The sequence below is a fragment of the Lentzea pudingi genome, from assembly GCF_014646255.1.
Classification (GTDB): Bacteria; Actinomycetota; Actinomycetes; order Mycobacteriales; family Pseudonocardiaceae; genus Lentzea; species Lentzea pudingi.
In genome coordinates, this window is the sequence record NZ_BMNC01000017.1 from 1 (window position 1) to 57,544 (window position 57,544).

Here is a 57,544-nt window from a genome sequence, read left to right on the forward strand (position 1 = left end):
TACTAATAGGCCGAGGACTTGTTACAAAGACGCTACGCATCCACTGTGCGGTTCTGGAAGAACAACCAGAACCGATCGAACCCACTGGCAGGCAAGTTGGCTGCTGGTTCGGGGTTCTAGGTTGTGAATTCCATAGTGTTTCGGTGGTCATAGCGTTGGGGAAACACCCGGTCCCATTCCGAACCCGGTAGTTAAGCCCTTCTGCGCCGATGGTACTGCACTGGTTACGGTGTGGGAGAGTAGGTCGCCGCCGAACTTTACTTCCCTGAAGGGGCTTGTGATCGCGGGGCACAATTACAGTGCATCGCTCACAGGCCCCTTTCAGCGTGTCCATAGTAGGAGGATTTGGTGTCCAGGTTCGGGGATCGTCCCGGCGACCGTCAGCGTGGCCAGGGAGACCGACCGCGCCATTCCGACGGTGGCCGTCCATCAGGCGATCGCAAGTTCAGCAGCAACAACAACTCGCAGCGCGGTGAAGGCTCCGGCGACCGCTCCACCAGCGGTGACCGTCGAGACAACCGCGCCGGCTCGGGCGGCGGTTACCGCGGCCAGGGTTCGAGCGACCGCGGTGGCTTCCGCAAGGACGACTCGGGCGATCGCGGTGGCTACCGCGGCGACCGTTCAAGTGACCGCGGCGGCTCCGGCGATCGTGGCGGCTACCGCAAGAGCGACTCGGGTGACCGAGGCGGCTATCGCGGGCAGGGTTCGGGTGAGCGCAGCGGTGGTTTCCGCAGCGGCGACCGTCCCGGCTACCGCAAGGACGATTCAGGCGATCGCGGTGGCTACCGGGGTCAGGGTTCCAGCGATCGCGGCGGTTTCCGCAAGAGCGAGTCCAGCGACCGCGGCGGGTACCGCGGGCAGGGCTCTGGCGATCGTCCCGGGTACCGCAAGGACGACTCGAACGACCGCGGTGGCTACCGCAAGAGCGAGTCCGGCGACCGTGGCGGCTTCCGCTCCGGCGAGCGCAGCGGCTCCAGCGATCGTGGTGGGTTCCGCAAGAGCGACTCTGGCGACCGTGGCGGTTACCGGGGTTCCAGCGACCGCGGTGGCTTCCGCAAGGACGACTCCGGCGATCGCGGTGGTTACCGCAAGAGTGAGTCCGGCGACCGCGGTGGCTACCGGGGTTCCAGCGACCGTCCCGGGTACCGCAAGGACGACTCGAACGACCGCGGCGGTTACCGCAAGAGCGAATCCAGCGACCGTGGCGGCTTCCGCTCCGGCGAGCGCAGCGGCTCCGGTGACCGTGGCGGCTTCCGCAAGAGTGACTCGGGCGATCGCGGTGGTTACCGCAAGAGCGAGTCCGGCGACCGCGGTGGTTTCCGCTCGGGCGAGCGCAGTGGCTCCGGCGACCGTGGTGGGTACCGCGGGCAGGGCTCTGGCGATCGTCCCGGGTACCGCAAGGACGACTCGGGTGACCGCGGTGGTTACCGAGGCTCCAGCGATCGTGGCGGGTTCCGCAAGAGTGAGTCCGGCGACCGTGGCGGTTTCCGCTCCGGCGAGCGCAGCGGCTCCAGCGATCGTGGCGGGTTCCGCAAGAGCGACTCTGGCGACCGTGGCGGTTACCGGGGTTCCAGCGATCGCGGTGGCGAGCGCAGCGGCTCCGGCGACCGTGGTGGTTACCGCGGCGAGCGCAGTGGCTCGGGTGACCGTGGCGCCTACCGCAAGAGCGACTCGAACGACCGTGGCGGTTACCGCCGGGACGACTCGGGCAACCGCAACGACGAGCGTTCCGCTCCTCAGCGCGACGACCGCCGGGACGAGCGCAGCCGTGAGCGTGCGGCGCGGTTCCAGGAGCGTCAGACCGAGCAGGAGACCGCCGGCCAGGCCGGGGTCGACGCCGCCGAGGTGACTCCGGCCGCCGAGCGCGCCGGCTACCGCCTGGGTGACGGTGCCGCGGCCACCCGCGCCGCCGCGAGCCGTGAGACGGCCGCGGACGAGACCGACGGTTCCACCGCAGGTGACGCGGACGAGGTCGCCGAGACCACGGCTGAGACCAACGCCGAGACCAAGGCCGAGACTGCGGCTGAGACCAAGGCCGAGACCGAGTCGAAGGCCGAGACCCCGGTCGAGGCGAACGACGAGTCCCCCGCCCAGGGCGACGAGGTCGAGACCGCCGGTGACGCGGACGACGAGCCGCGTGACGAGGCGCCCGCGCCCCGTGGCGGACGGCCGGAGCTTCCCGAGGAAGCCGACCTGTCGCTGCTCGACCCCGAGATCAAGCTCGAGCTGCGCAGCCTGCCCAAGGGGCTTGCGGAGATCATCGGCAGGCACCTGGCCGCGGCCGGGTTGCTGATCGACGAGGACCCGCAGCTGGCGCTGGAGCACGCGCGGTACGCGCGGAGCAAGGCGGCTCGGGTCGGTGTCGTGCGCGAGGCGGCTGGTCTGACGGCGTACTTCGCGGACGAGTGGGCCGAGGCGCTCAGCGAGCTGCGGGCCGCCCGCCGGATGATGACCGGTCCCGGGCACCTGGCGATCATGGCCGACTGCGAGCGGGCCCTGGGCCGGCCGGAGCGGGCCATCGACCTCGCGAAGGACCCGGCGGTCAAGGACCTGAGCCAGGAGGACGAGATCGAGCTGCGGATCGTCGCGGCCGGCGCTCGTCGTGACATGGGTCAGCTCGACGCCGCCGTCGTGGCGTTGCAGGGTCCGGACCTCGACCCGGGACAGCGCAGCCCCTACTCGGCGCGGCTCTTCTACGCTTACGCCGACAACCTGGCCGCGGCCGGTCGCATCGAGGAAGCCGTCAAGTGGTTCCTCAACGCCGCCGAGGCTGACGACGAAGGGGAGACGGACGCCGCCGAGCGCGCGTTCGAGCTGACCCAGGAGGAGACCCCGGAGCAGTGAGCGAGACGTTGGTCGACAGGTACGACGCGTTGCTGATCGATCTCGACGGCACCGTCTACCGCGGGAACGAAGCCGTGCCGGGTGCCGCCGAAGCGATTGCGGCGGCCAGGAGCAGGGGAGTCGGGATCCGCTACGTCACCAACAACGCCTCCCGCTCACCGCAGATGGTGGCCGATCACCTCGTCGAGCTCGGGTTCGAGACGACGGTCGACGAGGTGAGCACCTCTTCCCAGGCAGGTGCGGCCATGCTGGCCGAACGCCTGCCGAAGCGCTCCACCGTGCTCGTGCTCGGCACCAAGGCCCTCCAGGCCGAGGTGCTCAAGCGCGGGCTCGTCCCGACCGACACCGCCGAGGGCGCGGTGGCGGTCCTGCAGGGCCTGTCCATGGACCTCGGCTGGCGTGAGCTGGCCGAGGCCGCGGTCGCCATCCGCGGCGGCGCGCTGTGGGTGGCGTGCAACGTCGACGCCACCCTGCCGACCGAACGCGGTCTGCTGCCCGGCAACGGCAGCCTCGTCGCGGCGCTGAAGGCCGCGACGGACCAGGAGCCGCTCGTCGCCGGCAAGCCCGCCACCCCGCTGCTGCAGCAGGCGGCGAAAGATCTTGGCGCGCACCGCCCGCTGGTGGTCGGTGACCGGCTCGACACGGACATCCTGGGCGCGGTCAACGCCGGGATGGACTCCCTGCTCGTGCTCACGGGTGTGTCGACCGAGCAGGAGGCGCAAGCGCTTCCGGATGAGCAAAGGCCCACGTATGTCGGCGCGGACCTGTCGGTACTGCATCGGCTACCGTAAGAGGAGTGAGCTACCCCCTGCCCGGACCGCCACCCAACCCGGCCGACGCCATCGAAGGCGCGCTGGAGCGGCTCGACGGGCTCGAGAACGTTCCCCTGGACGAGCACGTGGCCCGGTTCGACGCGGTGCACGCGACGCTCACCGACGCGCTGTCGAGCATCGACAAGGTGTGATGCACAGTGCCTCGCAGGGTGCGGCTCGACGCCGAACTCGTGCGCAGGGGGCTCGCCAGGTCCCGTGAGCACGCCAGCCAACTCGTCGCGGACGGTCGTGTGAAGGTCCGCGGCACCGTCGCGACGAAACCCGCGACCGCCGTGGAGACCTCCGACGCGGTCGTGGTCAAGGACAGCGGCAACGACCCGAACTGGGCCTCCCGGGGCGCGCACAAGCTCATCGGCGCGCTCGAGGGTTTCCGGATCGACCCCACCGGCAGGCGTTGTCTCGACGCCGGCGCGTCCACTGGCGGTTTCACCGACGTGCTGCTGCGCAAAGGCGCCCGGCAGGTCGTCGCGGCCGACGTCGGCAGGGGTCTGCTGGACTGGAAGCTGCAGACCGACGACCGGGTCGTGGTGAAGGACAAGACCAACGTCCGCACCCTCACGCCCGAGGACATCGGCGGCAATGTTGAACTCGTGGTGGCCGATCTTTCGTTTATCTCGTTGAGGCTTGTGCTTCCCGCACTGGCCGCGTGCCTCGACGAGGAAGGCGATCTGCTGCCGATGGTCAAGCCGCAGTTCGAGGTCGGCAAGGAACGCCTGGGCTCCGGTGGCGTCGTGCGCGACCCCGGGCTGCGTGCCGAAGCCGTGCTCGACGTGACCAAGGCTGCGGCCGAACTGGGTCTGGCCGTGCACGGGGTCGTCGCGAGCCCGCTGCCCGGCCCGTCCGGCAACGTCGAGTACTTCCTCTGGCTGCGCAAGGGCGAACCCGCCGATGCGACAGAGATGGTGCGCACCGCCGTCGAAGAAGGGCCCCAATGAGGGAAGTCCTGCTGGTCGTCCACACCGGGCACCAGAGCAACATCGATCTCGCCCGACAGGTGGCCGGCCGCCTCGCGGTCGGGGGCGTCACGACGAGGGTGCTCGACGACGAGGCGCGTGACCTCGGCCCGTCGTGCTGCACCAAGGTCGTGCCCGCCGACGACCACGCCGCCGAGGGCACCGAGCTGGTGCTGGTGCTGGGCGGTGACGGCACGTTCCTGCGCGGCGCGGAGCTCGCGCGCCCGGCGAGGGTGCCGGTGCTGGGCGTCAACCTGGGCCGGGTCGGGTTCCTCGCGGAGGCCGACTCGGACGCGCTGCACGAGGCCGTGGGGCACGTGCTGGAACGCGACTACTTCGTGGAAGAGCGCATGACGCTCGACCTGATCGCCAAGGTCAACGACGAGGTCGTCGTGAAGACCTGGGCGCTCAACGAGGTCAGCGTCGAGAAGCTGATCCGCGAACGCATCCTCGAGGTCGTCGTCGAGGTCGACGGACGGCCGGTGTCGGCGTTCGGCTGCGACGGCGTGCTGTGCGCGACGCCGACGGGGTCGACGGCGTACGCGTTCTCCGCGGGCGGACCGGTCGTGTGGCCGGACGTGCAGGCCATCCTGGTGGTGCCGAGCAACGCGCACGCGCTGTTCGCGCGGCCGCTGGTCGTCTCGCCGAAGTCGCACGTGGCGTTCGAGATCGAGGCGACCGGGCATCCGGCGGCGTTGTCCGCGGACGGGCGGCGCACGTTCGAGCTGCCCGCGGGCGCGCGGATCGAGATCGTGGAGGGCGCGGTGCCGCTCAAGGTCGTGCGGCTGCGCCAGGCACCGTTCACGGACCGGCTGGTCGAGAAGTTCGACCTGCCGGTGAAGGGATGGCGGGGACCATCGGCAGGCTGACCGCGCCGCTCGGTGCGTCGGCACTGGCTCGTTATGGTGCCCGCGAGGAATTGTCGGACTCGACAAGTAAGGTTCGCCCTGTGCTGGCCGAGATGCGCATCAATGGCCTTGGCGTGATCGACGAGGCCACCCTTGAACTGGACCCCGGGTTCACCGTAGTCACTGGTGAGACGGGCGCGGGCAAGACCATGGTCGTGACCGGGTTGCACCTGCTGGGCGGTGGCCGAGCTGAGGCTTCGCGGGTGCGGACCGGGGCCGACAAAGCGGTGGTCGAAGGCCGCTTCCAGGCTCCGGCGGGCAGCCCTGCCGCGAAGGTGGCCGAAGAGGTCGGCGGCGAGGCGGACGAGGACGGGTCGCTGATCGCGATCCGCACGGTCGGGTCCGACGGGCGTTCGCGCGCCCACGTCGGTGGCCGCTCCGTGCCGGTCGGCGTGCTGTCCGAACTGGCGGAGCAGCTCATCGCCGTGCACGGTCAGAACGACCAGCTGCGGCTCATGCGGCCGACCGAGCAGCGTGGTGTGCTCGACCGCTTCGCCGGCGACGACGTGGGCGCGCCGCTGCGCAAGTACCAGGCCGTGCGCGAGGAGTGGTTGCGCGTCTCGGCGGAGTTGAAGGAACGCACGGAGCGTTCCCGCGAACTGGCCAGGGAAGCCGACCTGCTGCGCCACGGCCTGACCGAGATCGACGCCGTCGCCCCGAAGCTGGGCGAGGACGCCGAGCTGCACGACGAGGCCCGCCGGCTCGCGGACGCGGACCAGCTCCGTGAAGCGGCCCAGGGCGCGCAGTTCGCCGTGTCGGGCTCGCTCGAGGGCGACCCGGAGAACCCCGGCGCGCTCGGGCTGATCTCCGAGGCCGCCCGCAGGCTGTCCACGTCGGAGGACCCGAAGCTGCGGGAGATGGAGCCGCGCCTGGTCGAGGCGGCGACGCTGCTGGCCGACGTCGGCGCGGAGATCTCCGGCTACCTGGACCACCTGGAGGCCGACCCCGGCCGTCTCGAGTCCGTGCTGCAGCGCCAGGCCGAGCTGAAGGCGCTGACCCGCAAGTACGCCGCCGACGTCGACGGCGTGATCGCCTGGGCCGAGGACGCGCGGACGAGGCTGGGCGGGCTGGACACCTCCGAAGAGGCGCTGACCGGCCTGGCCACCCGTCGTGACGAGCTGGCCGCGGAGCTGGCGACGCTCGCCGGCCAGGTCACGGCTGCCCGTGCCGAGGCCGCTCTGGAGCTCGGCAAGGCCGTCACGGAGGAGCTCGACGGGCTCGCCATGCCGCACGCCTTGGTCGAACTGGCCGTCCGTCCCCGGCACGCCGAGGCGGGCGACGTCCAGGCGCTGCCCGTCGGCCGGTCGATCCTGCACGCCGGGTCGTCCGGCGTGGACGACGTCGAGCTGCGGTTGATCTCGCACCCCGGGGCGCCCGCCCTGCCGGTGCACAAGGGCGCTTCCGGCGGTGAGCTGTCCCGGGTGATGCTGGCGCTGGAAGTGGTGCTGTCGCACTCGGACCCGGTGCCCACGCTGGTGTTCGACGAGGTCGACGCCGGTGTCGGTGGCCGGGCCGCGGTCGAGGTCGGCCGTCGCCTCGCGCGGCTCGCCCGGTCGCACCAGGTGATCGTGGTGACGCACCTGCCGCAGGTGGCCGCGTTCGCCGACCGGCACCTGGTGGTGGACAAGTCCGCGGACGGGACGTTCACGCGGTCCGCCGTGCGCAAGCTCGACGAGACGCAGCGGGTGGTCGAACTGGCCCGGATGCTCGCGGGCATGGACTCGACCGACACCGGCCGGGCCCACGCCGAGGAGCTGCTGGCCGCGGCCAAGGCCGACAAGGACACCGCTCCCGTGGTCCGGCGCAAGAAGAAGAAGGCCTGACCGGCGCGGCCGTTCCGGTCGCTGCTCCTCCCGCTGTTCCCGGCCGGGTTCGGCATGATGGAGGCGTGACAGGAACTATGACCACGCGCCGGGTGCTCGGGGCGGTGCTGGTGGTCGTCGCGGCCGGACTGGCCGTGGCGGCCACGTTCCTGTCCGCGTACTCCGTGCGGATCGTGCTCGGAGGCCGGGAGCTGCGCTACGAGGCCACCTTCTGGGCGATCGAGCGGGACGACTTCCGCGAACTGCTGCCGCTCGAACCCTTCGAGCTCGGTGAGCCCGCGGTGGGGGCCGCGCTCGTCATGGCGCTGGCGGCCGTGCTGGCGTTCCGGATTCCGGCGTCGCGGGTCGGGTCGCTGCTCGGGGCCGGGTTGCTGGCCGGGGTGGCGTGGGCCGCCGTCTCCCGGATCCAGGGGTTGCTGAAGATGATGGGCGAGTTCAACTCGCGCGTGCCGATCGAGGTGGAGCAGGGCGAAGGGGTCACCCTGCTGATCGTGGCCGCGGGGGTGGCCGTGGTGGCGGCCGTGCTGCATCAGGAGTTGCCTCGGGCGGACCAAGCGGAGCCCGGCGGTGACGGGGTGGTCGTCCACCAGATCGACGACGACGCGGACGACACCGACACGCCGCCGTACGGATATCCGGTGATCGTGGAGCCGAAGAGTGATTGAGCGCCGCAAGATCGCGTGGGTGCTGCTGGCGCTGGGTGCCGTGCTGGCGGTGGTCGCGTCGCTGCAGGACGTCTTCAGCACCGTGTACAACGGGTTCGGGTCGGACCTGGTGGCCACCTCGACCCTGTGGGTCACCAGGACGGAGCCGGACACGGGTGGTGGCATCGGCCCGTCCGCGCTCTTCGCCGCCGGGTGGCCGGTGGTGGTGTCGGCGATCGTCGTGGCCGTCGCGGTGGTGTTCCTGCTTCGCGAGCAGACCGCGTTCGTCGGGCGGCCGCTCGCCATGGGCGGGGCCGGGATGCTGGCCGGGGTCGTGCTCCTCCTCGTCGTCGAGGTGTGGGAGCTGGAGAGGATCATCGCCTCCCAGCCGATCAACGGTTCGGAGAGGGACGAGGTGCGCTACCACGGTGGGTTCTACCTGCTGGTGCTCGCGACCGTCGTCGGGCTCGTGGGTGCGGCGCTGGCACAACGGCGGAACCCGGAGCCGCTGGTCGGAGAAGACGAAGAGGGGGACGGCGTGGTCGTGCACCAGCTCGGCGGCGATGACGACACGCCGCCGTTCGGCCTCGCGATTCCGCGGGACGACGAGCAGCGGGAGGCTCGGTGATCGGCAGACCGACGGCGATCGCGTTGATCGCGGCGGGAGTGGTGCTGACCGCCACGGCGATGGTGTTGCCGTGGTACTCGACGGCCTACGCGGGTGGTGTCGAGGTCGTGGTCCGGGCGTGGGGGACGGAGATCCTCAACAAGCCCGGCGACTGGCCCGCCGGCGAGCTCTCGCCCTGGTACGGGGTGCCGGTCGTGGTGACGGCGCTGCTGCTCGTCGCCGGGGTGTGGATCAACCGGGCGGCGCTCGCGGGCGCCGCCGGGCAGGTCGGTGCCGTGGGGGTGATCGCGGCGCTCGTGGTGTCGGAGCGCGGGCACGCGGTCGACCAGCAGGGCGACTTCGCGGTCGGGTTCGGGCTGGTGTTCCTCGCGGTCGGAACGCTGGTCGCACTGGCCGGAGCTGTTGCGGTGCAACGGGAGGCGGCGTGAGGAAGATCGTCGGCCTGGTCCTGCTCGCACTCGCCGCCGCGGCCGCCGTCGGGGCCACGTTCCTGCCGTTCTCGGAGCTGTTGATCAGGCTCGCTCCCGGCCAGCCGCAGACCGCGTACGTCACCACGGGGTGGAGCACGCAGTTCGGTGGCACGAAGGACGAACACGGGCCGTTGTTCGCCATCCCGATCGTGCTGGCGGCCGCCGCTCTGCTCGCCGGGGCGCGGTGGACGAAGGTCGCGTATGCCGGAGCGGCCGCCCTCGCGGGCGTCACCGGGATGTTGTTCGTGTATTTGCTGAACGCGATCAGCTTTCACCGCGAGGGCAACATCGCGATCGACCCGGCGCTGGAAGCCGGGTTCGGAAACGGTGTCTGGGTGCTCGTGAGTGCGGTGGTTCTCGCGTTCGGGGCCGTGGTGCTTCACCCCGACGACTGACCACCTGGAATCGCCCGGCGTGCCTCACCTGTCGCGTGCGCACCGTGGGTCACTATCGGCGCATGAAGCTTTCCGGGCTGCTGAGCCGCACCAACCACGAACTTCCCGGTGTCACGGGCGTCGCGCGGGTTGATCGGCGCGCGAGCGACCTGGTGCGGCGCGTCAGTGCCGGTGACGTCGCGGTGATGGACCTGATCGACCTCGATCGGCGCACCGCCGAAGCGCTCGTCGCGGCCGAGGTGGTCGGTGTCGTGAACGCGTCACCGTCCATTTCGGGGCGTTTTCCGAACCTCGGCCCGGAACTGCTGATCGAGGCGGGCATTCCGCTGATCGACGACGTCGGCGCCGTCGCGCTGCGGGAGATCAAGGAAGGCGTCAAGATCCGGCTGCACGAAGGTGTCGTGTACGCCGGGGAACGCGAGCTCGCCAAGGGTGTCGAGCAGGACGCCGAAAGCATTGCCGACGCGATGATCGAGGCGAAGGCCGGCATGTCGGCGCAGCTGGAAGCGTTCTCCGCCAACACCATCGAGTTCCTGCGCCGCGAACGCGCGCTCGTGCTCGACGGCGTTGGCGTGCCCGAGGTGTACGTGCCGATGCGCGACCGGCAGGTGCTCGTCGTCGCCGGTGGCCCCTCGCACGCCGAGGAGCTGCGCAAGCTCCGCAAGTACATCCGCGAGTACCGGCCGGTGCTGATCGGCGTCGACACGGGCGCCGACACGCTGATCGACGCCGGGCTCAAGCCGGACATCATCGTCGGCGATCCCGACGGCATCGGCACCGCGTCACTGCGTGCCGCCGCCGAGGTCGTCGTCCCCGCGCAGACCGACGGCCACGCGCCCGGCCTGCAGCGGATCCAGGACCTCGGCATCGGCGCGGTGACGTTCCCCGCGTCGGGCAACGCGGAGGACCTCGCGTTGCTGCTCGCCGAAGCACACGGGGCGTCCCTGGTCGTCACGGTGGGACTGCGCGCGACGCTGCGCGAGTTCCTCGACCGCGGGCACTCCGGTTCGAACCCCTCCACGTTCCTCACCCGGTTGAAGCTCGGCAGCAAGCTCGTCGACGGGGAGGCCGTCGCGACCTTGCACCGCAGCCGGGTCTCGCTGGGCGTGATCGTCCTGCTGGTGACCGCCGCGATCGTCGCCATGGCGGCGGCGCTGGCGGTGTCCGGCGTCGGTCACGTCTACGTCGACATCGTCGTCGACGGCTGGCACTCCGTCGTCAACTGGTTCAAGGGGTTGTTCTCGTGATCACGCTGCGCTACCACATAGTTTCGATCACCGCGGTGTTCCTCGCCCTGGCGGTCGGTGTCGTGCTGGGGTCGACCGCGATCAGCGGGCGGCTGCTCTCCGGGCTGAGCGACGAGAAGAACTCGTTGGCACAGCAGGTGAACGACCTCCAGAACGACCGCAACGCGTTGACCGCCAAGCTGACCGAGGCGGACGAGTTCGCCGCGTCCGTTGGCCCGCTCGCCGTCAAGGACCGGCTCACCGACCGCACGGTCGTCATCGTGACGACGGCGGACGCGCGTCCGTCCGACCGGGACGCCCTCACCGGACTGCTGAAGTCCGCCAGCGCCACCGTCACCGGCGAGGTCCAGCTGACCGACGCGTTCTCCGACCCGTCGCGAGGTGACCAGCTCCGCGATCTGGTGGCACGGCTGCAGCCCGCCGGCTCGCAGCTGCCCACGGCCGCGGACCCCGGCACGCGCGCCGGTGGCCTGTTCGGGGCGTTGCTGCTGCTCAACTCGACGAACAACGAGCCGCAGGCCACGGCCGACGAGACGGCGTCCGCCCTGTCCGGGCTGACCAACTCGGGTTTCGTGAAGGCGACCTCGGGCGTGAAGCCGGCGCAGCTCGCGATCGTGCTGACCGGCGGTGCCGCGATCGGTGACTCTGCCGCGGACCGGGCGTCGACCATCGCGCGCTTCGCCACCCAGCTCGACCGGGCCGGCGCGGGTGTCGTGCTCGCCGGTGCGAACGGTTCCGCGAACGGCACGGGCGCGATCGGCGTGGTCCGCGCGGACACCTCCGCGACGTCGATCCTGTCGACGGTCGACAACTCCGACACCCCGGCGGGTCAGGTCGTCGTGGTGATGGCGATGCGCGAACAGCTGGAGGGCCGCTCCGGCCGGTATGGCGTGGCGGGCAACGCGGAGGCGTCCTCGCCGGGAACAGCCGGCTAGTCCGTCGCCCACTCGCCGGGCAGGCGTTCGGCCAGCGTTTCGAGCGCCTCCGGCGTACGGGCGCGGGCCCAGAGCCACTGGGCCGCGTCCTCGCGCACGATCACGTCGTCGCTGACGAACCAGCGGGCGCCGGGACTGCGCAGCGGCAGCAGTGAGAAGTGGTCTTCGAGCAGGGAGATGTCCACAGCGGACATCTCCCTGTCGGCTGTGACGGCCTCGTCGCGGAACAACGCCTCGGACAGCACCAGCTCCACGCAGGCGGCGGAGAAGTGCGGGAGCCAGGGTTCCCAGCCGCGTTCCGCCTCGTGCACGACCGCCGGGTCCGGGCTGTCGAGTGCCGCGCCCCACGAGGTGCCGGTGTGGCTCTCCCGGCGGAAGACGACGAGCTCGCCGTCGCGCCGGAGCTCGCTCGGGGTGAGCAGCCAGTCCTGGTTGCTCGTGAGGTCGGGGCGTTTGCCGAACAACGCGTAGGCGTCGCGCATCGCGTCCGGCAGCCGCACGCCGAGGCGGTGCTCCGCGGCGTCCAGGTCGGCCTGGTTCCAGCCGTCCCTGGCCTCGATCGGCTCGGCCCACGCGGCCGCGAACCCCTCGATGAAACGCCACGCCGCCGAACGGTCGTGCATGGCTCGTGTCGCGCTCCCTGCCACGTCGAAGGTCACGTGACAACTTTTCCTGATGCCGGCCTGTGCCGGGGGAAGTTCAGAAAACCCCTCACTGCGCCGATCGGGTGATGTGATCTGCCGGGTCGTGGTGCGCTCGGTGACCGGCGGCGTGTTAGCGTTATGGCCCGTGGATAGGGGGATCTACCCCCACGATCTTCACGGGAGCCCCGTTGGTGCAGCAGGCACGTACGACCAAGCACGTCTTCGTCACGGGAGGCGTCGCGTCCTCCCTGGGCAAGGGGCTCACCGCCTCCAGCCTCGGTCAGTTGCTCACCTCGCGCGGCCTGCGGGTGACGATGCAGAAGCTCGACCCGTACCTGAACGTGGACCCCGGCACGATGAACCCGTTCCAGCACGGCGAGGTCTTCGTGACCGACGACGGCGCGGAGACGGACCTCGACATCGGCCACTACGAGCGGTTCCTCGCGCGGGACCTGAGCGGCGAAGCCAACGTCACCACCGGCCAGGTGTACTCCGAGGTGATCGCCAAGGAGCGCCGCGGCGAGTACCTGGGCGACACGGTCCAGGTGATCCCGCACATCACCGACGAGATCAAGCGCCGCATCCGGGCGATGGCCGAGCCGGACGCCGACGGCATCACGCCGGACGTCGTCATCACCGAGGTCGGCGGCACGGTCGGCGACATCGAGTCGCTGCCGTTCCTGGAGGCGGCCCGCCAGGTCCGCCACGACGTCGGCCGCGACAACGTCTTCTTCCTGCACGTCTCGCTGGTGCCGTACCTGGCGCCCTCGGGCGAGCTGAAGACCAAGCCCACGCAGCACTCCGTCGCGGCGCTGCGCAACATCGGCATCCAGCCCGACGCGATCGTGTGCCGCGCGGACCGGGAGATCCCGGACTCGCTCAAGCGCAAGATCGGCCTGATGTGCGACGTTGACACGGACGCCGTCGTCGCGGCCGTGGATGCGCCGTCGATCTACGACATCCCGAAGGTGCTGCACGCCGAGGGCCTCGACGCCTACGTCGTGCGCCGCCTCGACCTGCCGTTCCGCGACGTCGACTGGACGGTGTGGGGCGACCTGCTGGAGCGGGTGCACAACCCGTCCGAGACGGTGAAGATCGCGCTCGTCGGCAAGTACGTCGACCTGCCCGACGCATACCTCTCGGTCACCGAGGCGCTGCGTGCGGGCGGTTTCGCGCACCACGCCAAGGTCGAGATCAAGTGGGTGCCGTCGGACGAGTGCCAGACGCCCGAGGGCGCCGCACGCGCGTTGTCCGGCATGGACGCCGTGCTGATCCCCGGCGGGTTCGGCGTGCGCGGCATCGAGGGCAAGGTCGGCGCGCTGAAGTACACCCGCACGCGCGGTGTGCCGACGCTGGGCCTGTGCCTCGGCCTGCAGTGCATGGTCATCGAGGCCGCGCGGAACCTCGCGGGCATCGAGGACGCGAACTCGAGCGAGTTCGAGGAGGGCGGCACGCCGGTCATCTCCACGATGGCCGACCAGCAGGACGTCGTCTCGGGTCAGCGCGACATGGGCGGCACGATGCGCCTGGGCGCGTACGTCGCCAAGCTCACGCCGGGGTCGGTCGTCGCCCAGGCGTACGGCGCCACCGAGGTGTCCGAGCGGCACCGCCACCGCTACGAGGTCAACAACGCGTACCGGGGCAAGCTCTCCGAGGCCGGTCTGGTGTTCTCCGGTGTCTCGCCGGACGGCCGCCTGGTCGAGTTCGTCGAGCTGCCGTCGGACGTGCACCCGTTCTACGCGGCCACGCAGGCGCACCCGGAGCTCAAGTCGCGTCCCACGAAGCCGCACCCGCTGTTCGCGGCGTTCGTGAAGGCCGCGATCGACTACCGCGTCGCCGACCGGCTGCCCCTCAAGGCCGGAGCGGGCAAGTGAGCCGGCACGACTTCCGCACGGTCTCCAGCGAGGACGTGCACGTCGGACGGGTCGTCGCGCTGCGGATCGACGAGGTCGAGATGCCCGGCGGCGGCACGGCCAAGCGCGAGATCGTCGAGCACATGGGCGCCGTCGCGGTCGTGGCCGTGGACTCCTCGGACCAGGTCGTGCTGATCCACCAGTACCGGCACGCGCTGGGCAGGCACCTCTGGGAGCTGCCGGCCGGCCTGCTCGACCACGACGGCGAGGAGCCCGTCATCGGCGCCCGCCGGGAGCTGGCCGAGGAGGTCGGGCTCGACGCGGCGCGCTGGGACACGCTGGTCGACGTCGCCGCGTCCCCCGGCTTCACCGACGAGGTCGTGCGCGTGTACCTGGCGCGCGAACTGTCCGAAGTGGACCGTGAGGTGCAGGGCGAGGAGGAGGCGGACCTGGAGGTCCACCGCTTCCCGCTCGCCGAGGCCGTGCGGATGGTGCTGGCGGGGGAGATCGTGAACGCCTCGACCTCGGCCGGGCTGCTGGCGGCGCGCGAGGTGCTGGAGGGACGGGCCGAGGCCCGCCCGGCCGACGCGCCTTTCCGCGACAAGCCGACCCGGTTCGCCGCGCGCAAGAAGTAGGTTGGACCTCATGCGGACGTCGACTGGTGCCTTCTCCCGCTTGAAGGCACCCGTCGGCGTTCTCGCGGCCGCGGCAGCCGGGGCCGCGTTGCTGCTGTTCGTCGACCCGAACCAGCCGGGCAACCTGCTGCCGAAGTGCCCGTTCCACTGGCTGACGGGGCTGAACTGCCCTGCTTGCGGCGTCACGCGCATGACGCATGCGTTGCTGCACGGCGATGTCGTCAGCGCGTTCCACTTCAACGCCGCGTTGCTCGTTCTCGGGCTGCCGCTGGCCGTATGGCTGTTCGCGCGGTGGACGCGCGCCAAGTGGACCGGCGAACGGCGATCCGTGCCGAAGTCGGTCGGTTTCGCCGTTCTCGTCGTGGGCGCGGTGTGGGGCGTGGGCAGAAACCTGGCCGGGATCTAGTGGCGTGACCCAGAACGTACGTTCTGAGCCACGCCACTAGTCCCTGAGCTTGCGGCCTTCGGAGTCCGTGCCGCCCTGGACCAGGATGATGACCGCGTCGACCAGCGACCAGATGCCGCAACCACCGCAGGTCAGCAGCTGCGCGACGGCGATGCCGGTGTGGCCCGTGTAGAAGCGGCCGATGCCCAGGTTGCCCAGGAACAGCTGCAGCAGGCCCGCGACGATCTTCGACTTGTCCGACAGCGGCAGGCCCGTGTACGGGTCGATCCCGTACCCCGGCGCATAACCCGGGCCCATCATGCCGGGCGGCGGCTGCGGCACCCCGTACTGCGGCTGCGGGCCGGTGGGCGGCGGGTAGTACGGCTGGGTGGGCGGCGGCAGGTAGCCGGGCGCGGCCGGGGGCGTGGCGAACGGCACCGACGGCGGCGCGAGGAACGGCGGGTGGGGCTGCGGCAGGTCGCGGAACAGCTCCGCGAGCTCGAAGTAGCTCTGCGCGCCGGACGCGCGGTTCACGCGTTCCTGGTACTCGCCGATGTCGAGCCGCGCCATCGCGAAGTGGTCGTTGAGAGCGGTGATCGCTTCTTCGCGCTGCTGGTTGCCGATGCGCTGCTGTTCTGGCCCGAATGCGTCTGACACGGTTCGCACCGTATCCGATGCAGCAGATCGATATCGGGAATACGCTGCGACGATGCTGGTCGGTGTCCCAAAGGAGATCAAGAACCACGAGTACCGCGTCGCCATCACCCCCGCCGGAGTGGTCGAACTGGTGCGCCGCGGGCATTCCGTCGTCGTCGAGCGCGACGCCGGTGCGGGCTCGTCGTTCCCCGACCACGAGTACGAGGCGGCGGGTGCGCGGATCGCCGGTTCGGCCGACGAGGTGTGGGGCGCGGCGGAGCTGGTCCTGAAGGTCAAGGAACCGATCGAGGCCGAGTACCACCGGATGCGCCGCGAGCAGGTGCTGTTCACCTACCTGCACCTGGCGGCGTCGCCGTCGTGCACCGCGGCCGTCGCCGCGTCCGGGATCACCGCCATCGCGTACGAGACCGTGCAGCTCGCGGACGGCTCGTTGCCGTTGCTGGCGCCGATGAGCGAGATCGCCGGGCGGATGGCCGCCCAGGTCGGCGCGCACTGCCTCGAACGCGCGCAGGGCGGGCGCGGGGTGTTGCTGGGCGGTGCCCCCGGAGTCGCCGCGGGCAAGGTCGCGGTGATCGGCGCGGGCGTGGCGGGGATGAACGCGGCGACGATGGCCGTCGGCATGCAGGCCGAGGTGGTCGTGCTCGACACCAACGTCAACCGGTTGCGGCAGATCGACTTCACCTACCGCGGGCACCTGCAGACGATCGCGTCGAACGCCTACGAGGTCGAGAAGGCCTGCCGGTGGGCGGATCTCGTCGTTGGCGCGGTGCTGGTGCCCGGTGCGAAGGCACCGAAGCTCGTCAGCAACGACCTGGTGTCGCGGATGCGGCCGGGCAGCGTGCTCGTGGACATCGCGGTCGACCAGGGCGGCTGTTTCGAGGACACGAGGCCGACCACGCACGACGCGCCGACGTACCGCGTGCACGACTCCGTGTTCTACTGCGTCGCGAACATGCCCGGTGCCGTGCCGAACACGTCGACGTACGCGCTCACGAACGTGACGCTGCCGTACGTCATCGCGTTGGCGGACAAGGGCTTCGAGCGCGCCGTCGCCGACGACCCCGCTTTGGCGAAGGGCGTCAACGCACTGGCCGGGGAGATCGTCCTGGAAGGGCTGGCGTGATTTCTGAGTTGGTGGCGACCTATCTCGACCACCTCGCCGTGGAACGCGGCACCGCCCGCAACACGCTCGACTCGTACACCCGCGACCTGCGCCGCTACACCGAACACCTGGAATCGCTTGGTGTCACGGACTTGGGTGCCGTGACAGAGCTCCAGGTGAGCGAGTTCCTGGCCGTGCTGCGCGAAAGCGGGCTCGCTGCGTCGTCCGCCGCACGCACTTTGGTCGCTGTGCGCGGTTTGCACCGCTTTGCGCATCGTGAAGGCGTTGTGCCGCATGACGCCGCACGGGCCGTGCACCCGCCGTCGCCGCCGAAGAGGCTGCCAAAAGCATTGCCCGTCAATGATGTTCTGACACTGCTCGACAACGTGGGAAACCTCAGGGACAAAGCCCTCCTGGAGTTGTTGTACTCGACGGGAGCCCGAATCTCCGAGGTGGTGGGGCTCGACGTGGACGACGTCGACGCGACCGAGCGCACCGTGCTGCTCGACGGCAAGGGCGGCAAGCAGCGGCTGGTCCCGGTCGGGCGGCCGGCGTTGGCCGCGGTGGACGCGTACCTGGTCCGGGCGCGCCCCGCGCTGGCGGCGAAAGGGCGTGGCACGCCCGCTTTGTTCTTGAACGCGCGCGGCGGAAGGCTGTCGCGGCAGAGCGCGTGGACGGTGCTGAAGACCGCCGCGGAGGAGGCCGGCATCACCGCTGTGGTGTCCCCGCACACGTTGCGGCATTCGTTCGCCACCCATCTGCTCGAAGGGGGTGCTGACGTTCGGGTGGTTCAGGAACTCCTCGGGCACGCATCCGTTACGACCACTCAGGTGTACACACTGGTAACCGTTACGACTTTGAGGGAGGTCTACGCAACTGCTCACCCTCGAGCCACTGGAACATGAGGCTTCCACGGGTACGGTGGGCAGGTGCCGAACTTGGACGAGCCGTCCCCACAGGCCATCGATCTAGCCGCCGTGCTGCACGCGCTGAGTGACCCGACAAGGCTCGCGGTCGTGCGCCAGATCCAGTCGAGCGGTGAACGCCTGTGCGGGGCCTTCGAGGTTGACGTAGCGAAGTCGACTCTTTCCCAGCACCTGCGCGTGCTGCGCGAAGCGGGTATCACCCGAACACGCTGCCGCGGCAACCAGCGCTGGGTCTCTCTGCGCCGCGATGACCTGGACTTCCTCTTCCCGGGCCTGCTCGACGTGGTGCTGTCCGCCGCGGACAGGCGAACACGAACGGATGTCACCGTCTAACTCAGTCTTGACAAACACCGGCGAGGCGCGTTGCCGCTCGCACGGGTGCGGCCTAGGCTGCGCCCCGAGAGACGACTACGACCAGTGAGGGAACGCCAGCCATGTCGACACCGGAGCACGCTTTCGCGCCCCGTGCCGACCTGAACCTGGCCCCGCACGCCGCGCCGGTGGACGACGTCGCCCACGAGCAGCGGGACGGCATCGGCCCGACCGGCAGACCTCGTCGTCACATCCCGGACCCGCCGCCGTTGCTGCACCACGGTCCGGCGAAGATCCTCGCTGTCTGCAACCAGAAGGGCGGCGTCGGCAAGACGACGACGACCATCAACCTGGGCGCGGCGCTGGCCGAGTACGGCCGCCGCGTGCTGCTCGTCGACTTCGACCCGCAGGGCGCGCTGTCGGTGGGCCTCGGCGTGCACCCGCACCAGCTGGAAACCACGATCTACAACGTCATCATGGAGAACGACACCGCCGTTCCCGACGTCATCCGCAAGACCATGGTCGACGACATGGACCTGTTGCCCAGCAACATCGACCTGTCGGCGGCCGAGATCCAGCTCGTGTCGGAGGTGGGCCGCGAGCACACGCTCGTGCGCACCCTTCGTCCCGTGATCGACCACTACGACTACGTGCTGGTCGACTGCCAGCCCTCGCTCGGCCTGCTCACGGTGAACGCCCTCGCGGCCGCGGACGGTGTGCTGATCCCGCTGGAGTGCGAGTTCTTCTCGCTGCGCGGGGTGGCGCTGCTCATCGACACCATCGAGAAGGTCAAGGAACGCTTGAACCCCAAGCTCAACATCACCGGCATCCTCGCCACGATGTACGACCCGCGCACGCTGCACTCGCGCGAGGTCATGGCACGCGTCGTGGAGGCGTTCGGTGAGATCGTGTTCGACGCGGTCATCAACCGCACGGTGCGCTTCCCGGAGACCACGGTGGCCGGCGAGCCGATCACCCGCTGGGCGCCGCGCTCGTCCGGTGCCAACGCCTACCGCGCGCTGGCCCGCGAGGTGATCGCCCGGTGAACCGTCGCCCAACACTTCCCGGGGCGGCGGAGCTCTTCCGGCTGACCGCTGCTCCGTCCCCTGAGGTCTCCTCGTCCGAGGAGGCTCCGCAGCAGCGCCGCGGCTCCGGCCGCACCAAGCACACCACGAAGATCACGGTCTACGTGTCCGACGAGGAACTGATGGCGCTGGAGCAGGCGCGGCTCGCGTTGCGCGGCTCCTACGGCCTGGGCGTCGACCGCGGCCGGGTGGTGCGCGAGGCGATCGCCATCGTGCTGGACGACCTCGAAGCGCTCGGCGACGCGTCGTTGCTGGTCCGCAGGTTGCGCGAGCAGTGACCGAGGAAGCACCCGCTGAGACCCCGGTCGACGACGGCAAGTTCAAGGTCCGGCTCACGAACTTCGAGGGTCCGTTCGACCTGCTGCTGCAGCTGATCTCCCAGCACACCCTCGACGTGACCGAGGTGGCGCTGCACCGGGTCACCGACGACTTCATCGCGCACCTGCGCGGCATGGGCGAGAAGTGGGACCTCGACGAGACCACCGAGTTCCTCGTCATCGCCGCCACGCTGCTCGACCTGAAGGCCGCCCGCCTGCTGCCCACCGGTGACGTCGAGGACGAGGACGACCTCGCGTTGCTGGAAGCGCGCGACCTCCTGTTCGCCCGCCTGCTGCAGTACCGCGCCTACAAGCAGGTCGCGGCCCTGTTCGCGGAGCTCGAACAGGGCGCGTACCGCCGCTACCCGCGCTCGGTGTCGCTGGAACCGCGCTTCGAGGGCCTGCTGCCCGAGGTGATGCTGGGCGTCACCCCTGACAAGTTCGCCCTGATCGCGGCCACGTCCTTCCGCCCGAAGGAGAAGCGGACCCTGTCGGTCGCGCACATCCACCAGCACCGCGTGTCGATCCGCGAGACCGCCGACCTGCTGCGCACCTTCCTGATCGAGAAGGGCACGGCGTCGTTCTCGGAGATCGTCGCCGAGTGCACCGAGACCATGGAGGTCGTGGCGCGGTTCCTCGCGCTGCTGGAGCTGTACCGCGAGAAGTCGCTGGCCTTCGAGCAGGAGGACCCGCTGGGTCCGCTGCAGGTGACGTGGGTCGGCGGGACGTTGGACGACGCGCAGGCGCAGGTGCACGCCGGCGACGAGGATGAGGACTACGCGGGATGAGCGAGCCACTGGTCGGGCCGGACGCGGCGGAGATCGAGAAGCCGGGGCCGGCGTTCGACGGTGACGCGCCGGCGGCGGAGCCCGAGGCCGGCGGGGGCACGGCGCCCGAGCCCGCCACCGGCGAGTCCGCGACCGGCGAGCCCGCCACCGACGAGCCCGCTGACGCCGCGCTGTCCGACGCCGCGCCCGCACCCGTCGTGCTCGACGGAGCCGCGATCGCCGCGGCGCTCACGCCCCGGGCCCCGAAGCCCAGGCGCAAGACCGCGAAGCCCGAACCCGAGTCGGACGCCGCCCTCGACGACGCCGCGCCCGCGCCCGTCGTGCTCGACGAGCCCGAGGTTCCCGGGACCTCCGAAGCCGACGCCGAGGACGCCGCCGCCCTCGAGGCCCAGCTCCTCGCCGCCGCCCCCGACGAGGCCATCGAGGACAGCGGCCTGCCCGACCTCACCGACGACGCGACGTTCGAGGCCGCGCTCGAGTCCGTCCTGCTCGTGGTCGACAGCCCGATCGCCGAGGACGCCCTCAGCAGCGCGCTGGAGCAGCCGGTGAAGCGCATCAAGCAGGCACTCCGTAGACTGTCGACCCGGTACACCGAGTCCGGCAGCGGCATCGACCTGCGCAGGGCGGGCGACGGCTGGCGGTTCTACACGCGAGACCGGTTCGCCCCGTTCGTGGAGAAGCTGCTGCTCGACGGCCAGCGCGCGAAACTCACCCGCGCGGCCCTGGAGACGCTCGCGGTGATCGCCTACCGGCAGCCCGTGACGCGGGCGCGGATCGCGGCGGTTCGCGGCGTCAACGTCGACGGTGTGATCCGGACCCTGGTCGCCAGGGGGCTCATCGAGGAGACGGGCACCGACAGCGACACGGGTGGGATCCTGTACCGCACGACCGAACTGTTCCTGGAGCGGTTGGGGCTGTCGTCTCTGAGCGACCTGCCGCCAATCGCCCCGCTGCTGCCCGAAGTGGATGCGATCGACGATGTCTGAGAACGAGGGCGTGCGCCTGCAGAAGGTGCTCGCGCAAGCGGGGATCGCCTCGCGCCGCGCTTCCGAAGAGCTGATCGAGCAGGGCCGGGTGCAGGTCGACGGCAAGGTCGTGAAGGAGCAGGGGCGGCGGATCGACCCCGAGACCGCTGTCGTGCACGTCGACGGGTTGCGGGTGCAGATCCGCGAGGACGTCGTCACGATCGCGCTCAACAAGCCGTACGGGATGCTCTCCACGATGGAGGACGACCTGGGCCGGCCGTGCGTGGGCGACCTGGTGCGCAACCGCAAGGAGCGGCTGTTCCACGTCGGGCGTCTCGACGCCGAGACCGAGGGGCTGCTGCTGCTCACGAACGACGGCGAGCTCGCGCACCGGTTGATGCACCCGAGCTACAACGTCAAGAAGACGTACCTCGCCGAGGTGCCCGGCCCGGTCGAGAAGGGCCTCAACAAGAAGCTCAAGGCGGGCATCGAGCTGGAGGACGGGCCGGTCAAGGTCGACTCCTTCAAGGTCATCAGCGTCGTGCCCGGCAAGGCGCTGGTCGAGATCAAGCTGCACGAGGGCCGCAAGCACATCGTGCGCCGCCTCATGGAGACCGCCGGCTACCCGGTGCAGTCGCTGGTCCGCGTCGCGGTCGGCGAGGTGCTGCTCGGCAACCAGCGTCCCGGTGCGATGCGGGTGCTGAACCGCCAGGAGGTCGGCGGGCTGTACAAGCTCGTCGGTCTCTGAGCAGAATCCGAACGCCCGCTCGTCCCCCCGGCCCCCGACGGCCGGAGGGACGACCTGCGGTGAACCCCCGTTCACCTTGCGACGAGAACGCTACGGCGACGACGTTGTAAGGGGTCGGAAGTGCGCAGTGAACGACAGGGTGTGGACAATCGATCTCAGGGGGAGATCGACATGCCACGCACCGAACGCCCGCTGGAGAGCGCGGACACCGAACTCGGCCGGTTCGCGGCCGAGCTGAGGAAACTGCGCGACCAGGCGGGCGGACCGTCCTACCGCGCGCTCGCTTCACGCGCGCATTACTCGGCGGCGACGCTGTCCGACGCCGCCGGGGGCAAGAAGCTCCCGAGCCTCGCGGTCACGCTGGCCTACGCCAGGGCCTGTGGTGGCGACGAGCAGGAGTGGGAACGGCGCTGGCGCGACATCGCCGCCCCGCCCGCGCCCACGGGCGAAGCGCCGTACGTGGGGCTCCAGGCGTTCCAGAAAGAGGACGCTGCCCGGTTCCACGGCCGCGAGAAGCTCACCGCGAGGCTCGTCGAACTCACGCGCATACGCCCGTTCGTCGGTGTGTTCGGCGCCAGTGGCTCGGGCAAGTCGTCACTGCTGCGCGCCGGTCTGCTGCCGAGGCTGGAGCAGGCGCTGGTCTTCACCCCTGGCGTCCAGCCGCTCGACGAGTGCGCCGTCCGCCTCGCCCAGCTCACCGGGCACTCCGCGGTGGTGCTGCGCAGCGAGCTCACCGATCCCGAGGCCCTCGGGCTGCTGATCCGGCAGCACGACGAGGACCTCGTCCTGGTCGTCGACCAGTTCGAGGAGGTCTTCACGCTCGCGAGCCCCGAGCAGCGCGACTGGTTCGTCCAGGCCCTGATGAGCGCGCCGCACGTGGTCATCGGGGTCCGCGCCGACTTCTACGGCCACGTCGGCCGTCATCCCGAACTGGTCGAGGCGCTCGAAGGCGCCCAGGTCCTCGTCGGCCCGCTGACGACCGAGGAACTGCGCCGGGCCATCGTCGAACCGGCCCAGCACGTCGGTGCCACCGTCGAGTCCGCGCTGGTGGCCCGCCTGGTCGCGGACGTCGCGGGCCAGGCGGCCGCGTTGCCGCTCGTGCAGCACGCCCTCGTCGAGACCTGGCACCGCCGGCGCGGCATGACGTTGTCGCTCGTCGGCTACGAGGAGGCGGGCGGCGTCGAGCACGCCATCGCCCGCACCGCCGAGGCCGTGTACTCCCAGCTCGACGAGGAACAACGGCAGACCGCCCGCCGCACGTTCCTGCGCCTGATCGCGCTCGGCGAGGGCACCGAGGACACCAAACGGCGCGCGAACCGCGAGGACCTCGACGCCGAGGTCCTCGACCGCCTCGCCGGCGCCCGGCTGGTGACGCTCACCGAGCAGCACGCCGAACTCACCCACGAGGCGTTGATCCGCTCCTGGCCGAGGCTGCGCGACTGGATCGCCGAGGACCGCGAGGCGCTGCGCGTCCACCACCAGCTCACCGAGGCCGCACGGGAGTGGGACGGCGATCCCGACCTCCTCTACCAGGGTGCCCGCCTGGCCCAGGCCGCCGAACTCGACGGCACCTCGCTCACCGGACCCGAACGGGCCTTCCTCACCGCGAGCCAGGCCGCCGGTCGCCGCCGCGTCCGCCGGGCCCGCGCGGTCATCACCGTCCTCTCGGTGCTGGTGCTGCTGCTCGCCGGCACCGCCGTGTTCGCCGCGACCAAGACGAGGGAGGCGACGCTGCAGCGCAACGACGCCCTGGCCGGGCGCGCCGCGACGGAGGTCATGCGGCTGATCCCGGCCGATCCGCTGCAGGCCGCACGACTCGCCCTCGCCGCGTACGCGGTGACGCCAGGCCAGGCGACGCGCGACGCGGTGCTCAACGCCGACGCCGCGAGGCTGGCGCAGAACATGTCGGCCCGGTCCGGGCTCACGAACAGGTCCCTCTCGATGCAGACGGACGGCGAGCTGTTCGTCGTGACCGGGACGTCCGGCCCGGCCAGGATCGTGAGCAGGTACGACCAGACCACGGACGGCCCGGTGATCGGCACCGACGTCGCCCAGGTCCTTCTCACCGCCGACGACCGGCGGGTCTTCGCGTTCGAGAGGTCCGGCGTGACGGGCGTCTGGGACGTCACGGACGCCGCGCGCCCGAAGCAGGTCGGCGTGCTGCCGTTCGGCTGGGGGCAGGTCTGGGTCGACGTCAACCGCGACGGCACCCGGCTGACCACCACGACGTTGCAGGGCAACGGTCCGGGCGCGCGGGCGTCCGTCTGGGACCTGCGGGATCCGGCGGCTCCGCGGGAGTTCGACCTGGGGTCTGACCGGGTGGCGCACGTCGAGGTGGCCCCGGACGGCCGGAGGGTCGCCCTGCTGGAGAGGGGCGACAGCGTCGAGACCAAGACCGTGCAGATCTGGGACATCGGTGCCGGAGACGCGTACCGGAGCACGACCATGCGGGTTCCCGGCGAGTTCGTCGAGGCTGCGTTCAGCAACGACGGGCGGAGTCTCGCGTTGCGGTCCACGAGCGAGATCGTCGTGTGGGACGTGGCGGGGTCGCCGCGGCAGCGGGTGACGGTGCCGCGGGTGCCGGGGGACTTCACCGCGCAGTTCGCGTTCAGCGCCGACGACCGGCAGATCGCCGTGCTGGGCAAGAACGCCGTCGAGGTCTGGGACGTCGGCGGGGACGGCGAGGCGGCCGGCGCGGGATCGTTCGGCGCTTTCCGGGACCCGCAGGGCCTGCGGTACCGGACGCGGGAGAAGGCCTTCGCCGTCGTCGACGCCGGCCAGTCCACCTGGACCCTGAGCACCGACCTCGAGAAGGTCGGGAACGGGCTCTGCCGGGAGCGGGAGATCGTGCTGACCGACGACGAGTGGCGGCGCTACTTCCCCGACGTGGACCGCGTTCCCGTCTGCTGAATGCGATGCCTCGGGTGCGTGAGCCGTGGGCGGCACGTGCGCGGGCCGCCCACGGCCACTCCGGCGCCGGTTCGGGGCGCGAGCACCGGGCCTTCCCCGTAGTTGCATCCAAGCTCGACATTAGGGCGAACGGGTTGTTCACGGTCATGTGTTGGCCGCTGAACAAAGTTCTCTGAACAATGACGGGATGCCGAGACGGGAACGCCCTCTCGACGAGGGCGAGAGCGGTCTCCTGCGGTTCGCGGCGGACCTGCGCCGGCTGCGGGAGCGTGCGGGCAGCCCCACCTACCGGGAACTGAGCCGGCGGGCGCACTACTCGGCGGCGGCGCTGTCGGAGGCGGCCGGCGGGCGGAAGCTGCCGAGCCTCGCGGTGACCAAGGCGTACGCGAAGGCCTGCGACGCCGACCCGGAGGAGTGGGCGCGGCGGTGGCGTGCCGTCGCCGAGTCGGAACCCCATGCGGCCAACGACAGTCCGTACGTCGGGCTCGCGATGTTCCAGCCCGGTGACGCGCCGAGGTTCTTCGGACGCGAGCGGCTGACGGCGGAGCTGCTCGGCACGAAGAACCGCTTCACCGGCGTGTTCGGACCGTCCGGTGTGGGCAAGTCCTCGTTGCTGCGCGCGGGTTTGATCGCCCGCACCCGCGAACCGGTGCTGCTGTTCACCCCCGGCGCGAACCCCGTGGAGGAGTGCGCGCTCGCGCTCGCCCGGCTCACCGGCGGCGAGGCGGTCGCGCTCGCTGACGCCCTGGCGGACCCGGGCGAACTCGTTCGCACGCATCGACATCTCGTGGTCGTGGACCAGTTCGAGGAGCTGTTCACGTTGTGCCGCAACGAAGAGCTCCGCCAGTGGCTGATCACGGCGCTCCTCGGCTGCCCGAAGGTCGTCATCGGCGTCCGCGCCGACTACTACGGCCACTGCGCGCGGTATCCCGAACTGGTCGAGGCCCTCGAAGGCAGCCAGCTCCTCGTCGGTCCCATGACGCCCGACGAGCTCCGGCTCGCCATCACCGAACCCGCCGCGGTCGTGGGGGCCAAGGTCGAGACCGCGCTGCTGGCCCGGCTCATGGCCGACGCGGTGGGGCAGGCGGCCGTGTTGCCGTTGCTGTCGCACGCGCTCGCGCAGACCTGGCAGCACCGGCGCGGCATGACGCTGACCCTCTCCGGCTACGAGGAGGTCGGCGGTCTCGACCACGCCGTCGCCCGCACCGCGCAGGACGTCCTCGACGGGCTGTCCCCGGCAGGACGGGAGCAGGCGAGGCGGATCCTGCTGCGGCTCGTCACCGCCGACGACACCAAACGCCGCGCGCACCAGTCCGAACTCGAGGCCGACGACGAGGTGCTGTTCGCGCTGGCCGCGGCGAGGCTCGTGGTGATCGACCGCGACGGCGTCGAGCTGGCGCACGAGGCGTTGATCCGCGGCTGGCCCACGTTCCAGCGCTGGGTCGAGGAGGACCGCGCGAACATCAAGGCGCAGCGCGAGCTCACGCACGCCACGCAGACGTGGGAGTCGCTCGACCGCGACGCCGGCGCGTTGTGGCGGGGCCGCCGTCTCGCGAACGTCCCGGCAGGACTGTCGCTGAACGCCGCCGAACGCGCCTTCCTCGCGGCGAGCCTGGCCGCGGAGGAAGAGGTCTCCGCGAGTGCCCGAAGACGCACGCGCCGTCAGCGCCAGCTGCTCGCCGCCCTGGTGGCACTCGTGGTCGTCGCCGTCAGCTCCACCGTCTTCGCGCTGCGGGCGAGCATCGCCGCCGACGAGCAACGCGCCAACGCCGCCGTGCTGAGGGCCGTGGGGGAGGCCGCCGCACTGCGTTCCACGAACCCCGCCCTGGCCCAGCAGGTCGCGCTCGCCGCCTACCAGCTCGTGCCGCTGCCCCAGGCGCGCAACAGCCTCCGGCAGGAGGACGTGCCGTCCCAGGTGCTGCGCGAGGCCCAGACCGAGGTCACCGCGCTCGTGGTCGGCCCGACCCAGCAGCAGGTCGCCGCCGGGCACCGCGACGGCACGGTCGTGCTGACGGCGCTGGACGACCTGCCGTCCCCGCGCACCTCCCACGAGGCGACCAGGCACGCTTCCGCCGTCACCGCGCTCGCGATGGACTCGACCGGCGGTCTGATCGCGTCCGCGGCCGAGGACGGCACCGTGCACGTCGTCGACGTCTCTCTCGGGAGACCACGCGAACTGTCGGTGCTTCCCGTGCGTGCGTCCGCGATCGCTTGGCAGGGCAACACTCTTGTCACCACCGACGGAGACGGCGCCCTGAGCTTCTGGACGGACCTGCGCGACGAACGCCCGAGGCTCTTCAGCACCATCCAGCTCGGCCTGGGCCCGCTGGCGGGCATGTCGTTCCGCCCGGACGGCCACGTCGTGGCCGCCGTCACCACCGGCCACGCCGTGCACCTCGCCGACGTCACCGACCCGCGTGACGTCAAGCTCCTGTCGCTGACCAGGCAGTTCGCCCGCAGTGCCCAGTTCGCCGGCGCGGATGGGCTGATGACCGCCGCGGGCACGGCCGTCCACCTCTGGGACACCACCGACCCGCGCGCCCCGGTCCTGCGCGCCGAGATCCGCACCGGCGGTGGTGAGGTCACGTCGGCCTGGCTCGGCGCCGGCCGGGTCGCGATCGCCACCGACGACGGCCTGGTGCGCCTCTGGCGGCTCGGTGACGGTGAACCGGTCGAGCAGGCCCTGCTGCGCGGGCACACCGGACCGGCCACCGCGGTCGGCCTGACACCCCGCGGTGACGACGTCGTCACGGGCGGTGCGGATCGGGCGGTGCGGCTGTGGAACGCCGACCCGCGCGACCCGGCGGTGAGGATCTGCGAGCAGGCCTTCCCCCGGATGAGCAGGGAGGAGTGGGAGCAGTACTTCGCCGGTGTCGAGTTCACCCCGCCGTGCCGGGACTGAAGCCGCAGCGTGTCGCAGGTGGAACGATCACGAAGAGCAGACCGGGGTGGTGGCTTGTTAGCGGGCCGTTAGACGCAGGGCGAACCTCTGGTGGACAATCCGGCCAGGAGGCGGCATGCCAAGAGGGGAACGTCCGCTGGGACCGGAGGACACCGCGCTGCTGCGGTTCGCCGGTGACCTGCGCAGACTGCGTGACCAGGCGGGCAAACCGAGCTACCGCGAGCTGGCCAGGCGCGCGAACTACTCGCCGACCGCGCTGTCCGACGCGGCCGGCGGGCGCAAGCTGCCCTCGCTCGCGCTGACGCTCGCTTTCGTGCGGGCTTGCGAGGCCGATCCGGCCTCCTGGACGAAGCGGTGGCGCGAGCTCGCCGTCGAACACACCCAGCCGCCGCACCCCGGCACGCCGTACCCCGGCGGCGAGCCCTTCACCGAGGACGACGCGAAGCGGTTCTTCGGGCGCGAGTGCCTCGTCGAGCAGGTCGTCGAGTCGGTCGGGGCCAAGCCCCTCACCGTCGTCCTGGGCGCCTCCGGGTCAGGCCGGACGTCGCTGCTGCGCGCCGGTCTGCTGCCCGCGCTGGACGACGCCGTGGTCATCACGCCGGGACAGGACCCGGTCCTGGACCTCGCACGGGCCCTCGCGGAGGTCTTCGAGAACACCACCGCCGACCGGCTGGCGCAGGAGTTCCGGGAGGACCCCGACCACCTCAGGCTGCGGATCCGCCAGCACCGCCCCGGCCTCGTGCTGCTCGTCGACGACTTCGAGCAGGCGCTGGACGCCCCCGAGTTCGTCGCCGCCGTCACCCGCTGCCCCCACGTCGTGCTCGCGGTGCGTGCCGACGGGCGGAAGCGGTGGCGCGATCTGGGCGTCGAGGGCACCGAGATCACCATCGAGCCGATGAGCGCGGACCAGTTGCGCCGCGCGATCACCGAACCCGCCGCCAAGATCGGCGCGACCGTCGAGACCGCCGTGATCGCGCGACTCGTCGCCGACGCCGCGAACCAGCACGCGCTGCCCCTGGTGCAGCAGGCGCTGGTCGAGACGTGGCGGCGCAAGCGCGGCATGACGCTCTCGCTCGCCGGCTTCGAGGAGTCCGGCGGCATCGAACACGTCGTCGTGCGGTCCGCGGAGACCTTGCTCGCCACCCTCGGCGAGACCGGCGAACGCGCGGCACGGCAGCTGTTGCTGCGGCTCGTCTCCGTGCGGCGCAACGGGATCGCGCAACGCCGCACCCGCCTGCTGGACGTCGACGCCCGCCTGCTCGGCCTGCTCGTGAAGGCCAGGCTGGTGACGCTCACCGAGGACGGCGCCGAGCTCACCCACGACGCCGTGCTGCGCTGGCCGAGGCTCGCCCGCTGGATCGACGAGGACCGCGAGAACCTGCGGACGCACCAGCAGCTCGTCACCGCGATCGAGCTGTGGGAGGCGAGCGACCGCGACCCGCTGGCGCTGTACCGGGGCGTCCGGCTGCGCAAGGCCAAGGAGCTCGGCGAGTTCCTGACGGTCGAGGAACGCCAGTTCGTCGCCAGGAGCGCCCGGCGCGAGACGCGCCGCTCGACGGCGTTGATCGCGGTCATGGCGGTGCTGCTCGCGCTGGTGCCCGGCACGGTCGTCTACGCCCTCTCGAACGAACGCAAGATCACCGAGATGAACGCGAGCGCGCTCGGCGGCAAGGCGCTGTCGCAGTCCGAGGCGCTGCTGGAGCAGCGGCGTCCGTACGCGGACAAGTACGCGCTGGTCGGCTACGACGTCAGCCCGTCGGCCGAGTCCGAGAAGGTGCTGCGGCTCGCGAGCGCCGTCGCGCGCGGCATCCCGTTCACCGGCACGCCCAAGGACGACGCGGACGTGGTGGTCGCCCCGCGCGGGGAGATGGCGGCGGTGACGGACGCGGACGGCACCGACCGGATGTGGACCATCGACGAGGACAAGGCGTCACCGGGCCAGAAGTTCGCCGACCGCCATCGGGTCGTGAAGCTCGCCGAACGCCGTGCCGTCACAAGGGACTTCAACGGCCAGGAACACCTGTGGTTCGTCAACGACGCGAACGACCTCACGTACCTGACGGCGTTGCCCAGCCGGTTCCGCACGCTCGACCTCAGCGCGGACGGCTCGCGGATCGTCGGCAAGGTCGGTGCCTCGGTCGAGGTCGGGCTCCCGACGCCGGACGAGTCCGAGTACGCGGAGCTCTACGACCTCAGTGACCCCCGCAGCCCCCGCAAGCTCCCGATGCCGGTGGGCAACCCCGGGACCGTCGCGCTGAGCCAGGACGGCCGCGAGCTCGCGACCGGCGTCTGGAACCAGGCCACCGGCACCACGACGATCGAGTTCTGGAGCATCGGCGGCACCGTCGAGTCCGCCGGGCCGCCGATGGCGCAGCACGCCTACGTCCGCGGCATCACCTACAGCGGTGACGGGCGCTGGCTCGCCGTCGAGCACTCCTCGCCGGAGTCGATCGTCGAGGTGTGGCAGCGCGTGCCGAGCGGAACGCCCGTGCTGCGCGCACGTCTGGACACGGCGTTGCGGGCCGGTGCCCGAGTCACGTTCTCCGACGACGGTCGCGTGGCCGTGGTCCGCGACAACGTCTTCGAGGTGCAGCAGCTCTACACGAACGACCGCCCCGCGGACCGGCTCGTGTACGTCGTCGGGCACGGCGGCTCGACGCGGGCGGTCTACCGGCCGCAGAACCGGGACTTCCTGGTGCGCGGCGGGGGCCAGGACCCCGAGCTGCTGCCCTACGACCTCGACACGGGACGCATCATCAAGAGGATGTGTGAAAAAGACGGAGCGAGGCTCACGGACTCCGAATGGGTGAAGAGCTTCGGCGAAGTGGAGCGCAGAGAGGTCTGCTGAACCGACGGCCATGTGACGGAACAAGCCGGAGTTGAGCGAGCACGCATTGTGAACTGGTGATGCACTCTCTAGGGTGACCGAGTGCGTGCGTTCACAAGGGGACTCATCGGCATAGCCGGGTTCCTCGCGCTCTGGGAGCTACTAGGGCGCTCACCCCTCATACCTGCACACGCGCTTCCGCCACCGTCCGCAGTGTTCGGTGAGCTCGTGACGCAGTTGACTTCTCCAGAGTTCCTCAGTCATGTCGTGGCAACGGTTTTGGCGGTGTTGATCGCGATCGCCATCGCCATCGCCATCGCGGTGCCGAGTGGACTGGTCCTCGGCAGCGTCCCTGCCGTACGCCACGCCACTCGGGCGGTCATCGAGTTCCTGCGCCCGATCCCTTCTGTGGCACTGATTCCGCTCGCGCTCGTGGTGCTGGGCTTCGGTCCGGAAACGAAGATCACGCTCGCGGTCTACGCGGCACTGTGGCCGATCTTGTTCAACACCATTTACGCGCTCGACGAACTGGACCCGCTGCTCGTTGAGACGTCACGGGTTTTCGGCACCGGACGCGTCGGTGTGCTGTTCCGGGTGGCGTTGCCGAGCGCGTTGCCGTTCGTCCTCACCGGAATCAGGCTCGCGGCGACCACCGCGCTGATCGTGATGGTGAGCGTGGAGCTCATGGCCGGGGCCCAGATCGGGCTCGGCTACTTCATCATGGAGGCCCGCAGCGGGCCCGGCCGGATGGACCAGGTGCTGGTCGGCACCGTGGTCGCGGGCGTGATCGGCGTCCTGCTGAACAACGGCCTCGAGCGCGTCCGCCGGCGTTGGGTGGCCTGGTGAACAAGTTCCTCCAACGGTGGACCGTGTTCGCCGGTCTCGTCGTCGTGTGGCAGGTCGCCGGGATGCTGGCCGAGGACCCGTTCTTCCCACCGCCGTCCGACATCCTGACGGCGGCCTGGGAGTGGTGGGTCCTCGAACCGGAGAACGTCACCGGGCACATCCTGCCGTCGATCGGCCGGCTGCTGTCGGGCTGGGCGATCGCGGCCGTCATCGGCATCTCGCTGGGCCTGCTGCTCGGCCGCTCCGACCGGGCGATGGAGTACGCGGGACCGCTGCTGGTGTTCATGCGCTCGATCCCGCCGCCCGCGCTGGTGCCGGTGTTCCTGCTGCTGTTCCGGGGCGGGACCTCGATGCAGCTCGCGACGATCGTCTTCGGCGTGATCTGGCCGGTACTGCTGAACACCGTGGACGGTGCCCGTTCCGTCGACGTGACCAAAGTGGACACCTCCGCAGTTTTCCGGATCCCGCGTCACCAGTGGATTCTGGGCGTCGTGCTGCCCGCCGCCTCCCCGAAGATCTTCGCGGGGCTGCGGGTGTCGCTCTCCCTCTCCCTGGTGCTGATGGTCATCTCCGAGCTCGTGGGCACGGACAACGGCATCGGCTCGCAGCTCATGGTGGCGCAACGCGAGTTCGACTACACGCGCATGTGGGCCGGCATCGTCCTGTTGGGCGTGCTCGGCTACGGACTCAACACCGTGCTTCTGGCGGTGGAACGCAGAGCTCTGGCTTGGCAACCAAGGAGCAGGGATGAGCAACATGCTTGAGGTGGCCGACCTAGGCCACACCTACGGCGACTACGAGGCCATCGGCGGTCTCACGTTCACCGTGCGCGCCGGAGAGTTGGTGTGCGTGGTCGGACCCTCCGGCTGCGGCAAGTCCACACTGCTGCGCACGATCTCGGGACTCATCGAGCCCTCCCGCGGCGACGTGTCCCTCAAGGGTTCCCACCTCGCGGTGGTGTTCCAGGACTACCAGCGTTCGCTGTTCCCGTGGCTCACGGTGCAGGGCAACGTGGAGTTCCCGCTGCGCTCCCTGCCGCGTGCGGAGCGCCGCGTGCGTGCCGCCGAGGCACTGGAGTGGGTGGGCCTCGGCGCTGCCGCGAAGAAGCGGCCGTGGCAGCTTTCCGGTGGCATGCAACAGCGTGTGGCGATCGCCCGCGCGCTGGCGTACCGGCCGGCGTTGCTGTTGATGGACGAGCCGTTCGCGTCCGTGGACGCGCAGACGCGGTTCGAGCTGGAGGACCTGTTGCTGCGCGTGCGCCGCGAGCACGACACGACGGTTCTCGTGGTCACGCACGACATCGACGAGTCGGTGTACCTGGGTGACCGCATCCTGGTGCTCTCCGGTTCGCCCGCCAAGCTGGTGGCGGACCTCGAGGTGCCGCTGCCCGCCGAGCGCGACCAGGTGACCACGCGCACCGACGAGGCGTTCGTGGCACTGCGGTCCAAGGTGGCGCGGTTGCTGAACGTCGGTGGCAAGCAGACGCTCGACGTCGAGAAGTGGGCCGCGGCGGAACGGGAATCGCTGAGCGAGACCGTGTCCACCTCGTCCTGACGGTCGTTCGAACGCAACTGAGCCCCGGACCGCAGCGGTCCGGGGCTCAGTTGCGTTCTCAGTGCCCGCAGGAGGGTGTGGGCACTGCGAGGGGGAGACGGGCGCCCGCGCTCGGGGGCAGAGCGCTCAGCCCCCGGTTCCCTTGTCCTGGCACGGCTCAGAGGTGGATGTCCACGTCGCCGTTGTTGTTGCCGATGCCGTCGTGCAGCAGGTCGATGTCGCCGATCTTCACGTCGTCGATGACCTGGCCGAGGTCGGTGTGCACGTCGCCGACCTCGGCGACGTCCTGCACGACGTTGTCGCTGACGTCCAGGACGTCCTTGACGTCCACGTCGCTGACGACGTTCTTGACCAGCACGTCGGTGTCCACGACGTCCTTCACGAGCACGTCCGTGTCGAGGTCCTTGACCAGCACGTCGGTGACGCCGTGCACGTCCGCCACGTCGGTCACGTTCGCGACGTCGGTGACCTTGGTGACGACCTCGTCGGCGTTGACCGCGTCGAGGGTGCCGGTCACGTCGCCGATGCCGTCGAAGTCCTTGACCAGCGCGGTGATGGCGGACGGGGAGGCGATGTCGGCGATGCCGCTGACGCCGTCCAGGTTGCCCGTGATGAGCTTGAGGCTGTCGACGGCGGTGATGTCGCCCGCCTCCGCCAGCACCTGGTCGAGCGCGTCGACCTTCACGACGGACGCGCTGTCGAGCACCAGGGGCAGGATCTCGTGGACGTCGACCGGGGAGATGTCACCCAGACCGGCGGCCTCGAGGGTGCCCTCCGGGTCGAGCTGGAACGCCTCGCGGGCGTCCAGGTCGCCGAGCAGGTCGAGGGTGAAGTCGTGCAGCGTCTGCTGGGTGCCCATGGGAACTCAAGCTCCTGATGCGGGAAACGGGGGGTGTCGGGATGAACCGTATGGATGAACGACACCCCCCAGCATCGGGAGTTGGCCCCAGATTGTGACGTGCGGAGGCCCCTAGGGGAACAGGGTCACCCGTTAGGGGTACCGGGTATTCACCCTCCAGGGCTGATTTTTTCCCTTCACGGACCGACGTAGTTCTCCGCGAACGTGGCCCGGTAGGCGGGGGACTCCGCCAGGTGCTCCAGCCTCGCCTGGGCCAACCGTCCGAAGAACGGGGAGCTCACGTCGGTGTGGATCATGTTCACCATCCACTGGGAAAATTCCTGTGCCCGCCAGATGCGACGCAGGCAGTCCTCCGAGTAGGTCTTGAGGCCGGTCTCGGATCCGGTGCCGTAGAAGTCGATAAGCGCACGTCCGAACGTTGCGGCGTCGTTCATGGCGAGGTTCATGCCCTTGGCGCCGACCGGGGTGATGATGTGTGCTGCGTCACCCAGGAGGTACAACCGGCCGTAGGACATCGGTTCGACCACATGGCTGCGCATGTCGAGCACGCGCTTCTCGATGATCTTTCCCTCGGTCAAGGTCCATGAAGATTCATGTAGTGCGAAGCGCTTGTGCAGCGCCTCCCAGACCTGTTCGTCGGACCAATCCGAGGGCTTTGTTCCGACCGGCACCTGCAAATAGAACCGGGACACTGTCGCGGAGCGCAACATGTGTCCGGCGAAACCGTCGTCCTGCAGCGCGTAAATGGTGGCTTTAGTCGACGGCGGGGCTTCGGCGAGAATCGTCAGCCACTCGATCCCGTGGTGGTGCGTGAATTCCTGCAACGCCCCTTCGGGAATGGAGGTCCGGCTCACGCCGTGGAATCCGTCACATCCCGCCACGAAGTCGCTGGTGATGGTCTCGCGGGTGCCGTCTGCGCTGGTGAAGGCCACCGAGGGGCTCGACGACGTCAGGTCGCGCAACTCCACGTCGCTGACCTCGAACCGGATGTCACCTCCGCTGTCCAGAAATCCCCCGATGAGGTCCTTGACGACTTCCTGCTGGGGGTACACGAAGTGTTCGCGGCCCCCGTAGAGGTCGCTGTACGACACCTGGAACGCCTTGCCGCTCACGCGGAATTCACACGTTCCGTGACGGTCTGCTTCCATCAGCAAACGATCTGCCAGACCGAGTGACTCCAACATGGTCACGGAGCGGTGCTCCAGGACTCCTGCCCGTGGCCGTGTTTCCACTTGGGATCGACTAGCTTTTTCGATCACGATGCAGTCGATGCCTGACTGCTGGATCAAGTTTGCCAAGGTCAGACCGGCCGGACCGGCGCCGACAACGGTCACGGAGCGCTTCAACTGGGATTCTCCTAGCCCTAGACCTGCTGTGCTTAGATGCTCACCGCAGGTAGTGGACTGGAACCTGCTCGTGTCGGTCAACTGGGGTCTTTTGGAGCAGCGTCATTACTCTGAGTGGTTGACCGTCGCGATCATTCCCCGCAACGACGACACCGCTCCGACAGGAGAGTGCTCCCGATGACTCGAAGAGTCCGCCGTATGGCCATCCGTGGCATCGCCCTTGCCACGCTGCTCGCCACCGTGGCGAGCTGTGGTGCGCTCGGCGGCAAAGAGCAAGCCCCTCCGGCCGATGCGAACAGCAGCGGTCCGGTCGAGAAGGCCAAGATCAGCCTGGGGGTCCTCCCGATCCTCGACGTGGCCTCCGTCCACGTGGCGATCAAGAAGGGTTACTTCAAGGCCGAAGGCCTCGAGGTCGACCTGAAGGTCATCCAGGGTGGAGCCGCGGCAATCCCCGGTTTGGTCAGCAAGGAGCTGGACTTCACGTTCGGCAACTGGGTCTCGTTCTTCGCCGCCCAATCGAAGGACGCCGCCAAGGCGGTCGACGGAATCAAGCTGATCTCCGACGGCTACCAGGCCAAACCCGACATGTTCCTGATCTTGGCCGCCGGTGACTCGGCCATCAAGAGTCCTGCCGACCTCGCCGGCAAGACCATCGCGATCAACACGTTCAAGAACATCGCGGAGCTCACCGCGAAGGCCACGCTCGAGGCCGCGAACGTGGACGTGAACTCGGTCAAGTTCAAGGAGATGCCGTTCCCGGACATGCAGGCCGCGGTCGCGAACAAGACCGTTGACGCCGCCTTCATGGTCGAGCCGTTCATCACCCGCGCCCAGCGTGCCGCCGGTCAGATCAAGGTGCTGGACGCCGCGTCCGGCCCGACCGACAACATCCCGATCGCGGGCTACGCCACCACCGGCGCCTTCGCCAAGGCGAACCCCAAGACCGTCGCCGCCTTCCAGCGCGCGATGGCCAAGGGCCAGGCGGACGCCACCGACCGTGCGACGGTCGAGCCGCTGCTCGTCGAGTACGCCAAGGTCGACAAGGAAACCGCAGGTCTTGTCCACTTCGGCGCCTTCCCGACGACGCTCGACGCGACGCGCCTGCAGCGCGTCGTCCAGCTGATGCAGCGGTACCAGATGCTGGACAAGGAGCTCGACGTCAAGCCGATGCTCATCCAGCCCTCCGGTAGTTGACGAACAGCGCGGGTGGCTGTGATCAGGCCGTGATCGCGGTCGCCCGCGCGATCGTTTCCTCCAGATGAATTATCGCGCGAGGGCCGTTTAGCCGCGCAGCTCTGAGTTGTTGATTCTCGAACCACTGTTTTGTCGTCCGAACGGCGGTATGAGAACAGCGCGTTTTACTCCAAGATCCACCAGGTTTGCAGCTATTAAACGGGCGGGGAGTGTTGACGGTGCGCGGTCGTGAGGACCAGCGAGGCATCGACCGGTTCCGCCTACGCAACTGGCGGTTGCGGAGCAAGCTCGCAGTGGTGTTGCTAGTTCCGGCCCTGAGCACCGCGACTCTCGCGGGCCTGCGGCTGAACACCCAGCTCGACGACGTCGAACTCTTCGACAGCGTCCAGCGCGAGCTCGCCGTGAGCCACCAGGCCGCGAAGGTGGAGAACGCTCTACAGGTCGAACGTGACTGGGCAGTCCAGTGTGTGGCCGCCGGCCGGCAGAACGCGTGCCCCGAGCACGCCGCCCGCAACGGCCTGACCGACACGGAACTGGGCAAGTATCGGGATTCGGGTGCGACGGCCACGGCCTTGAGCGCGCCCCTGCAGGAAGCTTTCACCAAGTCGCTGCAGTCCCTCGACGGACTGGCGAGCTTGCGCATCACCGTGCTGAGCACCAAGTACCCCGACGTCGCGGTGGTCAGCGCGTACAACCAGGTCATCGCGTCGCTCACGCAGGTGCACCGCGCTGCGATCTCGAGCCTCAGCGAGCCGGAGATCGTTCCGCTGGCGACCGCCGCGCAGGCGCTCTACAGCGCCCAGGAACAGCTCGGCCAGCAGAACGCGATCCTGACGTCCACCGCGCTGCGCCGGAACTTCGCTCCCGGTGCGGCGGACGAGCTGCGTGCCGCGCAGTCTCGTCTGGACGCGGCGTTCACGGAGTTCAACGACGTGGCGTCGGCGGCGAACCGGCAGAAGTTCCAGGACGTCGTGTCCGGTGCGTCCGTGGACGGTCGCAACCGGCTCGTGAAGCTCGCGCTCGCGCAGGACGCGGCCGGCAAGCCGGTGTCCATCACGGACGCCGAGGTCCTCAAGATCGGTGAGGACACCGCGGGCCTGGTTCGCCGGATCGCGGTCGACCTGGAGGGTCAGGCCGACGCGACGACCACCCGCCTCGCTTCCGAGGCGCGCGGTTCCGCGTGGCGTGACGCGGCGCTGGTCGCGATCTCGCTGCTGATCGCGTTCGGTCTCATGGCGATGGTCGCGCAGTCCATGCTGCGGCCGCTGCGACTGCTGCGTCGCAGCGCGATCGACGTGGCCCGCAACCAGCTGCCCGAGGCGATCAAGCGAATCCGTTCGCACCGCGAGCCGGAACGTGCCGCCGAGGAGGCGATCGTCCCGGTGCCGATCAACACGACCGAGGAGGTCGGTCAGGTCGCGCGGGCGTTCGACCTCGTGCAGCGCGAAGCGGTCCGCCTCGCCGTCGAGCAGGTGGCACTGCGCGCGAACGTCAACGACATGTTCATCAACCTGTCGCGGCGTTCACAGGCGTTGGTGGAGCGGCAGATCAGCGTGATCGACCGGCTCGAGCAGGACGAGCAGGACCCGGACCACCTGGCGTCGCTGTTCGAGCTCGACCACCTCGCCACGCAGATGCGCCGCAACAGCGAGAACCTGCTGGTGCTCTCCGGCACGACGGTCAACCGCCGGGTCACCCGCCCGGTCGCGATCGCCGAGGTGCTCGGTGCCGCCGTGTCCGAGGTGGAGAAGTACGCGCGCGTCCAGATCGCGCCGACGCCGGAGCTCATGGTGCAGGGCCGCGTGGTCAACGACCTCGCGCACCTCGTGGCCGAGCTGCTGGACAACGCCACGGCGTTCTCCAAGCCCACCACCAAGGTCACGGTGCGAACGATAGAGACCCGCAAGGGCGAGGTCGCGATCCGCATCCACGACCGCGGTGTCGGCATGCAGGAGAACGACGTCGTCGAGTTCAACGCGAAGCTCGCCGAGCCGCCGGAGGTCGACGTCTCCGTGGCCCGCGAGATGGGCCTGTACGTGGTCGGTCAGCTCGCGAAGCGCCACGAGATCCGCGTGACGCTCGGGAACAACGACGACATAGAGGGTGGTGTCACCGCACAGGTGATCCTGCCGGTCTCCTTGCTGCACAAGGGAGCCGCGCCCGCTCTGCCGTTGCCCGCCGCACCGGCGCCGTCCACGACCGAGACCACCAGCACGGGCGAGGCCCTGTCCGGTGTGCCGAAGTGGACGCCAGAGCACCCGCTCGTCGTGCCGGGGCCCGCCACCGCGGACGACAACTCCGGGCGGCACCGCATCGAGCAGACGTCGACCGACGGCCTGTTCACCGCGCGGATCGAGGCCTCGGAGGACGCCGCCGAGGACGGGTACTCCTACGAGCCGCCCGTCGAACGCCCGGCCGATCCCGCCACGGAGATCTTCCCCGCGATCGTCGACGAGCCGTTGATCTCGCACGACGACCTGTCGAGGTGGTTCCAGACCCCCTCGGCACCCGAACCGTCCATGAGGGGCGTTCCGTCAGCGGAGCCGGAACGCGCCGCCGCCTCGCACGAGGAGGAAGCGGACGACGCGGAGCCCGCCACCGTGAACGGCCTGCCCAAGCGGCAGCGTTCGGCGGAAACCGTGAAGATCGAGGCACCGGCGGCGGTGCCGCGCGCGGTCGCCGACTACGCCGAGTCCGACTGGGGAGCGGCGGACGAGGGCTGGAAGGCCGCAGGTGCGCTGGAGGACAAGGGCGCTCCCGCGACGACCACGGAGAACGGTCTGCCCAAGCGCGTCCCGAAGGCGCGCCTGGTTCCCGGTTCGCTGCCGAAGCCGTCGTCGCCGGCCCCCCAGCTGGCGACCGCAGCCGCCATCCCCGGCCGGTCGGCCGACCGGTTGCGCCAGCGGTTCGCCACGTACCAGAAGGGTGTCCAGATGGGCCGTGAGTCGCTCTTCGACTCCGCCGTCGGAGGCATCCCCGTGATCGCAGAAAGGGAACGCCAGTGACCACCGCGACTGAGGAACTGGACAACTTCAGCTGGCTGGTCGAGGACTTCGTCAGCAGGGTGGCCGGTGTCGCGCACGCGATCGTCGTCTCCGCGGACGGCCTGTTGCTCGCATCGTCGGACCGGCTCCCGCACGACCGCGCCGAGCAGCTCGCCGCCGTCTCGTCCGGTCTGGTCTCGCTGAACCTCGGGGCGGCGCGCTGCTTCGAGGCCGGTGAGGTCAAACAGACCGTCGTCGAGATGGAACGCGGCTATCTTTTCCTGATGTCCATCAGCGACGGGTCCTGCCTCGCCGTGCTCGCCGCGCCCAACTGCGACATCGGCCTCATCGGTTACGCGATGACCCGGCTGGTGGAACGGGTCGGTCTCCAGCTGACGCCGGAGATCAGAGCCCAGCTGCACGTCTCCATGCGAGCCTGAGTAGAGAGAAGTTCCCATGAGCAACGGTGCTCCGGGTCGTCCGGGGTCACCTGGGGCGGACCTGAGCGTGATGTCGTCGAAGATCGTCGTCGCGGGCGGATTCGGTGTCGGCAAGACGACGTTCGTGGGGTCGGTCTCGGAGATCACCCCGCTGACGACCGAGGCCGTGATGACCCAGGCATCGGTGGGCGTCGACGATCTGTCGCACGTGCCGGACAAGGTGACCACCACGGTGGCCATGGACTTCGGCCGCGTGTCGCTGGACAAGGACCTGATCCTGTACCTGTTCGGCACGCCCGGTCAGCACCGGTTCTGGTTCATGTGGGACGACCTGGTCCGCGGCGCCATCGGTGCCGTGGTCATGGTCGACACCCGCAGGATCGACGAGGCGTTCGCGCCCATCGACTTCTTCGAGGACCGGGACCTGCCGTACGTGATCGCGGTGAACTGCTTCGACGGCCTCATGCACCACCGGGCCGAGGAGATCAGGGACGCGCTGACGATCAGCTCGGCGGTGCCGATCATCCCGTGCGACGCGCGGAACCGGCAGTCGACGAAGCAGATCCTGATCGCGTTGGTGGAGCACGCGTTGCGCCAGCCTTCGTTCGCCTAGAGTTTCGCTCCCGCGGAAGACGGGGCCGGCGCCTTGTGCGCCGGCCCTTTTCGCGTTCGGCCTTCCGGTCCATCAGAACCAGTCGCGTGTGAACAGTTATTCGCCCATCTGGCGGCGGCCTGTCCGTGGCCGGTCGTCGCCGGAAATCCAGTAGTAGGGCACGTTTCCCCTCCCCGCGCCGCACGTCGGAGGGTGTGGGCGGGTCGATCACCTACGAAGGCTCTTGATCGTGCCAGCGCTGCTTCACACTTGACTCTTCTTGTGCGCCAACGGCTCGGCGATACAGTCGGGGTGCAATTACCCTGCATTGCGAGGAGATTCCTGTGTCCCTGCGCAAAACAATCGGTGTGGCAGCCAGTGTCGTCGCCATGTCGGTCGGTCTCATCGGCACCGCGGAGGCCGCGCCCCGCATCGTCACCTACAACTCGAGCAACACCGGCGAGTTCCAGGCGGCGATCGACAGGGGCGCGCAGATCTGGAACGCCAGCGTGGTGAACGTGCAGTTCCGCAAGGTGACCGGCGCTGCGAACGTGACGGTGAGCGTGGACAACCAGTGGCCCCGGGCCTACGTGACGAGCCTCGGCCGCGGCCGGTGGGTCATGGGTCGCCAGGCGGTCAACGAGGGCCACGACACCGTGCGCATCTCGTCCCACGAGTTCGGCCACCTGCTCGGCCTGCCCGACCGCAGGACCGGCCTGTGCACCGACCTGATGTCCGGCGCCAGCGCCGGCACGTCGTGCAAGAACCCCAACCCGAACGCCAGGGAGAAGGCCGAGGTCGAGGCGAACTTCCGCACGATGGTGACGGTCAAGGCCACGACGTTCGAGGACGCCGCCTGAACGGCTGCCTGAACGGCTGACGAGCGGTTGTGGTCTCCCTGACGGCCACAACCGCTCACCGCGTCACCACCAGGTCGACACCGAGCGCCTGGAGCTCGTCCGGGTCGCCCGGCCCGCCGATCACGTGCACGCCGGCCGACCGCAGCAACGGCACCATCAGCGCCAGGCCCTGGCGCGCCAGGCGTTCCGACGGCGGTCGTGCCAGCCGGACGCCCCACACCGGACTGCGGTCCACAGTGGACAGGCCGGCGAACCCGCCGCCGAACTCGTGCAGCAGCACGTGCACGCCCATGTCGTGCAGCACCTCGAGGTTCTCCTCGCCGTCCGGCATCGACCGGACGTCCAGTGCCAGGAACAGCGGCGAGGCCGGGAACGAACTGGCCCGCAACGTCGACCGCACGTGCGCCGTCAGGTCCGGGTCCCGCGACTGGTCCCGGGACAGCCGGATCAGCACCGGCTCGCCGCGTGCGCACGCGTCCTGCAACACCAGCTGTCCCAGCCGCGAGGCCAGGCCTAGGGCGTCCGCGTAGGCGACGACGTCGTCGTGCCGGGTGGTGCCCCAGCGCAGGGACGCCTCCACGAAGGCGAGGGTGCCCGAGATCCACGACACCGGCGCGTACTCCACGGTGATCTCGCCGTTCTCGAAGGCGCCGGGCATCGCGGCGATCCGCGCGAACCGGGTGCGGTCGGCGGCGTCGGCCTCGTGGTCGTAGATGCCCCACTGCCTCTTGCCGCCCGCCTCGGCTCTGCGCAACGTCGAATGCGCGCGCCGCAGCACGGTCGTGGGATCCACGCCGGGGCCGGAGGTGTGCACGAAACCGATCGACGTCGACACCGCGACGCCCGCGCCCTGCAGGTACACCGGCTCCGACAGTTCCTCGTCGATCATCGCCGCCAGCGCCGCCACGTCGGGTGAGCCGTGGATCAGCACGACGAACTCGTCACCGCCGACCCGCGCCACCACCGCGTCCGGCAGCGCGAGCCGCAGCCGGCGGGCCACCTCGACCAGCACCGCGTCGCCCGCCGCGTACCCGAGGCCGTCGTTGACGATCGTGAGGCTGTCGACGTCGAGGTATCCCAGCGTGTACGGCTCGCCGCTCGCGAGCGCGGATTCCAGCTTGTCGGTGAACGACGCCCGGTTCGGCAGTCCGGTCAGCAGGTCCGTCAGCGACTGGTGCCGCAGCCACTCCTGCAGCATGCGCTGCTCGGTGACGTCCTCGATCAGCGCGACGTGGAACTTCGGCAGCCCGTCCGCGCCGCGCAGCACGGACAGCACGACGTTCGCCCACACCGTGTCCCCGTTGCCGCGGGCCAGTTCCCACTCGCGCCGGTCGGTGTCCACAGAGGACGCTGCCATCCGGTGGCAGGCCGCGGCCAGCGCGATCGCGTCCGGCTCGGTGAAGAGCTCCTTCGGCATCTCCTCGTGGCCGAGGATGGCGGCCAGCGCCTCGTTCGCCTCGACGACCGTGCCGTGCAGGTCGAAGATCGCGATGCCGACCGCCGTCGTCGCGAACACCTGGGCGAACCGGGCCTCGCTGTCGTGCAGGTCGCGCCGCGCGTCCTCGACCGCCTTCAGCAGCGAGTTCTTGACCTTCTCCTGCTCGGCGAACAACTGGTCGCGGGTCGCCCGCACGTACCCGGACGCAAGCGCGCCGAGCACCTCGGGCGAGAACTCCGGCCCGAGCACCTCCAGCGTGCGCCGCAACGAGTCGGGACCGGTGAAACGCTTGCGCACCAGCCATTCGCCGATGGCCACCGCCGCCTGCCCGGCACGCAGCCGGGCGGCGTGCTCCTCGAGGTGCTGCGTCAGCTTCCGCCGGGACATCGGCGAGTACGCGCTCTCGATCAGAACAGCCGCCCAGCGCTGTGCGAGGGGCGAGGGGGACATCAGGGCTTGCGACCGACCGCGGCGTAGAGGTTCGCCTTCGACGGTTCGGCGCCGACGTCCTCGGGGGTCTCCGGCCGCCACTGCGGCGTGAACACGATGCCGGGCTCCACGACCTCCGTGCCCGCCAGCATGTCCGCGACCTGGGCCTTGGTGCGCGGCGTGATCGGCTCCGCGGTCTTCGCGAAGATCTCCCTACCGGCCGCCATGGCCGCCGGCATGCTGTCCGCCGTGAAGTGCGACAGCGCCAGGTACGACCCGGACGCGAGCGAGTCGACGTACCGGGACAACACGCCCCACGGGTCGTCCGAGTCCGGGATGAACTGCAGGACACCGACGACGAGAAGCCCGACCGGCTGGGAGAAGTCGAGGTGCTTCGCGGCCTGCGCCACGACCTTCTCCGGCTCGCGCAGGTCGGCCAGCAGCGCTGTCACGTTCGGCTCGTCCGCCAGCATCAGCTCGGCGTGCGTGATCGCGACGGGCTCGAAGTCGACGTACACGACCTTCGACTCGCGGTCGACCTCGTGCGCCACCTCGTGGACGTTGCCGACGGTCGGGATGCCCGAACCCAGGTCGAGGAACTGCCGGATCCCGAGGCCGGCCAGTTCCAGCACCGCGCGGCGCAGGTAGGCGCGGTTGAGCCGCGCCATGCCCCGCACCGGGAGAACCTTGATCAGCGCTTCCGCCGTCGCCCGGTCCGCCTCGAAGTTGTGCCCGCCGCCGAGCAGGTAGTCGTAGATCCGGGCGGAACTCGGGACGTCGACGTTGACACCTTCCGGAACCCAGCTGACTCGATCGACCACAGCACACACCTCTCGCGATGCGAATTCCGAGCGCCGACAACCCTACTGGCCGAGGTTGTAGGCCGAACGAGGGAATTGCTGTGTCACGCGAATGAGAGTCAGAGGATGAACCAATCGGTGCAACCACTTGCGAACCGGAACTTCACCGGTCCTCGTGGCGCGACCCCCATCACGAACATCCCCAGTTCGTCGACCGCCGCGGTCTCGTGGTCGCCGGTCGGCGTCACCAGCGTGACCGAACCGGACGCCGGCATCAGCTGGCCGGTGACCCCCGCCGCCGACACCTCGACCTGCAACATCACGCCCTCGGCGTCGAACACCAGCTGCCGCGCCGTCGCCGTCGACCGCGCACGGGCGAACAGCGTGTCGTCCAGCACCGAGTCGTACGACGTGATGAGCAGCAGCTCCTCGTCGATGGTCCGCCAGGTGAACGCGGCCTTCGCGGCCTCCACGAACTCCGGCGGAACGTCGTCCTGAGGTGTGCTCAACGCGTCGCGCAAGGCGTCGAGCAGTACTTCGTCACTGTCCCAGTCGTGCCGCACCCAGCACACCTCCTCTCTTCACCGGAGACCCCAGGAACGCCGAGATCGCGGGGGTCTTCCGCAGTTTCTCCAGGCAACGGATCCGCGTCGGGCCGATGCTGCCCACTGGCATCGCGAGCTCTTCGCTCACGACCTGGTAGCTCGGCGGCGGGTCCGCCATCAGCTTCCGCAGCAACCGCTTGCACTGGTCCGTGAGCTCCGCGAACCCGTCGCGCAACGCCTGCCGCCGCTCCACGGCCAGCAGGTCCGCCTCCACGTCCGCGTCCACCTGCTCCGACTCCAGCGCGTCGGACTCGGACAGCGGGTCGTAGAGGTGCGTCCGCTGCTGCACGCGCAGCACGCGCAGGCACTCGTTGCGGGTGGTCGTCATGATCCAGCCCGGCAGCGCCTCCGGCTCGCGCAGTCGTCCGATCTGCTCCACGAGCCGAAGCCACAGCGTCTGGTTCACGTCGGCCGCATCCGAAGGGCGCAGCCGGTGTTTGTAGATCACCGACACCACCAGCGGCGTGTAACGGTCGACGATCTCGTTCCACGCCGACTGATCGCCCTCGGCCGCCGCGCTCACGAGCGCGGCGATCGGGGATGCAGAGGTCACGTCGACTCCTTGCGGTCACAACTGGCGGAGGCCGAGGTTGCCTCGCAGATACAACTATTTGACGAAAATTCCGTAGCCGGGGTGGAACTCCGCGCCTGTCAGCAGCTTGTCACGCGCCTGACGTGCGTCGATGCCCTCCGAGACCATCGTCGCGGCGATCCGGCCGGTGACCAGAGGAGCCGCGAAGGACGTGCCGTACCAGTACGCCCACAGCGCGAACGGCGTGGCCGAGGCCTCGCCGGGCAGCTGCCACTCGCCCTTGAGGTAGGTCGAGGCGCGGTTGCCGATCGCGCAGGCGTCGACCCAGTGGCCGAAGTTCGAGTAGAAGGCGGGGCCGATCGAGCCGTCCCGCTCCTGCTGGGCGGCGGCGACGGCGGTGACCCCGCACAGCGCCGCGGGCCAGCTCGGCCGCTGCGTGCCCTGGTTGCCCGCCGAGGCCACCACGACGATGTCGTCGGGCAGCGCCTCGATCGTGCGCCGCAGCGGTTCGGAGGCCACGTCGTCCGCGGTGAAGCAGCCGAGCGACAGGTTGAGCAGGTTGATCTTCTTGCGGCCCAGCTCGGTGATCTTGCGGCAGATCCGTTCCTCGTCGCCGAAGCCGTTCGGGTCGAGGCCCGCCTCCGGGTCGAAGGTGACGCCGGGGGCCGCGTTCTGGATGACGCCCGCGACGAACGTGCCGTGCCCGCCCTGCAGCGCGAAGTTGTCGCCGCTCGCGTAGGCCGGGTCGACGTCGTCGGCCTCCTTGGCGTAGCGGCCGTCGAACCAGTCGGAGTGCTCGCTGTCGGCGCCCTGCGAGATGCCCGTGTCGATGATGCCGACGCGGACGTCCTTGAGGCGCTCGTCGAACTTCGGCGCGGAGATCGGGTCGGTGGGGTGGGGCCGGTCGCCCGGGTTGCCCATGACGAGGCCGCCGTGACCGACGACCACGTGGTGCGGCTGCACGAGCGGCACGCGCTCGTTCGGCCAGTTCCGCTGGTCGCGCAACAAGCGGACAATGCGGGGAATGTCCTCCGCGTTGTCTGGCAGCGTCAATCGCGCCAATCCGGCGAATCCCTCGCCGGGGCGGGCGATGATGTTGTTTTCCCGGAGCTTTTCGACGACCCGTTGTTGGTCCTCGGCTCCGACGAGCAACTGCCCGGGACGATAAAGGAATTCACGCCCGCGTTCGGCGTGGAAGCTGATGGTCTTGTCCTCGGCGATGAGCTGCAGGAAAGCTCTTTGGTAAAGCTCCGCGCTTTCTGGCGTTTTCGACACCACGGCCTCACTAAAGCAGCGTTGACGGGCACCCCGACCGAGCTTGATCAAGCTACCACAGCGGATAAAGTGTTGCCGTGACCGACTTTTGTGCGGAGGACGCGCTGGAGGCCAGGCAGCGCAACCCGCGCGCGGCCGTGGAGATGGCCCGCGCTGTGCTCCGCACGACGGAAGATCGTGCGGAATGGTCCATCGCCGAGCGCGCGATCGGCCTCGCGCTGCGGGAGATGCACGACTTCCCCGGAGCGGCCCGGCACCTGCGCCGCTCGATCAGGATCGCGTCCGAGGCCGCGCTGCCCCGGCTGACCGCGCTGGCCCAGATGAGCCTCGCGTGGGTGCTCGCCTACACGGGCAAGCAGAAGGCCGCGCTGACGCTGCTGGACGACGCCATGCCGTCGCTGACCGGCGCGGACTCGGTGGCGGCGCTGATGCAGCGCGGCGTCGTCTTCCACTACCTGACCCGCTACGACGACGCGCAGCGCGACTACACCGCGGCCATCGCCGGGGCCCGGCGCGTGGGAGACCAGCTGGTCGAGGCGCGCGCTCTCAACAACCGCGGCCTCGTGCGCGCGTACGTGGGGAACATGCGTGAGGCGTCGGCGGACTTCTCGCTGGCGGCGTCTCTTCTGGGTGAATTGGGTCAGGAACTCGGTGTCGCCGACGTGCACTGGAACGGCGGCATCATGGCGACTCGCGGCGGTGACGTGCCCGCCGCGCTGACGCTGTTCGACAAGGCGGAGGAGGTCTACCGCCGCCTCGACGTGATGCGCCCGGTGCTGCTGGTGAACCGCCTGGAACTGCTCGTCTCGGTGCCGCTGCTGGACGAGGCCCGTGCCGCCGCCGACCGCGCGATCATCGAGCTGAAGGCGTTGAAGAACCCGCTGGGCGTGTCGGAGGCCCTGTACTTCCGCGCTCGCATCGCCCTTCTGGACGACGACCCATCTGCGGCGCACGGCTTCGCCGCCGAGGCGCGCCGCCGGTTCCGCCGCGAGCAACGCCTGCTCTGGGCGGCCGGCGCGCGTTTCCTGGAGCTGCACGCGGCCGTGCTGCGCGGCGACCGCTCCCGCCCGTTGCGGCTCGCGTTGTCGCGCGTGGCCGCGGAGCTGGACGCGATGGACTGGCGGCTGCCCGCGCTGGAGGCCCGCATCGACGCGGGCCTGGTCGCCGCCGACCTGGGCCACCGCGCCCGTGCCGTCGCGGAGCTCTCGGTCGCCGCCTCGGCCCGGTTGCGCGGCCCGGCCGGTCTGCGCGTGCGCGGCTGGTACGCCGAAGCGTTGCGCCGCAAGCTCTCCGGCGACGTGCGGGGGACCTCGTCGGCGTTGCGGCGGGGGATCGGGCTGCTGGAGGAGTACCGCGTGTCGCTGGGCGCGGCGGAGCTGCGGGCGTCGGCGGGCGTGCAGGGCCAGGCCCTCGCGCTGGAGGGCCTGCGACTGGCCGTGGCGTCGGGCAACGCCGCGCGGGTGCTGTCGTGGACCGAGAGCTGGCGTGCCGGCGCCCTGAGGATGAAGTCCGTGTCGCCGCCGGACGACCCACGCCTCGAAGACGCGCTGGCGTCGTTGCGCGCGGTGTCCGCCGACGTCGAATCCGCCTTGCTGGCGGGAAAACCCGCTGGCTCGCTGCGCGTCAAGCTGGTCCGCGCCGAGCAGCGCGTCCGGGACCTGACGAGGCTGACGTCGGGTGAGGTCTCCGTCTTCAAACCGCCGCCGGTCGCGTCACTGGTGTCGGCCCTGGGCTCGTCGGCGCTGATCGAGTTCGTGGAGTACGACGGCGTGCTGATGGCCGTCGTCCTGGCCGGTGGCCGATCCTCGCTGCACTCACTGGGCCCGGTGGAGGGCGTGGTCCGCGAGATCCGCCTGCTCCGCTTCGCCCTGCACCGCCTGGTGACCCTGCCCCCGCAGCTGCCGAACCTGGCCGTGGCCCGCTCGTCGGCCTCGCACGCCGCCGCCCTGCTGGCCCGCCGCCTGCTCGACCCGCTGGCCTCTCGCATCGACGGCCGCCCGCTGGTGGTCGTGCCGACCGGCGCCCTGAACGGCCTGCCGTGGGCGGTGCTGAACCGCCAGGTGACCGTCGCCCCGTCCGCCTCGGTCTGGCTGCGCGCCACCTCGGTTCCCGATGCTCAGGGTGAAGCCGTGCTGGCGGCCGGCCCGCGGATGGCCGCCGCCCCCGCCGAGATCAAGGCCATCAGCGCGCACGTGCCGGGCCGCGTCCTGGTCGGCTCCGAGGCGACCGTGAGCGCCGTGGCGTCCGCAATGGACGGTGCCGCGCTCGCCCACATCGCCGCGCACGGCTCGTTCCGCATCGACAACCCGCTGTTCTCGGCCCTGGAACTGGCCGACGGCCCGTTGACCGTCTACGACATCGAACGCCTGCGCCGCCCGCCCACGCGGGTCGTGCTGTCTGCGTGTGACACCGGTCAGTCCGCCGTGCGCCCTGGGGACGAGTTGATGGGGTTCACGGCGGCGCTGCTGGGGCTGGGCACCCGGACGTTGATCGCGCCCGTGGTGCCGGTGCCGACCGACGGCACGGCTCCGGTGATGGTGGAGCTGCACCAGAAGCTCGCTGCCGGGATGGCTCCGGCGGAAGCTCTCGCCGCCGTGCAACGGGCTGCGGCCGACGACGCTGCTTACGCCGCCGCCGTCGGGTTCGTGTGCTTCGGCGCGGGTTAGGCCTTCAGCTCATTCCGGGCAGTCCATGCGGCTGGGACGGCCGACGAGGCCGTGGTCGCCGAAGTGGTAGCGGTAGCAGGCGGTGACAGCCGGGTCGTAGCTGAAGCCGGCAGTCAGCTCGTCGAGGTGGATGCGGACGATCAGCCGCCGGTTGGGCCGGTGCGGGTCGTACGGCTCGTTCGGGCTGGTCTTCAAGGTCACGTTTCTCACGATCTCGGCGCCGCAGACTTCGTTGTGCGTCCCGGTGTCCTGGCTTCCGGTGAGGCAGTGCACGGCGTCTTCGGCTGCTTGGTCCGTGCGCCAGTCGCCTTCCGGCAGCCAGATGAAGTACGCCACCGTTCCCGCCACCAGCGTGCCGGCGGTCCACACCACGATGCCCCCAGGCTTCATGGAAGCAACGCTATCGGCGCGAAAACCCTGAGCGCGCGAGTAGATGTACTCAAGCCATTCCAGAACTTGCGCGTTTCGCTTATGGTTGCTCGCCATGACAACGAGGTCGTGGTGGGGCTGGGGCACCGTCGAGGACGCCGTCACCCCGGAGGAACGCCGTGCGCTGGTCGAGCGGGTCCGGGCCGTGCTGCCCGACGCGGACCTGACGTTCCACGAGCCGCCCGATCCCGCCGCGCTCGATGTGCCCGCGTCGCGCATCGAGCCCACCGAGATCTTCTCGACCGATCCGATCGACCGGCTGAGTCACGCCCGCGGCCAGGCCTACCGCGACGTCACCCGCAACCTCGCGGGCGAGGTCGGGCAGGTGCCGGACGCCGTGGCCCGGCCTCGCACGGAGCAGGACGTCGTCGACGTGCTCGACTGGTGTGCGTCGCACGACGTGGCGGTGATTCCGTTCGGTGGCGGCACTTCCGTCGTCGGGGGAGTGGAGCCGCGTGACCTGGACCGGGTGGTGACGCTGGACCTCCAGCACCTGGACCAGGTGCTGGAGGTCGATCCGACGAGTCGTGCCGCGCGGGTTCAGGCGGGCGTGCTCGGGCCGTTGCTCGAAGCCCAGCTCAAGCCGCACGGGCTGACGCTGCGGCACTTCCCGCAGTCGTTCGAGTTCTCGACGCTCGGCGGCTGGCTCGCCACCCGCGCCGGCGGCCACTACGCCACGCTCTACACGCACGTCGACGACCTGACGGAGTCGCTCAGGGTCGTGACGCCGCAAGGGATCAGCGAGTCGCGGCGGTTGCCGGGGTCGGGTGCGGGACCGTCGCCGGACCGGCTCTTCCTGGGCTCCGAGGGCACCCTGGGCGTGATCACCGAGGCGTGGATGCGGCTGCAGTCGCCGCCGGTGCACCGGGCGGGCGCGTCGGTGCGGTTCGCGTCGTGGGAGCGGGCGGTCGAGGCGACGCGGTCGATCGCGCAGTCCGGGCTGCACCCGGCGAACTGCCGGCTGCTCGACCCGGCGGAGGCGTTCCTCAACGCGGGGTCGCCCAGTTCCGTGCTGGTGCTGGCGTTCGAGTCCGCCGACCACCCCGTCGACGCGCTGCTCGCCCGTGCGCTGGAACTGTGCGGTGACGGCGAGGTCGTCGAGGGGGCGGCGCGGCAGTGGCGGAAGTCGTTCCTGCGCATGCCCTACCAGCGCGACGCGATGGCCCAGCACGCGATGATCACCGAGACGTTCGAGACGGCCTGCACGTGGGACCGCTTCCCCGCACTGCACGCGGCGGTGACGGAAGCGGCGACCACCGCGTTGCGGGAGGTGTGCGGCATCGGCATCGTCACGTGCCGCTTCACCCACGTCTACCCGGACGGCCCCGCGCCCTACTACGGCATCTACGCGCCGGGCCGCTGGGGCAGCCTCACCGCGCAGTGGGACGAGATCAAGGCCGCGGTCTCCGAGGCGCTGATCTCGTCGGGCGGCACGATCACGCACCACCACTCCGTCGGCCGCGACCACATGCCCTGGTACACGCGGCAACGCCCGGACGTCTTCGGCGCGGCCCTGGCCGGTGCCAAGTCCGCGCTGGACCCTCAGGGCCTGCTCAACCCCGGCGTCCTCACCACACGATCGACCTGAGGATCAGCGCCGCGATGAACACCACGGTGAACGCCAGGTCCAGCCCGAACCCGCCGAACCGCACCGGCGGCAGCACCTTGCGCACCGGTGCCAGCACGGGCTCGGTGACACCGTGCGTCACCCGGCGCACCTTCCACACCCACTCGCCCCGTGCCTGCAGCGTGACCGCCCAGTCCACGATCATCCGGCCGATCATCACGAGGATGAACAGCGTCAACACCCAACCGACGATCCATCCGACCAAGCCGAACAAGATGGGCCTCCTCGTATGTCCTGTACGTCCATGAAGCCACATGAAACTGAGAGGCGCCTGGCAACTCGCTGAGACAACATTCAGCGCATGGCGTACGACGAGGGCCTGGCCCACCGCCTGGGAGAGTCGCTGGGCGACCTCCCGGACCTGAGCACGAAGAAGATGTTCGGCAGCCTGGTGTTCCTGTGGCGGGGAAACATGCTGGTAGGAGTGCTGGGCTCCGACCTGATAGCGCGCGTCGGCCCAGAGGCGCAGGCCGACGCGCTGGCCCAGCCGGGCGCCCGCGTCTTCGACTTCACCGGCCGGCCGATGAACGGCTGGGTGGTGGTCGGCGGGGAGGCGATCTCGGAGGACGAGGCGCTGGAGGACTGGATCGCGCGGTGCCGCGAGTTCGTGGAAGCGCTGCCGCCGAAGTGAGCTGCGGCCCGCAGCGCATGTCCCTTTTCTCCCGACCTTCGGACGTGCCGTCGCTCCACTCCCGTACGTAGCGTCCCCCCGGTATTTCCGAGGAGGGGAACGACAAGTGCGAAGAGTTCTGGCGGGAGCAGCGGCGCTCGCGCTCATCACGGCGGGCATGGTCACGCCGGCCACCGCGACGCCGCCCGCGCAGCCCGAGAAGCAGGAGACGCGGCAGTCCGACGAGCAGCCGCACGAGCTCGAGGTCAAGCGCCGCGCGTTGAAGCAGCAGGCGCTCGCCGACGTGCTGTCCGGTCACAAGTCGACCGAGAAGCGGGGGACCAGCACCGTCGCGAAGGTCGGCAAGAAGAAGGACAAGGACCAGTACGTCGAGTTGAAGCGGGAGAAGACCGACAAGATCTTCGTGATCCTCACGGAGTTCGGCGACGAGCGGCACCCCGACTTCCCCGACCAGGACACCAGTCCCACGACGCCGGGGCCGCAGCGGTTCGACGGGCCCGCGCACAACGAGATCCCGGAGCCGGACCGGGCCGTCGACAACACGACGATCTGGCGCCAGGACTTCAGCCAGAAGTACTTCCAGGACCTCTACTTCAGCCGCAAGAAGGACGCCAACTCCGTCGCGAACTTCTACGACAAGCAGTCGAGTGGCCGGTACACGGTCAACGGCCTCGTCACGGACTGGGTGAAGGTCAAGTACAACGAGGCGCGCTACGGCCGGAGCAACGGCTACCCGTGCAACGACAACATCTGCAACAACTCGCGTGAGCTCATCAAGGACGCCGTCACGCAGTGGGTGGCCGACCAGAAGGCCGCGGGCAGGACCACCGAGCAGATCAAGGCGACGCTGGCCGAGTACGACCAGTGGGACCGCTACGACTACGACTCCGACGGCGACTTCAACGAGGCCGACGGCTACATCGACCACTTCCAGATCGTGCACGCCGGTGGTGACCAGGCCGACGGCGACCCGTTGCAGGGTGAGGACGCGCTCTGGAGCCACCGCGGTTACGCGTACAAGAACTACACGACCGGTCCTGGCACCAACAAGCTCGGCGGTGCGCAGATCGGAGACACCGGCCTGTGGGTCGGCGACTACACCGTGCAGCCCGAGAACGGCGGCGTGAGCGTCTTCGCGCACGAGTACGGCCACGACCTCGGCCTGCCGGACCACTACGACACCAACGGCGGTTCGAACGGCGTCAACTGGTGGTCGATCATGGCGCAGAACCGGGTCAACGCGCCCGGCGAGGCTCCCGGTGAGCGCGCCAACGAGTTCTCCGCGTGGGACAAGCTGCAACTCGGCTGGCTCGACTACGAGGTCGCCGTCGCCGGGCAGGAACGCGTCTTCGACCTCGGCCCGCACGAGTACAACAGCGCCAAGGCGCAGGGACTCGTCGTCGTGCTGCCGGACATCTCGAAGAACTTCGACTACGGCGCCCCGTTCGCGGGCACGAAGATGTGGTGGAGCGAGAAGGGCAACGACCTCGACCACTCCATGACGGCCCCGCTGGACCTGCGCGGCAAGACCAGCGCGTCGCTCACGCTGAAGGCCCGATTCGACATCGAGGCCGACTACGACTACCTCTACGTCGAAGCGTCCAACGAGGACGGCAGCTGGACGCAGCTCGACGGCACCGCAGGCGGTCAGCCGTTCGCCCGCGACTCCGGCGACTCGCCCGCGATCAGCAGTTCGTCGGACAACCAGTGGATCGACGTGAACGTGTCGCTCGACGCGTACGCCGGCAAGAACACCAAGCTGCGCTTCGCCTACCGCACCGACGGAGCCCTTGCGCTGCAGGGCTTCTTCGCCGACCAGATCACCGTGACCGCCGACGGCGCGCCGGTGCTGACGGACGGCGGCGAGACCGCCGGGGTGTGGACCACGCGTGGCTTCCGCACGACCGAGGGCAAGGAAACGAAGACGTTCGACCAGTTCTACATCGCGTCGAACCGCACGTACGAGTCGTACGGCAAGTACAACAAGACCGGCCCGTACCGCTACAGCTTCCCGGACAGGCCCGACTTCGTGGAGCACTTCCCGTACCAGGACGGCCTGCTCGTCTCGTTGTGGAACACGAGCTTCCTCGACAACAACGTCAGCGAGCACCCCGGTGAGGGCCTGATCCTGCCGATCGACGCGAACCCGGCCCCGCTCTACAACCTGGAGGGACAGCGCTGGTCGCCGTCCGTCAGCGGGTACGACGCGCCGTTCGGGCTGCAGAAGTCGGACTCCTTCACGTTGCACGTCAACGGCAAGGCGTCCTACGTCCGCGGTGTCGCGGCCCAGCCGACGTTCGACGACACGAAGCAGTTCTGGTTCGCCGAACAGCCCAACGCGGGCGTGAAGCTGCCCGCCGCCGGTGTCGGTCTTCGCGTTCTCCGCCAGTCGGGCACGTCGATGACGGTGAAGTTGTTCAAGACGAAGTAGCGTGAAATGCATGACAGCTGAAGAAATGCTGGCCGTCGCCGTCGAGGAGGCGCGGATGGGACTCGCCGAGGGCGGAATCCCCATCGGCGCGGCACTCTTCGACGGCGACGGCCGTCTGCTGGGCCGTGGCCACAACCGCCGCGTGCAGGACGGCGACGCCTCGATGCACGCGGAGACCTCGGCCTTCCGCAACGCGGGCCGCCAGCGCGGCTATCGCGGCACCACGATGGTCACGACCCTGTCGCCGTGCTGGTACTGCAGCGGCTTGGTCCGCCAGTTCGGCATCTCGAACGTCCTGATCGGCGAGGCCACGACCTTCCACGGCGGCCACGACTGGCTCGCGGAACACGGCGTCGGCATCACCGTCGTCGAGGACCCGGAGCTGATCGAGCTGATGACGACGTTCATCTCCGAGCGCCCCGAACTCTGGTACGAGGACATCGGCCAGGATTAGCGTGGGTCGCATGGCTGTTGTGCTGATCGCCGGCGCGGACGACGCCGTCGCACGGGACACCGCCCGCCTGCTCGCCGACGCCGGGCACACCGTCAGTGCCGACCCCGAACCCGCGGAACTGGACGTGCTCGTCGTCGGCACCGGCTCCGAGACGTTCGAGAGCGAGGTCTCCGGCCTGGCTCGCGTGCTGCAGGCCTTCCTGCCGGCGCTGGAACGGTCCGCGGCACCGGTCGTGGTGGTCGTCGCCGGGGACGCCGAGGCCGGGGCCGCGGCCAACCTGGTCGCGGTGCAGTACGCGAGAACGTTCCCGAGGCTGCGGATCAACGCCGCCGCACCGGACGCGGAGGTCATCGCGAGGACGGCGCTGATCGGGCCGGACGGGCCGAGCGGCGGCTACTTCTACGAGTAGCGCTTCGGGCAGTTCGCGCGACGATCCAGGCGTGAAGGTCAAGAAGTCGATGTCGCCCTGGACCATGCCGCTCGTCTCTGCCGCGGTTTTGCTGCTCACGGGTGCGGTGCTGGTCGCGTTGTGGCTGTGGGTGAACCGGCAGTCGTGGACCGATCAGGAGAAGCGCACGCTGGCTCAGCTCGAAGTGGTGAAGGTGGCGTCCGGGATCGCGCTCGGCGGGGGAGGGCTGTTCACGCTCTACCTGGCGGCGCGGCGGCAGCGCACCCAGGAGGAGGCCCAGGCGGACATCAACGCGGACGCCGAAGCCCGACGGATCACTGAGCTCTACACGAAGGCCGTGCAGCAACTCGGTGATGACAAGGCACCGGTGCGGCTGGGCGGGCTGTACGCGCTGGAACGCCTGGGACAGCAGCAACCGGACCAGCGGCAGACCATCGTCAACGTGTTGTGCGCCTACCTGCGCATGCCCTACACGCCGCCGCCGGAGCGGGCCGCGAGATCAGCGAAGGGTGTCCACCGACCGCTCCTGCGGAACTCCGGCCGTCGTGCGGGGATCCGCCGTCCGGAGGGGCAGAGCCCGGCGGCCGGCCTCGTGGACGCCCAGCAGGAGCGGGACGTGCGGCTGACGGCGCAGCGCATCCTGGTCGCTCACCTGAAACGCGGCGGCGAATCCTGGGGCGAACTGGACATCAACCTCGACGGCGCGGTCCTCATCGACTTCAGGGTCAGCGACGGCCTGTTCCGTGCGGCTACGTTCAGAGGGGCGACCTTCATCGGCGACATGTACTTCCTCGGGATCTTCACCGGCTTCGTATCCTTTGCCGGTGCGTCGTTCGTCGATGAGGCGAACTTTGGCGGGACGTTCCGCGGGGTCACCCGATTCTCCGAGGTGTTCTTCGGGGGTGAAGTCGCTTTCTCAGGTGTTTCGTTCGCGGGGTATGTGACCTCGTTCGCTGGTGCGTCGTTCGCCGCCGATGCGATCTTCGGGGAGACCGAGTTCGTGGGCCGCACGCACTTCAGGGATTCGGCCTTCAGCGGTCGCGCTGGCTTCGCCAGCGCTTGGGTCGGTGAGTCCGCGATCGAGCCTGGTTCGTCGTGGCCCGCCGGATGGACTGTCAGTGGCGAAGCCACCTCGCGCCCAGGGCGCGACGGGCACGACGGGCAATGGTTCCGGTTGGTCAGGACGAGTAGCGCTGCGCCGCCTCGTCCACCGACCGCACGATCGTGAACACCGCGTCGAGCCCGGTCGCCTCGATCGGCCTCAGCGCGGCCCGCGTCGACGCCACGACGACGAACTCGATGCCGGCCTTCGACGCGCGCTGCTGGCCCAGCACCAGGGCCTCCAGCCCGGCCGAGCCGAGGAAGCGCACCCCGGCGAGGTCGACCACGACGGCCCGCTGTCCCTGCACCGCGTGGGTCTCCAGCGGACCGGTCAGCGATCCGCTGGACGTCGTGTCGAGTTCACCCGCCACGTGCAGCACGACGACGTCGGGTGTGAGCCGATCGACGACCACGGTGGCCAGAGCGGTGGGGTCGGGCACGCTGTCTCCCTTCACAAGCGTCAGCACCCCACGTTAACGCGGGTCTGCGAGGCCAGCCTACGGCCCCTCAGCGAAGTGCGACCTGCCTGCACCGATGTGCGGACGTGGTGGGTGAGGCGGGCGTGCAGTTCGTGGCACGCCGTGAAGCCCAGCCGGACGTCCTCCGGCGGGCACTGGACCGGCAGCAGCTGGGCGAACGGGTCGCCGCCGATGGTGTCGACGGCGGTCAGGAAGCCGACGAGGGCGCCGACGAGGCGGCGGTGCAGGCCGAACAGCGACAGCGCGTTCACCAGGGCGAGGGTGGGTGCGGGCATTTCGTCGGCGCCGACGAACGGGTCCAGGTCGCGAAGCGTCACGGTGAACAGCACCGAGTGGGTGCGTTCGGAACGCGTGCCGTAGGCGTCGCCGTGGATGTCGCGCAGCACCGAGCGCATCTCGCGGCGCGGCTGCCAGAACGCGTGGTGCTTGCGCAGCTCGAGAAGGCCCTCTTCCGACAGCGCGGCGGGAGTGGTGACCTCGGTCAGCGACCGCAGGGCTTCCTCCCAGCGGGCTTCCAGTGCCGCGTGGAACTGGGCGAGCGCCGGGTGGTCCTCCCAGCCGGTGGCGGCGTCGTCGAAGCCGCGCATCCGCAGCTCGTAGCAGATCCACAGCGACAGCTGCAGGTCGTCGTCCTGCCAGGCCTCCCTGGTGCCGCCGCTGACGAGCAGCGCGGGCCGCGGCGGGGGCGGCAGTCGCAGCGCTGCGACCAGGGCCGAGCTCATGTGGCCGCGGGGAGCGGGGAGGCGCATCAGGTTTCCTCACGCGTTCGGGCGATCAGCATGTCCACAAGGGACTCGGGGTCCGGGCAGCGTCGTTGCCGTGCGGCA

The 57,544-nt window shown here is 69.9% G+C and carries 56 protein-coding genes and 1 rRNA gene (1 of these 57 cut by a window edge); 43 read left to right on the forward strand and 14 right to left on the reverse strand.

The genetic code is table 11. The features are described from left to right. Positions 1-139 precede the first annotated feature (139 nt). From rrf to IEY88_RS36620, 13 genes are all read left to right on the forward strand, one after another. A 5S ribosomal RNA gene (rrf, locus tag IEY88_RS36560) occupies positions 140-256 on the forward strand. 92 nt (positions 257-348) lie between these two features. Then, the gene (locus IEY88_RS44605; RefSeq protein WP_189159501.1) at positions 349-2,844 is read left to right on the forward strand and encodes a hypothetical protein; all 2,496 of its coding nucleotides are present in this window, start codon (positions 349-351) and stop codon (positions 2,842-2,844) included. Continuing rightward, positions 2,841-3,635 carry an HAD-IIA family hydrolase gene (locus IEY88_RS36570; RefSeq protein ID WP_189159502.1) on the forward strand — a complete coding sequence of 265 codons (795 nt, stop codon included), beginning with the start codon at positions 2,841-2,843 and terminating at the stop codon, positions 3,633-3,635. Before IEY88_RS44605 ends, IEY88_RS36570 begins: the two co-directional genes overlap by 4 nt. A 5-nt stretch (positions 3,636-3,640) precedes the next feature. Further along, on the forward strand, positions 3,641-3,808 hold the full coding sequence (locus tag IEY88_RS36575; RefSeq protein WP_189159503.1) for a hypothetical protein: 168 nt from the start codon (positions 3,641-3,643) through the stop codon (positions 3,806-3,808). 6 nt (positions 3,809-3,814) lie between these two features. After that, complete coding sequence (locus IEY88_RS36580) at positions 3,815-4,612, forward strand: TlyA family RNA methyltransferase (protein ID WP_189159504.1); 798 nt, start codon at positions 3,815-3,817, stop codon at positions 4,610-4,612. Beyond that, positions 4,609-5,499 carry an NAD kinase gene (locus tag IEY88_RS36585; protein ID WP_189159505.1) on the forward strand — a complete coding sequence of 297 codons (891 nt, stop codon included), beginning with the start codon at positions 4,609-4,611 and terminating at the stop codon, positions 5,497-5,499. Before IEY88_RS36580 ends, IEY88_RS36585 begins: the two co-directional genes overlap by 4 nt. Positions 5,500-5,579: 80 nt before the next feature. After that, positions 5,580-7,361 (forward strand): DNA repair protein RecN, encoded by a 1,782-nt coding sequence (recN, locus tag IEY88_RS36590; protein ID WP_189159506.1) that lies wholly within the window; start codon positions 5,580-5,582, stop codon positions 7,359-7,361. 65 nt (positions 7,362-7,426) lie between these two features. Next, positions 7,427-8,026 carry a hypothetical protein gene (locus tag IEY88_RS36595; protein ID WP_189159507.1) on the forward strand — a complete coding sequence of 200 codons (600 nt, stop codon included), beginning with the start codon at positions 7,427-7,429 and terminating at the stop codon, positions 8,024-8,026. Continuing rightward, on the forward strand, positions 8,019-8,633 hold the full coding sequence (locus IEY88_RS36600; protein WP_189159508.1) for a hypothetical protein: 615 nt from the start codon (positions 8,019-8,021) through the stop codon (positions 8,631-8,633). The genes IEY88_RS36595 and IEY88_RS36600 overlap by 8 nt, the downstream gene beginning before the upstream one ends. Beyond that, a complete protein-coding gene (locus IEY88_RS36605) occupies positions 8,630-9,061 on the forward strand; it encodes a hypothetical protein (RefSeq protein WP_189159509.1) in 432 nt (143 codons plus the stop codon). The genes IEY88_RS36600 and IEY88_RS36605 overlap by 4 nt, the downstream gene beginning before the upstream one ends. Further along, positions 9,058-9,498 carry a hypothetical protein gene (locus IEY88_RS36610; protein WP_189159510.1) on the forward strand — a complete coding sequence of 147 codons (441 nt, stop codon included), beginning with the start codon at positions 9,058-9,060 and terminating at the stop codon, positions 9,496-9,498. The genes IEY88_RS36605 and IEY88_RS36610 overlap by 4 nt, the downstream gene beginning before the upstream one ends. A gap of 62 nt (positions 9,499-9,560) precedes the next feature. Next, positions 9,561-10,745, forward strand: a complete 1,185-nt coding sequence (steA, locus tag IEY88_RS36615; RefSeq protein WP_189159511.1) for a putative cytokinetic ring protein SteA — start codon at positions 9,561-9,563, stop codon at positions 10,743-10,745. Then, positions 10,742-11,680: a copper transporter gene (locus tag IEY88_RS36620; protein ID WP_189159512.1), complete on the forward strand. Its 939-nt coding sequence runs from the start codon at positions 10,742-10,744 to the stop codon at positions 11,678-11,680. The genes steA and IEY88_RS36620 overlap by 4 nt, the downstream gene beginning before the upstream one ends. On the opposite strand, the gene IEY88_RS36625 is transcribed toward IEY88_RS36620, so the two are convergent. Continuing rightward, positions 11,677-12,339, reverse strand: a complete 663-nt coding sequence (locus IEY88_RS36625) for an SMI1/KNR4 family protein (protein WP_229694096.1) — start codon at positions 12,337-12,339, stop codon at positions 11,677-11,679. The two genes, IEY88_RS36620 and IEY88_RS36625, sit on opposite strands and share 4 nt — an antisense overlap. Before the next feature lie 176 nt (positions 12,340-12,515). Here IEY88_RS36625 and pyrG point away from each other — a divergent pair, with 176 nt between their 5' ends. From pyrG to IEY88_RS36640, 3 genes are read left to right on the forward strand one after another with little or no spacing between them, the layout of a single operon-like run. Beyond that, complete coding sequence (gene pyrG / locus IEY88_RS36630) at positions 12,516-14,198, forward strand: CTP synthase (RefSeq protein WP_373294259.1); 1,683 nt, start codon at positions 12,516-12,518, stop codon at positions 14,196-14,198. Further along, entirely contained in the window at positions 14,195-14,812 is a 618-nt protein-coding gene (locus tag IEY88_RS36635) for an NUDIX domain-containing protein (protein ID WP_189159514.1), read from the forward strand. The genes pyrG and IEY88_RS36635 overlap by 4 nt, the downstream gene beginning before the upstream one ends. Before the next feature lie 10 nt (positions 14,813-14,822). Further along, entirely contained in the window at positions 14,823-15,218 is a 396-nt protein-coding gene (locus tag IEY88_RS36640) for a DUF2752 domain-containing protein (RefSeq protein WP_189159515.1), read from the forward strand. A gap of 36 nt (positions 15,219-15,254) precedes the next feature. Here IEY88_RS36640 and IEY88_RS36645 read toward each other — a convergent pair whose 3' ends face one another. Continuing rightward, positions 15,255-15,854: an NINE protein gene (locus tag IEY88_RS36645; protein ID WP_229694097.1), complete on the reverse strand. Its 600-nt coding sequence runs from the start codon at positions 15,852-15,854 to the stop codon at positions 15,255-15,257. A gap of 52 nt (positions 15,855-15,906) precedes the next feature. On the opposite strand from IEY88_RS36645, the gene ald reads away from it, so the two are divergent. The 14 genes from ald to IEY88_RS36715 all read left to right on the forward strand — a co-directional run bounded on the left by ald (position 15,907) and on the right by IEY88_RS36715 (position 33,136). Continuing rightward, positions 15,907-16,977, forward strand: coding sequence for an alanine dehydrogenase (gene ald, locus IEY88_RS36650; protein ID WP_189159517.1), 1,071 nt, complete (start codon positions 15,907-15,909; stop codon positions 16,975-16,977). Further along, positions 16,974-17,861 (forward strand): site-specific tyrosine recombinase XerD, encoded by an 888-nt coding sequence (gene xerD / locus IEY88_RS36655; RefSeq protein ID WP_373294260.1) that lies wholly within the window; start codon positions 16,974-16,976, stop codon positions 17,859-17,861. Before ald ends, xerD begins: the two co-directional genes overlap by 4 nt. A gap of 24 nt (positions 17,862-17,885) precedes the next feature. After that, positions 17,886-18,215, forward strand: coding sequence for an ArsR/SmtB family transcription factor (locus tag IEY88_RS36660; protein ID WP_189159518.1), 330 nt, complete (start codon positions 17,886-17,888; stop codon positions 18,213-18,215). Between the two features lie 101 nt (positions 18,216-18,316). Then, positions 18,317-19,240 carry a ParA family protein gene (locus IEY88_RS36665; RefSeq protein ID WP_189159519.1) on the forward strand — a complete coding sequence of 308 codons (924 nt, stop codon included), beginning with the start codon at positions 18,317-18,319 and terminating at the stop codon, positions 19,238-19,240. Beyond that, positions 19,237-19,557, forward strand: a complete 321-nt coding sequence (locus IEY88_RS36670) for a hypothetical protein (protein ID WP_189159520.1) — start codon at positions 19,237-19,239, stop codon at positions 19,555-19,557. Before IEY88_RS36665 ends, IEY88_RS36670 begins: the two co-directional genes overlap by 4 nt. Then, on the forward strand, positions 19,554-20,384 hold the full coding sequence (locus IEY88_RS36675) for a segregation and condensation protein A (RefSeq protein ID WP_189159521.1): 831 nt from the start codon (positions 19,554-19,556) through the stop codon (positions 20,382-20,384). Before IEY88_RS36670 ends, IEY88_RS36675 begins: the two co-directional genes overlap by 4 nt. After that, positions 20,381-21,370 (forward strand): SMC-Scp complex subunit ScpB, encoded by a 990-nt coding sequence (gene scpB, locus IEY88_RS36680; RefSeq protein ID WP_373294261.1) that lies wholly within the window; start codon positions 20,381-20,383, stop codon positions 21,368-21,370. The genes IEY88_RS36675 and scpB overlap by 4 nt, the downstream gene beginning before the upstream one ends. Then, positions 21,363-22,097 (forward strand): pseudouridine synthase, encoded by a 735-nt coding sequence (locus tag IEY88_RS36685; protein WP_189159522.1) that lies wholly within the window; start codon positions 21,363-21,365, stop codon positions 22,095-22,097. The genes scpB and IEY88_RS36685 overlap by 8 nt, the downstream gene beginning before the upstream one ends. Before the next feature lie 171 nt (positions 22,098-22,268). Continuing rightward, entirely contained in the window at positions 22,269-25,007 is a 2,739-nt protein-coding gene (locus tag IEY88_RS36690; protein WP_189159523.1) for an nSTAND1 domain-containing NTPase, read from the forward strand. A gap of 187 nt (positions 25,008-25,194) precedes the next feature. Then, positions 25,195-27,909 carry an nSTAND1 domain-containing NTPase gene (locus IEY88_RS36695; protein ID WP_189159524.1) on the forward strand — a complete coding sequence of 905 codons (2,715 nt, stop codon included), beginning with the start codon at positions 25,195-25,197 and terminating at the stop codon, positions 27,907-27,909. A 115-nt stretch (positions 27,910-28,024) separates the two neighbouring features. Then, the gene (locus tag IEY88_RS36700) at positions 28,025-30,757 is read left to right on the forward strand and encodes an nSTAND1 domain-containing NTPase (protein ID WP_189159525.1); all 2,733 of its coding nucleotides are present in this window, start codon (positions 28,025-28,027) and stop codon (positions 30,755-30,757) included. A 246-nt stretch (positions 30,758-31,003) separates the two neighbouring features. Next, the gene (locus IEY88_RS36705) at positions 31,004-31,582 is read left to right on the forward strand and encodes an ABC transporter permease (RefSeq protein WP_308426041.1); all 579 of its coding nucleotides are present in this window, start codon (positions 31,004-31,006) and stop codon (positions 31,580-31,582) included. Further along, the gene (locus tag IEY88_RS36710) at positions 31,579-32,346 is read left to right on the forward strand and encodes an ABC transporter permease (protein WP_229694098.1); all 768 of its coding nucleotides are present in this window, start codon (positions 31,579-31,581) and stop codon (positions 32,344-32,346) included. The genes IEY88_RS36705 and IEY88_RS36710 overlap by 4 nt, the downstream gene beginning before the upstream one ends. Then, positions 32,330-33,136 (forward strand): ABC transporter ATP-binding protein, encoded by an 807-nt coding sequence (locus IEY88_RS36715; RefSeq protein ID WP_189159527.1) that lies wholly within the window; start codon positions 32,330-32,332, stop codon positions 33,134-33,136. Before IEY88_RS36710 ends, IEY88_RS36715 begins: the two co-directional genes overlap by 17 nt. 157 nt (positions 33,137-33,293) lie before the next feature. On the opposite strand, the gene IEY88_RS36720 is transcribed toward IEY88_RS36715, so the two are convergent. Continuing rightward, positions 33,294-33,995 carry an IniB N-terminal domain-containing protein gene (locus IEY88_RS36720; protein ID WP_189159528.1) on the reverse strand — a complete coding sequence of 234 codons (702 nt, stop codon included), beginning with the start codon at positions 33,993-33,995 and terminating at the stop codon, positions 33,294-33,296. A 176-nt stretch (positions 33,996-34,171) separates the two neighbouring features. After that, positions 34,172-35,341 carry a 4-hydroxybenzoate 3-monooxygenase gene (locus IEY88_RS36725; RefSeq protein ID WP_189159529.1) on the reverse strand — a complete coding sequence of 390 codons (1,170 nt, stop codon included), beginning with the start codon at positions 35,339-35,341 and terminating at the stop codon, positions 34,172-34,174. A 198-nt stretch (positions 35,342-35,539) separates the two neighbouring features. Between IEY88_RS36725 and IEY88_RS36730 the strand changes: the two genes are divergently transcribed. The 5 genes from IEY88_RS36730 to IEY88_RS36750 all read left to right on the forward strand — a co-directional run bounded on the left by IEY88_RS36730 (position 35,540) and on the right by IEY88_RS36750 (position 41,411). After that, positions 35,540-36,535, forward strand: coding sequence for an ABC transporter substrate-binding protein (locus tag IEY88_RS36730; RefSeq protein WP_229694099.1), 996 nt, complete (start codon positions 35,540-35,542; stop codon positions 36,533-36,535). A gap of 218 nt (positions 36,536-36,753) precedes the next feature. Further along, entirely contained in the window at positions 36,754-39,540 is a 2,787-nt protein-coding gene (locus IEY88_RS36735) for a nitrate- and nitrite sensing domain-containing protein (protein ID WP_229694100.1), read from the forward strand. After that, positions 39,537-39,959 (forward strand): roadblock/LC7 domain-containing protein, encoded by a 423-nt coding sequence (locus tag IEY88_RS36740; protein ID WP_030468876.1) that lies wholly within the window; start codon positions 39,537-39,539, stop codon positions 39,957-39,959. The genes IEY88_RS36735 and IEY88_RS36740 overlap by 4 nt, the downstream gene beginning before the upstream one ends. Before the next feature lie 16 nt (positions 39,960-39,975). Further along, a complete protein-coding gene (locus tag IEY88_RS36745; RefSeq protein ID WP_189159532.1) occupies positions 39,976-40,572 on the forward strand; it encodes a GTP-binding protein in 597 nt (198 codons plus the stop codon). A 368-nt stretch (positions 40,573-40,940) separates the two neighbouring features. Next, positions 40,941-41,411 (forward strand): snapalysin family zinc-dependent metalloprotease, encoded by a 471-nt coding sequence (locus IEY88_RS36750; protein ID WP_189159533.1) that lies wholly within the window; start codon positions 40,941-40,943, stop codon positions 41,409-41,411. Positions 41,412-41,466: 55 nt separating this feature from the next. On the opposite strand, the gene IEY88_RS36755 is transcribed toward IEY88_RS36750, so the two are convergent. The 5 genes from IEY88_RS36755 to IEY88_RS36775 all read right to left on the reverse strand — a co-directional run bounded on the left by IEY88_RS36755 (position 41,467) and on the right by IEY88_RS36775 (position 46,187). Next, complete coding sequence (locus IEY88_RS36755; RefSeq protein ID WP_189159534.1) at positions 41,467-43,299, reverse strand: diguanylate cyclase domain-containing protein; 1,833 nt, start codon at positions 43,297-43,299, stop codon at positions 41,467-41,469. Further along, complete coding sequence (locus tag IEY88_RS36760; RefSeq protein WP_189159535.1) at positions 43,299-44,099, reverse strand: SAM-dependent methyltransferase; 801 nt, start codon at positions 44,097-44,099, stop codon at positions 43,299-43,301. Before IEY88_RS36760 ends, IEY88_RS36755 begins: the two co-directional genes overlap by 1 nt. A 98-nt stretch (positions 44,100-44,197) precedes the next feature. After that, on the reverse strand, positions 44,198-44,641 hold the full coding sequence (locus IEY88_RS36765; RefSeq protein WP_189159536.1) for a hypothetical protein: 444 nt from the start codon (positions 44,639-44,641) through the stop codon (positions 44,198-44,200). After that, positions 44,619-45,236, reverse strand: coding sequence for an RNA polymerase sigma factor (locus IEY88_RS36770; RefSeq protein WP_189159537.1), 618 nt, complete (start codon positions 45,234-45,236; stop codon positions 44,619-44,621). Before IEY88_RS36770 ends, IEY88_RS36765 begins: the two co-directional genes overlap by 23 nt. Before the next feature lie 54 nt (positions 45,237-45,290). Beyond that, positions 45,291-46,187 (reverse strand): S8 family peptidase, encoded by an 897-nt coding sequence (locus IEY88_RS36775; protein ID WP_229694101.1) that lies wholly within the window; start codon positions 46,185-46,187, stop codon positions 45,291-45,293. Here IEY88_RS36775 and IEY88_RS44610 point away from each other — a divergent pair. Together IEY88_RS44610 and IEY88_RS36780 are read left to right on the forward strand one after the other, a co-directional pair. After that, positions 46,149-46,571 (forward strand): hypothetical protein, encoded by a 423-nt coding sequence (locus IEY88_RS44610; RefSeq protein ID WP_229694102.1) that lies wholly within the window; start codon positions 46,149-46,151, stop codon positions 46,569-46,571. The two genes, IEY88_RS36775 and IEY88_RS44610, sit on opposite strands and share 39 nt — an antisense overlap. Then, on the forward strand, positions 46,568-49,156 hold the full coding sequence (locus IEY88_RS36780) for a CHAT domain-containing protein (protein ID WP_229694103.1): 2,589 nt from the start codon (positions 46,568-46,570) through the stop codon (positions 49,154-49,156). Before IEY88_RS44610 ends, IEY88_RS36780 begins: the two co-directional genes overlap by 4 nt. A gap of 9 nt (positions 49,157-49,165) precedes the next feature. Here the strand turns inward: IEY88_RS36780 and IEY88_RS36785 are convergent, their stop codons facing one another. Next, a complete protein-coding gene (locus IEY88_RS36785; protein ID WP_189159539.1) occupies positions 49,166-49,546 on the reverse strand; it encodes a hypothetical protein in 381 nt (126 codons plus the stop codon). A gap of 94 nt (positions 49,547-49,640) precedes the next feature. On the opposite strand from IEY88_RS36785, the gene IEY88_RS36790 reads away from it, so the two are divergent. Next, positions 49,641-51,173, forward strand: coding sequence for an FAD-binding oxidoreductase (locus IEY88_RS36790; RefSeq protein WP_189159540.1), 1,533 nt, complete (start codon positions 49,641-49,643; stop codon positions 51,171-51,173). Here the strand turns inward: IEY88_RS36790 and IEY88_RS36795 are convergent. Beyond that, complete coding sequence (locus tag IEY88_RS36795; RefSeq protein WP_229694104.1) at positions 51,154-51,393, reverse strand: YggT family protein; 240 nt, start codon at positions 51,391-51,393, stop codon at positions 51,154-51,156. The two genes, IEY88_RS36790 and IEY88_RS36795, sit on opposite strands and share 20 nt — an antisense overlap. A gap of 120 nt (positions 51,394-51,513) precedes the next feature. Between IEY88_RS36795 and IEY88_RS36800 the strand changes: the two genes are divergently transcribed. From IEY88_RS36800 to IEY88_RS36820, 5 genes are all read left to right on the forward strand, one after another. Then, positions 51,514-51,843 (forward strand): TfoX/Sxy family protein, encoded by a 330-nt coding sequence (locus IEY88_RS36800; RefSeq protein ID WP_189159542.1) that lies wholly within the window; start codon positions 51,514-51,516, stop codon positions 51,841-51,843. 106 nt (positions 51,844-51,949) lie between these two features. Then, on the forward strand, positions 51,950-54,274 hold the full coding sequence (locus IEY88_RS36805) for an immune inhibitor A domain-containing protein (RefSeq protein WP_189159543.1): 2,325 nt from the start codon (positions 51,950-51,952) through the stop codon (positions 54,272-54,274). Between the two features lie 10 nt (positions 54,275-54,284). Beyond that, positions 54,285-54,728, forward strand: a complete 444-nt coding sequence (locus IEY88_RS36810; RefSeq protein WP_229694105.1) for a nucleoside deaminase — start codon at positions 54,285-54,287, stop codon at positions 54,726-54,728. A 10-nt stretch (positions 54,729-54,738) separates the two neighbouring features. Next, positions 54,739-55,137, forward strand: coding sequence for a hypothetical protein (locus IEY88_RS36815; RefSeq protein ID WP_189159544.1), 399 nt, complete (start codon positions 54,739-54,741; stop codon positions 55,135-55,137). Positions 55,138-55,330: 193 nt separating this feature from the next. Beyond that, positions 55,331-56,365: a pentapeptide repeat-containing protein gene (locus IEY88_RS36820; protein ID WP_189159545.1), complete on the forward strand. Its 1,035-nt coding sequence runs from the start codon at positions 55,331-55,333 to the stop codon at positions 56,363-56,365. Here IEY88_RS36820 and IEY88_RS36825 read toward each other — a convergent pair. The 3 genes in view from IEY88_RS36825 to IEY88_RS36835 are tightly spaced (at most 20 nt apart) and all read right to left on the reverse strand, a layout consistent with a single transcriptional unit that may run on beyond the window. Beyond that, complete coding sequence (locus IEY88_RS36825) at positions 56,316-56,678, reverse strand: STAS domain-containing protein (RefSeq protein WP_189159546.1); 363 nt, start codon at positions 56,676-56,678, stop codon at positions 56,316-56,318. The two genes, IEY88_RS36820 and IEY88_RS36825, sit on opposite strands and share 50 nt — an antisense overlap. Before the next feature lie 20 nt (positions 56,679-56,698). Then, positions 56,699-57,466, reverse strand: a complete 768-nt coding sequence (locus IEY88_RS36830) for an iron-containing redox enzyme family protein (protein ID WP_189159547.1) — start codon at positions 57,464-57,466, stop codon at positions 56,699-56,701. Beyond that, positions 57,466-57,544 carry the 3' portion of a carboxylate-amine ligase gene (locus IEY88_RS36835; RefSeq protein ID WP_189159548.1) on the reverse strand. It continues 989 nt past the right edge of the window, so the window shows 79 of its 1,068 coding nt (coding positions 990-1,068); the start codon falls outside the window, past its right edge; its stop codon occupies positions 57,466-57,468. The genes IEY88_RS36830 and IEY88_RS36835 overlap by 1 nt, the downstream gene beginning before the upstream one ends.

Coding starts and splice junctions, on each gene's coding strand:
- IEY88_RS36685 (WP_189159522.1), top strand. CDS start 21,363: ATGTCTGAGAACGAGGGCGTGCGCCTGCAGAAGGTGCTCGCGCAAGCG.
- IEY88_RS36810 (WP_229694105.1), top strand. CDS start 54,285: ATGACAGCTGAAGAAATGCTGGCCGTCGCCGTCGAGGAGGCGCGGATG.
- IEY88_RS36695 (WP_189159524.1), top strand. CDS start 25,195: ATGCCGAGACGGGAACGCCCTCTCGACGAGGGCGAGAGCGGTCTCCTG.
- ald (WP_189159517.1), top strand. CDS start 15,907: ATGCTGGTCGGTGTCCCAAAGGAGATCAAGAACCACGAGTACCGCGTC.
- steA (WP_189159511.1), top strand. CDS start 9,561: ATGAAGCTTTCCGGGCTGCTGAGCCGCACCAACCACGAACTTCCCGGT.
- IEY88_RS36640 (WP_189159515.1), top strand. CDS start 14,823: ATGCGGACGTCGACTGGTGCCTTCTCCCGCTTGAAGGCACCCGTCGGC.
- IEY88_RS36730 (WP_229694099.1), top strand. CDS start 35,540: ATGGCCATCCGTGGCATCGCCCTTGCCACGCTGCTCGCCACCGTGGCG.
- scpB (WP_373294261.1), top strand. CDS start 20,381: ATGAGCGAGCCACTGGTCGGGCCGGACGCGGCGGAGATCGAGAAGCCG.
- IEY88_RS36585 (WP_189159505.1), top strand. CDS start 4,609: ATGAGGGAAGTCCTGCTGGTCGTCCACACCGGGCACCAGAGCAACATC.
- IEY88_RS36745 (WP_189159532.1), top strand. CDS start 39,976: ATGAGCAACGGTGCTCCGGGTCGTCCGGGGTCACCTGGGGCGGACCTG.
- IEY88_RS36690 (WP_189159523.1), top strand. CDS start 22,269: ATGCCACGCACCGAACGCCCGCTGGAGAGCGCGGACACCGAACTCGGC.
- IEY88_RS36785 (WP_189159539.1), bottom strand. CDS start 49,546: ATGAAGCCTGGGGGCATCGTGGTGTGGACCGCCGGCACGCTGGTGGCG.
- IEY88_RS36750 (WP_189159533.1), top strand. CDS start 40,941: ATGTCGGTCGGTCTCATCGGCACCGCGGAGGCCGCGCCCCGCATCGTC.
- IEY88_RS36720 (WP_189159528.1), bottom strand. CDS start 33,995: ATGGGCACCCAGCAGACGCTGCACGACTTCACCCTCGACCTGCTCGGC.
- IEY88_RS36700 (WP_189159525.1), top strand. CDS start 28,025: ATGCCAAGAGGGGAACGTCCGCTGGGACCGGAGGACACCGCGCTGCTG.
- IEY88_RS36815 (WP_189159544.1), top strand. CDS start 54,739: ATGGCTGTTGTGCTGATCGCCGGCGCGGACGACGCCGTCGCACGGGAC.
- IEY88_RS36665 (WP_189159519.1), top strand. CDS start 18,317: ATGTCGACACCGGAGCACGCTTTCGCGCCCCGTGCCGACCTGAACCTG.
- IEY88_RS36830 (WP_189159547.1), bottom strand. CDS start 57,466: ATGCGCCTCCCCGCTCCCCGCGGCCACATGAGCTCGGCCCTGGTCGCA.
- IEY88_RS36755 (WP_189159534.1), bottom strand. CDS start 43,299: ATGTCCCCCTCGCCCCTCGCACAGCGCTGGGCGGCTGTTCTGATCGAG.
- IEY88_RS36790 (WP_189159540.1), top strand. CDS start 49,641: ATGACAACGAGGTCGTGGTGGGGCTGGGGCACCGTCGAGGACGCCGTC.
- IEY88_RS36800 (WP_189159542.1), top strand. CDS start 51,514: ATGGCGTACGACGAGGGCCTGGCCCACCGCCTGGGAGAGTCGCTGGGC.
- IEY88_RS36715 (WP_189159527.1), top strand. CDS start 32,330: ATGAGCAACATGCTTGAGGTGGCCGACCTAGGCCACACCTACGGCGAC.